Annotated in this window: 52 protein-coding genes, 2 pseudogenes and 1 other annotated feature (1 of these 55 running past the window's edge); of the genes and pseudogenes, 39 read left to right on the forward strand and 15 right to left on the reverse strand. The window is 45.4% G+C overall.

Going from position 1 to position 57671, the window contains the following annotated elements; translation table 11 throughout:
- Window positions 1-647: GNAT family N-acetyltransferase (locus MHH60_RS24535; RefSeq protein ID WP_341161169.1), on the reverse strand; the 647-nt coding region annotated here is incomplete at its 3' end.
- 194 nt (window positions 648-841) lie between these two features.
- Here MHH60_RS24535 and MHH60_RS24540 point away from each other — a divergent pair.
- A complete protein-coding gene (locus tag MHH60_RS24540; protein WP_076137164.1) occupies window positions 842-2320 on the forward strand; it encodes a potassium/proton antiporter in 1479 nt (492 codons plus the stop codon).
- A gap of 187 nt (window positions 2321-2507) precedes the next feature.
- Window positions 2508-2963, forward strand: a complete 456-nt coding sequence (locus MHH60_RS24545) for a Dps family protein (protein ID WP_036676579.1) — start codon at window positions 2508-2510, stop codon at window positions 2961-2963.
- 94 nt (window positions 2964-3057) lie between these two features.
- Here MHH60_RS24545 and MHH60_RS24550 read toward each other — a convergent pair whose 3' ends face one another.
- A complete protein-coding gene (locus MHH60_RS24550) occupies window positions 3058-3762 on the reverse strand; it encodes an AIM24 family protein (RefSeq protein WP_076137166.1) in 705 nt (234 codons plus the stop codon).
- Between the two features lie 48 nt (window positions 3763-3810).
- Window positions 3811-4278, reverse strand: coding sequence for a hypothetical protein (locus MHH60_RS24555; RefSeq protein WP_076137168.1), 468 nt, complete (start codon window positions 4276-4278; stop codon window positions 3811-3813).
- Window positions 4279-4503: 225 nt separating this feature from the next.
- Here MHH60_RS24555 and MHH60_RS24560 point away from each other — a divergent pair, with 225 nt between their 5' ends.
- The 6 genes and pseudogenes from MHH60_RS24560 to modB all read left to right on the forward strand — a co-directional run bounded on the left by MHH60_RS24560 (window position 4504) and on the right by modB (window position 9268).
- Window positions 4504-5190: a M50 family metallopeptidase gene (locus MHH60_RS24560; RefSeq protein WP_076137170.1), complete on the forward strand. Its 687-nt coding sequence runs from the start codon at window positions 4504-4506 to the stop codon at window positions 5188-5190.
- A 190-nt stretch (window positions 5191-5380) separates the two neighbouring features.
- The gene (locus MHH60_RS24565) at window positions 5381-6067 is read left to right on the forward strand and encodes a hypothetical protein (protein WP_076137171.1); all 687 of its coding nucleotides are present in this window, start codon (window positions 5381-5383) and stop codon (window positions 6065-6067) included.
- A gap of 199 nt (window positions 6068-6266) precedes the next feature.
- Window positions 6267-7232: a helix-turn-helix transcriptional regulator gene (locus MHH60_RS24570; protein WP_076137173.1), complete on the forward strand. Its 966-nt coding sequence runs from the start codon at window positions 6267-6269 to the stop codon at window positions 7230-7232.
- A 254-nt stretch (window positions 7233-7486) separates the two neighbouring features.
- Window positions 7487-7573 (forward strand): annotated as a pseudogene (locus MHH60_RS24575) (oligopeptide transporter permease oppC); the annotation flags it as partial.
- Between the two features lie 203 nt (window positions 7574-7776).
- Window positions 7777-8571, forward strand: a complete 795-nt coding sequence (gene modA / locus MHH60_RS24580; RefSeq protein WP_370511183.1) for a molybdate ABC transporter substrate-binding protein — start codon at window positions 7777-7779, stop codon at window positions 8569-8571.
- A gap of 40 nt (window positions 8572-8611) precedes the next feature.
- Window positions 8612-9268: a molybdate ABC transporter permease subunit gene (gene modB / locus MHH60_RS24585; protein WP_172628881.1), complete on the forward strand. Its 657-nt coding sequence runs from the start codon at window positions 8612-8614 to the stop codon at window positions 9266-9268.
- A 390-nt stretch (window positions 9269-9658) separates the two neighbouring features.
- Here modB and MHH60_RS24590 read toward each other — a convergent pair whose 3' ends face one another.
- A complete protein-coding gene (locus MHH60_RS24590; protein WP_076137176.1) occupies window positions 9659-10657 on the reverse strand; it encodes a substrate-binding domain-containing protein in 999 nt (332 codons plus the stop codon).
- A gap of 66 nt (window positions 10658-10723) precedes the next feature.
- The gene (locus MHH60_RS24595; RefSeq protein WP_076129284.1) at window positions 10724-11473 is read right to left on the reverse strand and encodes a polysaccharide deacetylase family protein; all 750 of its coding nucleotides are present in this window, start codon (window positions 11471-11473) and stop codon (window positions 10724-10726) included.
- A gap of 279 nt (window positions 11474-11752) precedes the next feature.
- Between MHH60_RS24595 and MHH60_RS24600 the strand changes: the two genes are divergently transcribed.
- Window positions 11753-13162 (forward strand): deoxyguanosinetriphosphate triphosphohydrolase family protein, encoded by a 1410-nt coding sequence (locus MHH60_RS24600; RefSeq protein ID WP_038568916.1) that lies wholly within the window; start codon window positions 11753-11755, stop codon window positions 13160-13162.
- Window positions 13163-13237: 75 nt separating this feature from the next.
- On the opposite strand, the gene MHH60_RS24605 is transcribed toward MHH60_RS24600, so the two are convergent.
- Complete coding sequence (locus MHH60_RS24605; protein WP_076137178.1) at window positions 13238-13753, reverse strand: GrpB family protein; 516 nt, start codon at window positions 13751-13753, stop codon at window positions 13238-13240.
- A gap of 78 nt (window positions 13754-13831) precedes the next feature.
- Window positions 13832-14788, reverse strand: a complete 957-nt coding sequence (locus tag MHH60_RS24610) for a D-2-hydroxyacid dehydrogenase (RefSeq protein WP_076137180.1) — start codon at window positions 14786-14788, stop codon at window positions 13832-13834.
- Between the two features lie 89 nt (window positions 14789-14877).
- On the opposite strand from MHH60_RS24610, the gene thpR reads away from it, so the two are divergent.
- The 3 genes from thpR to MHH60_RS24625 all read left to right on the forward strand — a co-directional run bounded on the left by thpR (window position 14878) and on the right by MHH60_RS24625 (window position 17241).
- Complete coding sequence (thpR, locus tag MHH60_RS24615; RefSeq protein WP_076137182.1) at window positions 14878-15480, forward strand: RNA 2',3'-cyclic phosphodiesterase; 603 nt, start codon at window positions 14878-14880, stop codon at window positions 15478-15480.
- A 77-nt stretch (window positions 15481-15557) separates the two neighbouring features.
- A complete protein-coding gene (locus tag MHH60_RS24620; protein WP_076137184.1) occupies window positions 15558-16484 on the forward strand; it encodes a cell wall hydrolase in 927 nt (308 codons plus the stop codon).
- 73 nt (window positions 16485-16557) lie between these two features.
- Window positions 16558-17241, forward strand: coding sequence for a metal-dependent hydrolase (locus MHH60_RS24625; protein ID WP_076137186.1), 684 nt, complete (start codon window positions 16558-16560; stop codon window positions 17239-17241).
- A 64-nt stretch (window positions 17242-17305) separates the two neighbouring features.
- Here the strand turns inward: MHH60_RS24625 and MHH60_RS24630 are convergent, their stop codons facing one another.
- Window positions 17306-18493, reverse strand: a complete 1188-nt coding sequence (locus MHH60_RS24630) for an MGDG synthase family glycosyltransferase (RefSeq protein WP_076137188.1) — start codon at window positions 18491-18493, stop codon at window positions 17306-17308.
- 265 nt (window positions 18494-18758) lie between these two features.
- Here MHH60_RS24630 and MHH60_RS24635 point away from each other — a divergent pair, with 265 nt between their 5' ends.
- The 5 genes from MHH60_RS24635 to MHH60_RS24655 all read left to right on the forward strand — a co-directional run bounded on the left by MHH60_RS24635 (window position 18759) and on the right by MHH60_RS24655 (window position 28750).
- Complete coding sequence (locus MHH60_RS24635; RefSeq protein WP_076129243.1) at window positions 18759-19334, forward strand: TetR/AcrR family transcriptional regulator; 576 nt, start codon at window positions 18759-18761, stop codon at window positions 19332-19334.
- Between the two features lie 212 nt (window positions 19335-19546).
- Complete coding sequence (locus MHH60_RS24640) at window positions 19547-21901, forward strand: YhgE/Pip domain-containing protein (protein ID WP_076137190.1); 2355 nt, start codon at window positions 19547-19549, stop codon at window positions 21899-21901.
- 376 nt (window positions 21902-22277) lie between these two features.
- Window positions 22278-26873, forward strand: a complete 4596-nt coding sequence (gene gltB / locus MHH60_RS24645) for a glutamate synthase large subunit (protein ID WP_076137192.1) — start codon at window positions 22278-22280, stop codon at window positions 26871-26873.
- A gap of 169 nt (window positions 26874-27042) precedes the next feature.
- Complete coding sequence (locus tag MHH60_RS24650) at window positions 27043-27969, forward strand: ABC transporter ATP-binding protein (RefSeq protein WP_232061156.1); 927 nt, start codon at window positions 27043-27045, stop codon at window positions 27967-27969.
- Window positions 27962-28750, forward strand: coding sequence for an ABC transporter permease (locus tag MHH60_RS24655; protein ID WP_076137194.1), 789 nt, complete (start codon window positions 27962-27964; stop codon window positions 28748-28750). The genes MHH60_RS24650 and MHH60_RS24655 overlap by 8 nt, the downstream gene beginning before the upstream one ends.
- A gap of 8 nt (window positions 28751-28758) precedes the next feature.
- Here MHH60_RS24655 and MHH60_RS24660 read toward each other — a convergent pair whose 3' ends face one another.
- Both MHH60_RS24660 and MHH60_RS24665 read right to left on the reverse strand, forming a co-directional pair.
- Window positions 28759-29208, reverse strand: coding sequence for a bactofilin family protein (locus tag MHH60_RS24660; protein WP_038568928.1), 450 nt, complete (start codon window positions 29206-29208; stop codon window positions 28759-28761).
- 38 nt (window positions 29209-29246) lie between these two features.
- Entirely contained in the window at window positions 29247-30536 is a 1290-nt protein-coding gene (locus MHH60_RS24665) for a peptidoglycan DD-metalloendopeptidase family protein (RefSeq protein ID WP_081389091.1), read from the reverse strand.
- A 153-nt stretch (window positions 30537-30689) separates the two neighbouring features.
- On the opposite strand from MHH60_RS24665, the gene cls reads away from it, so the two are divergent.
- Window positions 30690-32120 carry a cardiolipin synthase gene (cls, locus tag MHH60_RS24670; protein WP_076137198.1) on the forward strand — a complete coding sequence of 477 codons (1431 nt, stop codon included), beginning with the start codon at window positions 30690-30692 and terminating at the stop codon, window positions 32118-32120.
- Window positions 32121-32360: 240 nt separating this feature from the next.
- Complete coding sequence (locus tag MHH60_RS24675) at window positions 32361-33200, forward strand: YitT family protein (protein ID WP_232061500.1); 840 nt, start codon at window positions 32361-32363, stop codon at window positions 33198-33200.
- A gap of 203 nt (window positions 33201-33403) precedes the next feature.
- Here MHH60_RS24675 and ligD read toward each other — a convergent pair whose 3' ends face one another.
- Window positions 33404-34288 carry a non-homologous end-joining DNA ligase gene (gene ligD / locus MHH60_RS24680; RefSeq protein ID WP_076137202.1) on the reverse strand — a complete coding sequence of 295 codons (885 nt, stop codon included), beginning with the start codon at window positions 34286-34288 and terminating at the stop codon, window positions 33404-33406.
- Between the two features lie 122 nt (window positions 34289-34410).
- Here ligD and MHH60_RS24685 point away from each other — a divergent pair, with 122 nt between their 5' ends.
- The 4 genes from MHH60_RS24685 (at window position 34411) to MHH60_RS24700 (ending at window position 38365) form a co-directional block, all read left to right on the forward strand.
- Entirely contained in the window at window positions 34411-35013 is a 603-nt protein-coding gene (locus MHH60_RS24685) for an RNA polymerase sigma factor (protein ID WP_256715188.1), read from the forward strand.
- Window positions 34977-36161 carry a hypothetical protein gene (locus tag MHH60_RS24690; RefSeq protein ID WP_076137204.1) on the forward strand — a complete coding sequence of 395 codons (1185 nt, stop codon included), beginning with the start codon at window positions 34977-34979 and terminating at the stop codon, window positions 36159-36161. The genes MHH60_RS24685 and MHH60_RS24690 overlap by 37 nt, the downstream gene beginning before the upstream one ends.
- A gap of 555 nt (window positions 36162-36716) precedes the next feature.
- The gene (locus MHH60_RS24695) at window positions 36717-37532 is read left to right on the forward strand and encodes a hypothetical protein (RefSeq protein ID WP_076137206.1); all 816 of its coding nucleotides are present in this window, start codon (window positions 36717-36719) and stop codon (window positions 37530-37532) included.
- A 26-nt stretch (window positions 37533-37558) separates the two neighbouring features.
- The gene (locus MHH60_RS24700; protein ID WP_076137207.1) at window positions 37559-38365 is read left to right on the forward strand and encodes a hypothetical protein; all 807 of its coding nucleotides are present in this window, start codon (window positions 37559-37561) and stop codon (window positions 38363-38365) included.
- A 45-nt stretch (window positions 38366-38410) separates the two neighbouring features.
- On the opposite strand, the gene MHH60_RS24705 is transcribed toward MHH60_RS24700, so the two are convergent.
- Both MHH60_RS24705 and ku read right to left on the reverse strand, forming a co-directional pair.
- Window positions 38411-39358, reverse strand: a complete 948-nt coding sequence (locus tag MHH60_RS24705; RefSeq protein WP_076137209.1) for an ATP-dependent DNA ligase — start codon at window positions 39356-39358, stop codon at window positions 38411-38413.
- A 12-nt stretch (window positions 39359-39370) separates the two neighbouring features.
- Window positions 39371-40342 carry a non-homologous end joining protein Ku gene (ku, locus tag MHH60_RS24710; protein WP_076137211.1) on the reverse strand — a complete coding sequence of 324 codons (972 nt, stop codon included), beginning with the start codon at window positions 40340-40342 and terminating at the stop codon, window positions 39371-39373.
- Window positions 40343-40481: 139 nt separating this feature from the next.
- Between ku and MHH60_RS24715 the strand changes: the two genes are divergently transcribed.
- The 8 genes and pseudogenes from MHH60_RS24715 to MHH60_RS24750 all read left to right on the forward strand — a co-directional run bounded on the left by MHH60_RS24715 (window position 40482) and on the right by MHH60_RS24750 (window position 46613).
- Window positions 40482-40652, forward strand: a complete 171-nt coding sequence (locus tag MHH60_RS24715; protein WP_162636663.1) for a hypothetical protein — start codon at window positions 40482-40484, stop codon at window positions 40650-40652.
- A 31-nt stretch (window positions 40653-40683) separates the two neighbouring features.
- The gene (locus MHH60_RS24720) at window positions 40684-40869 is read left to right on the forward strand and encodes an H-type small acid-soluble spore protein (RefSeq protein WP_036676525.1); all 186 of its coding nucleotides are present in this window, start codon (window positions 40684-40686) and stop codon (window positions 40867-40869) included.
- 112 nt (window positions 40870-40981) lie between these two features.
- A pseudogene (locus MHH60_RS24725) lies at window positions 40982-41125 on the forward strand (multidrug resistance efflux transporter family protein); the annotation flags it as partial.
- Window positions 41126-41284: 159 nt separating this feature from the next.
- Window positions 41285-41767: a tRNA (adenosine(37)-N6)-threonylcarbamoyltransferase complex ATPase subunit type 1 TsaE gene (gene tsaE, locus MHH60_RS24730; RefSeq protein ID WP_076137213.1), complete on the forward strand. Its 483-nt coding sequence runs from the start codon at window positions 41285-41287 to the stop codon at window positions 41765-41767.
- 5 nt (window positions 41768-41772) lie between these two features.
- Window positions 41773-42603, forward strand: coding sequence for a tRNA (adenosine(37)-N6)-threonylcarbamoyltransferase complex dimerization subunit type 1 TsaB (tsaB, locus tag MHH60_RS24735; protein WP_076137215.1), 831 nt, complete (start codon window positions 41773-41775; stop codon window positions 42601-42603).
- Window positions 42600-43124: a ribosomal protein S18-alanine N-acetyltransferase gene (gene rimI, locus MHH60_RS24740; protein WP_036676521.1), complete on the forward strand. Its 525-nt coding sequence runs from the start codon at window positions 42600-42602 to the stop codon at window positions 43122-43124. The genes tsaB and rimI overlap by 4 nt, the downstream gene beginning before the upstream one ends.
- Window positions 43121-44170: a tRNA (adenosine(37)-N6)-threonylcarbamoyltransferase complex transferase subunit TsaD gene (gene tsaD, locus MHH60_RS24745; protein ID WP_076099403.1), complete on the forward strand. Its 1050-nt coding sequence runs from the start codon at window positions 43121-43123 to the stop codon at window positions 44168-44170. Before rimI ends, tsaD begins: the two co-directional genes overlap by 4 nt.
- Window positions 44171-44560: 390 nt before the next feature.
- Window positions 44561-44841, forward strand: a binding site (T-box leader).
- 236 nt (window positions 44842-45077) lie between these two features.
- Entirely contained in the window at window positions 45078-46613 is a 1536-nt protein-coding gene (locus MHH60_RS24750; RefSeq protein WP_036676518.1) for a 2-isopropylmalate synthase, read from the forward strand.
- 406 nt (window positions 46614-47019) lie between these two features.
- Here MHH60_RS24750 and MHH60_RS24755 read toward each other — a convergent pair whose 3' ends face one another.
- Window positions 47020-48960 (reverse strand): ABC-F family ATP-binding cassette domain-containing protein, encoded by a 1941-nt coding sequence (locus MHH60_RS24755; RefSeq protein WP_076129226.1) that lies wholly within the window; start codon window positions 48958-48960, stop codon window positions 47020-47022.
- Between the two features lie 244 nt (window positions 48961-49204).
- On the opposite strand from MHH60_RS24755, the gene MHH60_RS24760 reads away from it, so the two are divergent.
- The 7 genes from MHH60_RS24760 (at window position 49205) to groL (ending at window position 54681) form a co-directional block, all read left to right on the forward strand.
- Complete coding sequence (locus MHH60_RS24760) at window positions 49205-49840, forward strand: 5-formyltetrahydrofolate cyclo-ligase (protein WP_076137219.1); 636 nt, start codon at window positions 49205-49207, stop codon at window positions 49838-49840.
- Between the two features lie 3 nt (window positions 49841-49843).
- Entirely contained in the window at window positions 49844-50314 is a 471-nt protein-coding gene (moaC, locus tag MHH60_RS24765; RefSeq protein WP_076099399.1) for a cyclic pyranopterin monophosphate synthase MoaC, read from the forward strand.
- Between the two features lie 85 nt (window positions 50315-50399).
- A complete protein-coding gene (locus MHH60_RS24770) occupies window positions 50400-50885 on the forward strand; it encodes a MogA/MoaB family molybdenum cofactor biosynthesis protein (protein WP_036676512.1) in 486 nt (161 codons plus the stop codon).
- 139 nt (window positions 50886-51024) lie between these two features.
- Window positions 51025-51267: a twin-arginine translocase TatA/TatE family subunit gene (locus MHH60_RS24775; RefSeq protein ID WP_036676510.1), complete on the forward strand. Its 243-nt coding sequence runs from the start codon at window positions 51025-51027 to the stop codon at window positions 51265-51267.
- Between the two features lie 143 nt (window positions 51268-51410).
- Window positions 51411-52178: a twin-arginine translocase subunit TatC gene (gene tatC / locus MHH60_RS24780; protein ID WP_076099398.1), complete on the forward strand. Its 768-nt coding sequence runs from the start codon at window positions 51411-51413 to the stop codon at window positions 52176-52178.
- Between the two features lie 511 nt (window positions 52179-52689).
- The gene (gene groES, locus MHH60_RS24785) at window positions 52690-52971 is read left to right on the forward strand and encodes a co-chaperone GroES (protein ID WP_036676506.1); all 282 of its coding nucleotides are present in this window, start codon (window positions 52690-52692) and stop codon (window positions 52969-52971) included.
- A 78-nt stretch (window positions 52972-53049) separates the two neighbouring features.
- The gene (gene groL / locus MHH60_RS24790) at window positions 53050-54681 is read left to right on the forward strand and encodes a chaperonin GroEL (protein ID WP_036676504.1); all 1632 of its coding nucleotides are present in this window, start codon (window positions 53050-53052) and stop codon (window positions 54679-54681) included.
- 137 nt (window positions 54682-54818) lie between these two features.
- Here groL and MHH60_RS24795 read toward each other — a convergent pair whose 3' ends face one another.
- Window positions 54819-55796 (reverse strand): tRNA dihydrouridine synthase, encoded by a 978-nt coding sequence (locus MHH60_RS24795; RefSeq protein ID WP_036676503.1) that lies wholly within the window; start codon window positions 55794-55796, stop codon window positions 54819-54821.
- Window positions 55797-56060: 264 nt separating this feature from the next.
- Between MHH60_RS24795 and MHH60_RS24800 the strand changes: the two genes are divergently transcribed.
- Window positions 56061-57671: the 5' portion of an S-layer homology domain-containing protein gene (locus tag MHH60_RS24800; RefSeq protein WP_341161170.1), read on the forward strand. 1326 nt of this gene lie beyond the right edge of the window; the window shows 1611 of its 2937 coding nt (coding positions 1-1611); it begins with the start codon at window positions 56061-56063; its stop codon lies beyond the right edge, outside the window.

Below are 57671 nucleotides of genomic sequence, written 5' to 3' on the forward strand. Positions count from 1 at the left end.
GCGAACCCCTCGATGCTGCCGTCCCGCACGGCTACGAGTGTGCGCTGGGACAAGCCCAGCACACCAGCGTAAGCCTCGGAACCCAGCAGCAGTGCCAGCTCACCCGGACTGTATACCTGTCCGGCTTCGCGTTCATTCAGCAGCCGGTTGACGGCGAAGAAGTCGCCCGGCTGCATGGGCCGCAGCGTCCATTCTTCCCCTGCTGCGGCAGCAAGTGCGTGAGCCGAGCTTGCGTTCAGCTCGGCAAATTGCGTACCGCCGAACGGTACGCAGCCCGCTCGGGTATACAACGAGCGGTCACCCGAGACAAAGATAAGCGATGCGCCGGCATTCGCAGCATGGGTCTGGCATAGCTGTAGAAGCTGACCGGCTAGTCCCTGGCCGCGATAAGCAGGATCTGTGCAAACCGCGCCGATGGAGAACACGTTCAGGAGAGCTTCTCCAGTGCGGATCGTGGAGGGCACTAATCCCATAAAAGCAGCGATGTTACCGTCCTCGGCAACGGCTGCATAAGAGTGAGTGTAACCAGGGCTGAAAATCAGCGGAAACAGCTCTTTCATAGAAGTGTCGCCGGCTTGGCGAAAGATGGAATGGGCTAGAAGAGCAGCTTGCTCCAGCTCCGCAGGTTTAATTAATCTCAATTGCATATACAGTCAGCCTCCTTATATGTAAATACGAGTAGGGTAGAAAGGAATTATTTTAAGTATAAGCTCCAGCGGATGAAATCTTCAATCCTGCTTATATTATTCAATGTCTCAAAAGGAGGTGGATAAGGGTAATAACGTACATAAATAAGGAAGCTTATATTTTAAGCTAGAAGCGAAAGGGAAGTGAATAAACGGTGACCCAACTTGCAGATAATATCATATTATTGCTGGCAGCTCTCTTACTTGTAGGTGTGTTTTCCACCAAATTCTCCACTAAATTTGGAATGCCAGCTCTAGTGCTTTTCCTTGCTGCGGGGATGGTACTGAGTCAATTTATCTTTTTTAACAATGCTTCCTTAACACAAATGGCTGGGATTTTTGCGCTGGTTGTTATCCTGTTCGAAGGTGGGATGCAGACCAGTATTAAGGATATCAAGCCTATTATTCGGCCGGCATTATCCTTATCCACGGTAGGCGTATTGTTAACGACAGCTATCGTTGGGGTGTTCGCTAAGCTGATTCTTGAGGTGTCATGGGCGGAAAGCTTTTTGTTCGGAGCTATTGTGGGTTCGACTGATGCGGCTGCGGTTTTTTCGGTATTAGGCGGTAAGAATATTGACAAACGACTGACCTCGACACTCGAAGCGGAATCAGGCAGCAACGATCCCATGGCGGTGTTTTTGACAGTATCGCTGATCGAATGGATTCAGCATCCGGATATGGCGATATGGGGACTTGTGTTGTCCTTTATATGGGAGATGGCAGTTGGTTTGGTGATAGGGATTGTACTTGGTAAAGTCGCAGTGTATCTTATCAATCGAATAAACCTGGATTCCACCGGGCTTTACCCGGTATTGGCAATTGGATTTGCTGTCCTAACCTACGGCTTATCTGCACTCGTTCATAGCAGCGGCTTGCTGGCTGTCTATGTAATGGGTCTTACTCTTGGCAATTCCGAGCTGATGTATCATCGAACCATTATGAATTTTAGTCATGGCTTTGCTTGGATGATGCAAATATTTATGTTTATATTGCTGGGTCTACTGGTATTTCCACAGGAGCTGGCAGAAGTGGCTTGGCAAGGTATATTGCTGTCCGTCATTCTGATGGTTGTGGCAAGGCCAATAGGCGTGTTTATAAGCTTGCTCTTTTCCAGATTCTCTATTCGTGAAAAAACACTGATTTCCTGGGCCGGCCTGCGCGGAGCCGTTCCAATTGTGCTGGCAACCTATCCGCTGCTAGCTAATCTTCCCCACGGCCGACTGTTCTTCAATGTAGTATTCTTCGTCGTGCTGACCTCAGCAGTGATTCAAGGAACAAGCATTTCACCGCTGGCTTCCCGGTTGAAGCTGGTGGGGCAAGAGGATTCAGCACAGCCATCACTGATGGAGCTGGTCGCCCTTGGCAAGACGGATTCCGAGTTTAACCACATAGGAATTGAACCTTACATGCCCATTGCCGGGCAGAAAATCTCCGATATCGGACTGCCAGATGATATCTTATTTACTGCTATTATCCGGAATAAAAGCATTGTCACCCCCCATGGCAGTACGGTCATTGAGCCAGGGGATACTGTATATGTCTTAAGTCCAAAGAGCAAACGCGATGAGATGAGGGCTTTTTTCCGGAGTCAGAAAGGGAAGACGGCGGAGGAAAATATATCTTTGATTTAAGTCTAGAAAGAGGCCGTTATCCAGAGTGTGACAGAGATAATAGGCGTTATAACAAAAGTTATGCTAGAATCGGCAACATGTAAATCTTCAGAGTGGTTGCAAAAAGCAAAAGGATGTGTTAAATTGTATATAGATTTAGAACGAGTCTAAATACAATATAATAAATTAACCATAGGAGGTTTTATTAATGAGTACACAACTAAAGAGCCAAACTGAACTGCACGCTGCTTTGAACCGCCAGACCGCGAACTGGTTCCTGCTTGGGGTAAAGCTTCATCATTATCACTGGTATGTTAGCGGCTCCCAATTCTTCACGCTGCATGAGAAGTTTGAAGAACTCTACAATGAAGCTGCTGGTTATGCAGATGATTTGGCTGAGCGCCTGCTTGCTATTGGTGGACAACCTGCCTCCTCTATGAAACAATATCTGGAGCTTTCCGATTTACAGGAAGCTCGTGGCGGCGAAGATGCCAAGGGTATGGTAATGGAGCTGGTTAGAGACTTTACAACTGTTTCTAAAGAACTGCAAGCTGCGATTGCTACTGCAGAAGAACTGGCTGATCAACCTACTGCGGATCTGCTGATTGGTATTAGAAGCAGCATTGAGAAACATGCTTGGATGTTGAATGCTTTTATCGCCTAAGACAACATTCTTATAAAGGATAGAACCACAAAGAGCGCCTGCGTGTAGGATACGCATGGCGCTCTTTGTTTTGTTGTTTTACTGCTGAACACAACTATTTAATAAATACACCCCCGAAGGGGACTACCTCGCGTAGAAATCGTTTAACAATTCCATCATCGTTATTATCTCTTTCGAATCGGCGATTCTGGCGTCCTGCCTGAAACAGCACAGGCCCGTGACCTGTCATCTTCCAGTGATAGCTCATATGCTGGCTAGCCAAATGGTTGCCGTAAACGGTGAGCTCCAACTTGGCATTCTCAGGGTAGGCAATAATGCTGCCAGCATCCACATAAAGGGGGTTGGTCGGATGCAGTACAGCTTCACAGACCGTACCTTCTGTCAGTATGCCAATCATGCCATTGCCCGAAAATTTCACCTTTACAATATCCCGTGTAACGAGCACATTCTTCATGCTTAGCACTCGGGTCTCCAGCGAAATACCAATACTGTAGAAGAAAAGATGCTTAAAGTCGTACAGCAAATCGCTTTTACCATCGAGCTTCAGGATTTTTATGCGATAGCCTGGTGGAAGGGCGGCAACGAAATGGCAAGGACCTGCCATATCGGAACGAATCAACTTTCGCTTGCGGTATATGCCCTTTACATCCATAAATCTGTCCGCCCGTCCTGAGGAAGGACCTTGATAAGCGATAATTTGTTGTGGATGGAGTATATGAACCTCTTCCTTCTCCTCAAGGGAGAAGGCTACGGCTTGTCCGCTTCCACTGTCGCTTTCATCTTGGATATCGATGTTCATAGTTCATCTCCCTCATGCTGTGACTGTGATCTTCAAGAATACATAAGACTAACGCAGACGGTCGCCCTTTCGCGAACGGTAAAGCATGCTGAAACGAATAAAACGGATCAGTATAAAATAACCTAGGATTAGTCCAATCCCTGTAAAAATAGTCACTTTGATTTTATGATAATATTCTTCGCGTGCCGTCCGGTCATTTTTTAATTCATCAACCATCTGCGTCAGTTGGCGATTCTGCTCTTGTAGGCTTTCGTTCTGTATCCGGTAAGCTTCCATCTCCTGCGTGGTATTCGCGAGCTTATCCTTTGCCTGCTGAAGCTCTTCAGCAGTTTGCTGAAAACCTTCCTTTAATTCATTCACTTCGTTTGGCAGCTCGGAGAAATTTTTAACTCCATTATAGATATCACTGAATATATTAGCTTTTGCTACAGGAGCTGGCAGGCATACAGTAAGCGTCAGCAAGAACAGGAGCGAATATAACAGCTGTAGATATGTTCGGGATTTATGTTGCTTCATCTATATAATCACCACCCAATTTAGGCTTGTAGTTCTTTTATTTTAACACAGCTTGACAGCTTCTGACAGCGTACGCCATGGGACTGACAATGCTTATAATGAAAGTAATTTTTACCTCCTTAAGGTTTTCGTTTACTCATTATTAAACACGATCAGTCCGTGATTATCTCGATTGAGAAGAGGTACTATTTATCGTATACTTTGGACGAAAGGGGCTGCTGTCGATTGAACAAATGGCTTAAAACAATATTGCTTCTGATCGGATCTGCTTTTTTGACTAGATTGATCCCATTTTCATCTTTGTTTCGGAATTTAGACACGATGATTCATGAATTTGGTCATGCTTTGATGACCTTACTACTGTCGGGCAGTGTGCTGAGGATTGAATTATACGCAGATCATAGCGGTGTAACCTATTCAGCGATTCAAGAAGGGGGCAAGGCAATATTAGTTTCCCTCTCGGGTTATTTGCTAGCCTCCTTATTTGCACTTCTGCTCTTCTATTTATATAGTAAGGGACGCCATGATTGGGGCCTTATCTTAGCTACGGGTGTGGCGTTGATTATGCTCCTGCTATATGTACGAGGAAGCTTTGGCATGATGTGGTTGGGCGGATTTATTGCGCTAAATATTCTAATGCTGGTGGTTTGGAAGAAGGCCAGCAAATATTATTATTTGTTATTGGCCTTTTTAACCTTGGAGGAGTCTGTAATGGGAAGTTTATTTCTGGTATACGCGGCTGCTGTATCACCGTCCCGTGCAGGAGATGCCAGTAATCTGGCAAGAATGACTCCCATACCCGCAATATTTTGGGCCACACTGTTTTTTATATTTTCTCTGTTGTGTGCTAAATGGGCACTGGGACTATTTTTCAAACGAGAGCGAGTGCAGACTAAATTAGGGAGTCGATGAGAAAAAAACATAAAATTTTCGTCATAAAAAGACAAAAGGGGTTGTTTTTACAAGAGTCAGTCTACTAAGCATGTAGAATGACTCTTTTTTTGTCGATAATATAGAACCGAACATACATTCCATGACATGGAGTTGTCCGCCATTATTGGTACATTAATAGAAGACCCAAAAAAAGAAAGAGGTGGAAATAATGATAGAAAGTATTCATCCCGTATTCACATGGAGTCAAAATCGTATTTTTGCAGGCGGCAATCGTAATGTTATTTTGCTTGTTGAATGGAAAGGGAATATACCTGCAGAGCATAGCCGACCCAGCAGTTATAAAGTGGTTGCCCGTGAAATTGAGCTGCGGGTTTGGCTTGAACCCCATGTAACTTTTAAGCGCTCGTATGGGTGTGAGTTTGAAGTCGGTGAAGGCAGATCGCTACTTCTTAAGCTTGGCAAAATAAAAACGGGGCAACGAAAGTTTATTGCTTTGGAATTCAATATCTCTACTACTATTGCAGGTAGATATGAAGCTCTTTCCTTACAGTGGAAATATAAAAAGCCAACCGTAGAGCGTGTTCAAGAACTTCCAGTAAAGGTTCTTGAGCTAGAATACACCCATCATACTCAGGTTCTGAGTGAAAGCTGCTGCTTTCACGTAGAGAAACATTTGGAATTGTTAAAAACAGCTGAAACGATTGAGGAGGCAACCATGTTGCAAAATAAAGGACAACATAGTCAAGCTCATGAAATGCTCTGCCGTCACGCAGATAAATTACTATTACTAGCCGTACGTTCTGGAGATCCTTTACTACTTAAAGAGGCCGAAATGTTGTATAAACAGATTGGATTCGAGTATCAGAAGCGGGGGAAAACTGCTACTGGAAATTGATATAGGACATACAACTAGAAGATGCATATTGACGAAAAAAGACCTATACATAAATTTGTTTTGTCAGCGGGTTCGGCGGAAAATAATCAGAAGAATTGTAATATAAAATGTGGTAACATAGTAAAAAAGTTCTATCACACTATTACTTTTTTTCATAAAATAATGGGTCTATTTAACCATAAATCAAGGGGAACTGAATATGACAGACCGATTAATCCGACTGATGCGCATTATTACACTTGTTCAAGCCAAGCCAGGGATATTAGCCCGTGAATTGGCGGAACGCTGCGGCAACAGCGAGAGAACGATATACCGGGATATGGACGCGCTTAGCGCCATGCATATTCCTATAACCCACCTTGGACATGGAAAAGGCTATGCTTTTATTGGCAATTTTGCACTTTATCCTTTGGATTGGTCGGAAGAAGAGGCGTCTGCGTTTTCGCAACTACGCTATATTATGGAAGATATTAAACCCGTTCTGCCTATCGGTTTTGAAGGCGCTTATGAAAAAGTAGTTGCAGCTGAATACAAGCGAAAGGCGGAACGGGAAGAAACGATAGAACGTGCAAGAAGAGAAGCAGGTACAAGCTGGTTGGAAAGAAGCGGTGCACAGATGGAGCATCAATCTTTTTTAACACCTATTTTGGAGGCTTTATTAAAGCAGAGGAGTATTCAAGCGAATTATTGTGAGAATGCGGTGGAGGAGAAAGAAATAACCATCGATCCTTATTGTTTAGTCCCACTGGAAAATCGTTTTCATCTCATTGGATTTTGCCATCATCAAGGTGTTATTCGTACATATCATATCAACGATTTTTCAAACGTGAAGCCACTAAACCGCTGCTTCTCAAAGGAATCATTTGATTTGCAAGCTTTTATGAAGCAAAAATGGTCACTTGACCGCGATAGTTTGCAGGTAGAGTTTAAAGTGAAATTTTCGGAGCGAATCATGGAAGGGCTTAAGAGAGAGGATCTGCCCTATAAGCCGAATAAAGTAGACCGTCAAGCTCGGTGTTGTTATTTTAAAGTCGCGTTGGAACAAGATATTGCATTTGTCCGCTGGATTAAGAGATTCGAAGAGGATGCAGAAATCATAGAGCCGTTATATTATCGGGAAGTGCTCAGGCAGCAGTTGGAGAAATGGATATCACAATATAAATAAGATGGATTCTCACCTTCAAATGAAATATTCGTTTACATATATTGTTACAAATCAAAAATTATAGAATATTTCTCTTGTTTGGTGAGTCTTTTTATAATATCACCATACATTAAATAACATAATTGCAATTTATAGAGTTATTTTTATCCTCTAATTTGACCGTTGTTCAATTTTATACAGAAGAAAGCTATTCTCTAGATTCATTTGATTTTTTAAAATGAATATCTTAATCCGGGTGAGGTTTCTGGGGGAGTGGATTATCCATTATGTTGACGGTATTGGGTTTTAACTTGATGGGTGATGGTCTGCGTGCTGTGCTTGATCCTCGTATGAAGAATTAACATCGTTGGTGGGTGTCTTTGCAGCCCTATTTAAGGGCGTCAGAGGCATCTTTTTTGTGTGCAAAAAGCCAAAATCATCGTTATATATTGTCTAATTATAACAATATATAACTAAACATATCCAAACACAACTGTAGTTATAGAAAAACGAAAAACTGTATGCTAGAATAGCATCTAAATATATACATACGAAATTGGGAGGAATGGAAATGTTTAAGAAATGGGCACTCTCCGTGATGGGGATATTGGCAATCCTTCTGGTTGTAAATTTATCTGCAGGTTCAGGTGTAGAGGTGCAAGCAGCCACCAAGAAGACCGAAATTATTGTTTCCGCAGCGGCTAGTTTGCAAGACAGCCTGGATAAGATTGCCCTCCTTTATGAAAAGAAACATCCCGATATTGATTTGGTTTTTAATTATGCGGCATCCGGCACTCTGCAAAAGCAGATTGAGCAAGGGGCCCCGGCGGATCTGTTCTTCTCTGCAGGTGATAAACAGATGAATGCACTGGTGGAAGGTGGACTTATCTTCGATCATAAGGTTCTGCTTAAGAATCAATTGGTTGTAGTTGTACCCTCAGATTCAAAGGTCAAATTAACTACGATTACTCAGCTTACGGATAAAGCTTTTAAGAAGGTGGCAGTGGGACAGCCTGAATCTGTGCCGGCGGGTCAATATGCTCAGCAATCGCTGGCAGCGAAAAAGGTATGGGATCCGCTGCAAAGCAAACTCGTATTTGCCAAGGATGTGCGTCAGGTTCTCTCTTATGTAGAAACAGGAAATGCCGATGCTGGTTTTGTCTATAAGACAGATGCGCTTACTTCAAAGAAAACTAAAATCGCTTTGACGGTCGGTCCACATGTACACAAAGCCATAAATTATCCGGCAGGCATCGTGAAGAGCTCGAAGAATCAAAAGGCAGCTAAGGAGTTGTATAGTTACCTTCAGAGCAAGGAAGCTAATGATATCTTTGTAAGTTATGGCTTCCTGCTTCCTTAAATAGAAATTACGAGTAGAAGCGGGTGGAATAAGGTTGGAAATAAATTGGACTGATTTCTTCGCCCCGGTATGGCTTTCCGTAAAAATATCTGTGATTACCAGCATTATTGTATTCATTTTGGCAACAGCTGCTGCGAAGGCTATGGCGGGCCGGAAGTTTCCCGGTCACAGCTTGGTAGAGACTATAATGCTGCTTCCGCTCGTATTGCCGCCGACGGTCGTAGGATTTGTGCTTTTAGTTATTTTAGGCCGACGAAGCTGGATCGGCAGATGGTATGAACAGATGACGGAGCAGACGATCCTGTTCACATGGGGGGCAGCTGTTATCGCCGCTGTAGTCGTAGCTTTTCCACTCGTATATCGCACAGTGAAGGCGGGTTTCGAAGGGATAGAAGCAGATCTTGAAGATGCGGCGCGGGCACAAGGGGCAAGTGAACTGCAGGTACTGCGTTATGTCACGCTGCCGCTTGCGGGCCGGTCGCTGGCAGCCGGTTATGTTCTTGGTTTTGCCCGCGGTCTTGGGGAGTTTGGCGCTACCATCATGGTAGCTGGCAATATTCCGGGCCGCACGCAAACCTTACCCACAGCGATCTATGTTGCGGTAGATGGAGGCAATATGACCCTCGCATGGATGTGGGTATGTTCAATTATTGTTATTTCAGCCGCTATGCTGATGTTTGTGAATCGGCGTTCTTAAAAAAACACCAGACAGCGATTCTCCGGTTATGGGAGAGTTGCTGCCTGGTGTTTTTGGTTTGCGGCGGCGGTTTGAGCAGATGCTGAGCGAGTGGAAACCCGGCGACTTTGATGTCAGCTTTTAGATTAGCTTTTAGCACTGCGAAATTTTGATGGAATCTGTGAATTAACTGCATTCTATACAGTTATTCGGTCTGCATAAGGGATCGTTCTAGCTTTAATTGTATTCTATACAACTAAAACGCGAAAATCACCTATGTGGTAGTAAATCAAGAGAAATAGGTGTACCAAATACAGTTATATCTAATTTGCTAGTTGTTCGAAGAAATATAGTTGTACGAAATACAGCTAAACGCTTCTGCATATTGCTTCCTTCTTCTGTCTGCGACCATTAAGTCTCATAAATAATCGTCCCAGTTTCCGTGAGATCATATCCGTGAATGGATCCAAGCTCATTCTGGAAGGCTGGTGAACGCAAAATATCAATCACGGCAGCGATCCATTGCTCATGCTCCGGTTTTTTTATCATCACCAGGTCGTAGCACTCCTGAATCATAGGAATAAAATCAACGCCGTTGACAATCTTGGCGGCTTTCTCGGTGCCGATAGCTACATCAGCTTCTCCCCGGGCCACTTTACCGGCAACTGCCAAATGACTGTTCTCCTCGTTCTTATAGCCTGTTAGGCTGGCTGCTGGAATGCCATGCAATCGAAGCTCTTCATCCAATAATACGCGTGCACCTGAGCCTCGTTCTCTATTGATCAGCGTGAGTCCATTCCGTTCTAAGTGAGACCATTCCTGAATACCTTTAGGGTTCCCTTTTTGTACATAAAAACCAGCACTTCGGGTTAGCAGGCGAACTACAACATAAGAGCATCCGACGAGTATTTTACGGATATAGGGTAGGTTGTATTCTCCAGTATCCCCGTCGAGCAGATGTGTGCTGACAATGTCCGATTCCCCTTTATACATGGCTATCAGGCTGTCTAGACTCCCGGCATAAGAACGAAGAGGACGTTCAGTAGGCAGAGCCCGTTCTAAATAGGTAGCTAGAATATCTAGTGACATATCCTGACCTGTAATCACCAAGCTGTGTCCTACAGCTTTAAGGTGAGGAGATTGTGCTGGCATTTGAGCTGGATTTGTACCGGAAAAGGCTAAGGGTATTGCTGGTGGAGTTTGGCCCATTATAGTAGTAAGGTTAGCGGTAGACGCCCCACTCCGTGTATTTTGTTTGTAGGCTTCCAAATCGGATTGATCCACGCGCATTTGTTTTCCTACACGGTAGGAGGGGAGCTCCCCTTTTTTAATTAGATCATATACTTTTAATTTTGATATTTTTAATAAGCGGGCAATTTCCTCTGTCGTATAGGATGTATTATCGGACATGACAAAAGCCTCCAGAACTTCATATTAGGACAAGACTACCCTATTTTGAAGCCCTGTGCAATTAGCCTATTGTTGTTTCCCAGCTTGCTGTGTACTGGATAATTTAATCAACTCAGAGACAGTTACAAATCGAAAGCCTTTCTTTTCTAATTCCGGCAAAATAATTTTAAGCGCTTCTCTAGTTTGTGACTGCCCGTGCACATGATCATGAAACAGAACGATGTCCCCATTACGCGCATTTCGAATGACCTTGTTCGAAATACTGTATACGCCTGGGCGATTCCAGTCACGTGTATCTTGATGCCAGGACCATAATATTGGCTTCAAGCCCATATTGTTAGACAGATCTACTAAGGTCTCGTCATACATGCCGCCTGGAGGTCTGAACAGTGAGCTATGTTTACCGGAGACTTTTATAATCTCTTCTTCGGTTAATTTTAGCTCCTGCTCAAATTGCGCTTCATTAATAGGTCTTTTAAAATAAACGTGATTGTAGGTATGGTTAGCTAATTCATGCCCCTCAGCAATAACTCGTTTCGCTACCTCTGGATAGGCTGCAATTCTTTTTCCTATCGCAAAAAAGGTGCATTTCGCATGGTATTGATTCAATACCTTTAAGATTTGATCGGTTTCAGTAGGGTCAGGACCGTCATCGAACGTCAATGCAATCACTTTTTGGTTAGTATGTACTTCCCAAATCATGTCTCCTCTTTTTTCGTAGTAGTCGCGGTTTTTGCTTGGACTGCCTAGAGCAGAGTTCGTGAAGCATAAAAAGAGTGTAAGGGTGATCATCATAATTTTGCTGCGAGTTTTCATCATTTCACCTGTTTTTTTTATTTTAGAGTGCTCCTTTTGGGGGTAGGTATATTCATAGTTTAAGTTTTGTATAGACAACCAGTCTTTTTTCATGCTCTTTCTTCTTTCTACTATACCTTCATGTAAAGGTTATGAGATTCATTTTGGCTTCTGATGATTACATAGTTATCGACATGCCCGTTTATAATTAAATTAGCTTTTGTATTTTGATGTGAAAATAGTTATGAAAATGCCTTATAATGAAGTACTATATACAGACATTTGGTTAGGGGTGGGAATATGACACTTATTGAAAAAAGAGAACACCGGCAATATCCGGAGATTACCCGCCTTGAAACGTCGAGAGCTGCTTATGAGCGTGATTATTCACGTCTGATTCATTCGCCTACTTTTCGTAGGCTACAAGGTAAATCACAAGTATTCGGAGCAGGGACGGGTGATTATTACCGTACGCGTCTGACTCACTCACTTGAAGTTGCGCAGATTGCCCGTGAGGCGGCGAAAAGTCTGCTGCGATCGTATCCAGAAGTGGAAACCACTAAGGCGGAGAATCCGGGTCTTGTTATTGATCCAGAGGTAGTGGAATGCGCAGCTATCGCTCATGATTTTGGCCATCCTCCCTTTGGACATAAAGGGGAAGAAGTGCTGGATAATATTTTGGAACAGCTTATTGAAAAGAAAACTAACGAAGCTGCGCTGCAATCAGGCGCAACGGGTGTGGATCGGCTGCTGATCCATGAGCAGATGAAGCAACGTTATGAGCATTTCGAAGGAAATGCCCACAATTATCGGCTGATTATGTTTCTGGAGAAGCGTGAAAATATTGATGGCCTAAATCTGTCGGATGCTGTGCTGCTAGGCATAAATAAATATCCTTTTCCCGGCACCTCGCTGAAGAAGGGGATGTACCTGCACGAATGGGGATATATTTCGGAGATCCGCAAAGAATGGGGAATACCAGCAGGTAAGAAAACGTTGGAGGCTCAGCTTATGGACCTTTGTGACGATATCGCTTATTCTGCACATGATCTGGAGGATGGGATTAAAGCCGGAAAGATTGAAGTGCATGAACACTTTATGCATGATTCTTATATCCAGCGGTTAATCGTGGAGAAAATCACCACGCTCGAGGATTTCTTCTGGAAGGGCTGGGAAGAGGAAGGCATTCGCGCGAAGGTTGAGGAAGTGCTCAGTTCATTTCTTCGGGTTTGGAAGGAAAAAATGCCAACCTGTGAAAACGACTATTCCCGCACTCGACGTGAAGTTAAGGCTTATTGGGTAAGTACCTTTGTCGCAAGCTTGGGAGTGATCCAAGATGGAGACTGGAAGAAGGTCACCTTTATAAAGGAAGGAAAAGAAGATGAAGATATGCTGCGGACCGTCAGTGTGCTGAAAAGCTTCGCATGGGTCACGATGATCCGTGATTTGCGTGTGCAGCGGCTGCAGAAACGTAGTGAGTGGATTTTGCGCCGTCTATGGGGAGCATTTCTGGATCCACAGACCTCTAAAGCCATTATTCCATCGGATTGGCTGCAACGCTTTGAGAAAGATCAGAAGCAGGCAAAGCCGATTTGGACTTGGGAGCATATGGTGATTGATTATATCGCAGGGATGACTGATGCTTTTGCAGAGAAAATATATAATGAGCTGTACGGACTGAAAGTCGGCTCGATTTATGATTTGGATTAGAGGCTCTTAGACAAGTAGTCCCTGCTGTTCATTTAGGATGATCTAAATGAACAGCAGGGGCTATTTTTATAAGGATTATTGATTTAAATACCACTCATATGCCCTTTTTTCAAGATTAACTACAAATTCTTCTTTCCCGTCTATATAAGCTCCAATATCCTCTGGGAATTGTTTGGCAAGAGTATATTTTAAATCTCCGTACTGTTTAACCGCCTCCGGATGTGATCGGAGGTAGTCTCTTACAGCCAGATGACGACCGATATCTATCTTATTATCCATTTGGAAGACATGAACATGATGGGTTCTGCTATTTCCGCCTTTTCTGAAATATCTTCTGCCACTGATACCGAACTCACCCATACATTCATAACCAAGTGCTGTCATTTGCTGGTTGAACTCATCTACAGCTGCGATATTTCGTACTACAGGCATTATATCTATGATTGGTTTCGCTTTGAGTCCGGAAACAGAAGTGCTGCCAATATGGTGAATATCAACAAGGGCATCAGCAAAGATATCTTTAATCTTCTGAGCTTCTTCGTTGAACAGTAGACCCCATTGTTCGTTAAATTCTGTGACCGTGACCTTCATTGCACTAACCCTCTCTTTATGGATAACTTTGGATTTTCTTATTATAGAACAGATGTTCCTGTTTTGTAAAGCTTATTATTAATATTGCCGGTCATAATCAACAAGATTTAGAGAAGGCGTGCCTGATGATAAGTAAGACTTCACATTTTCGGTAAAAATATTAACGATCCGGTCAGCGTATTGATCTGTAATTCCAGCGGAGTGTGGAGTGATGATAACCTGCTCCATAGACCAAAGCGGATGATCCTGCGGAAGAGGTTCGGTCTCAAAAACATCCAACCCAGCGCCACGGAGTTGTCCGCGATTCAAGGCATCGATCAGCGCCTCTGTATCGGTAGTTGCGCCCCGGCCAATGTTAATGTAATAGGAGCCTTCTTTAAACGCGGAGAAGCTGGTGGCATTAAATAAATGCTTGGTCTCATCGGTAATAGGAAGGGTATTGATGATGAAATCGCCTTGACTTACAGCTTCGGATAAACGATCTGTTGTATAGATTTGATCAAAGTCTGCAACTGGCTTACCGGAACGGCTGACACCGATAGTCTTCATCCGGAAGGCTTTAGCAATTCTGGCGGTTTCACTGCCGATCGCTCCAGTTCCAGCTATTACAGCTGTTTTACCGAACAGCTCGCTTTCACTGCCATCAGATTTCCAAATACGGTTCTGCTGATTACGTACAGCCGTATGCAAATTACGGGTGAAGAGAAGCATAAACCCGAAGATTACCGCAGAAATAGGTTCGGCATGAACTCCGCTCCCACTGGTGAGCAGGATTCCTTGTTCTTTAAGACGATCGAGAGGAAGCTTCTCAATACCAGCAGACCAGGACTGAACCCAGCGAAGGGAGGACTCGGGGCGAAGGAGTGTATCCGAAATACCTTTTGCCCAGCCAATTACAATTTCTGCTTCTGCAAGCAGCTGCAAATCCGGATTTTTTGCGTCTCCTTGTGTAAATGTATAGCCTGGGGCAGCGGCTTTGATCCTTTCCTGCTGCTGAGATGTAAGTGGTTGTAGACATACTATAGACTTAGTCATGATGTATTCCTCCTACTTTGTGGTTTAATGGATATGGATCATGTTATAGGTTAAGAATACCAAATCTATTGGAGAAGGTGAAATTGACCATGGATGCTAAACCATCAGAGAACGAATCAGAACGGCTTTTTCTTGCTGTAAAATTACCTTCTGAGCTGCAAGAAATAGTGGCACAGGCATGTTCAAAGCTATCTGAAAATTTTGATTTTGCTAAATGGACAAATCCGCAAGATTATCATATTACCCTGCAATTTTTAGGAGATACCCCAAAGTCCAAAATTCCAGATTTAGTAAAATTCTTGAGGCAGACTGCGGGTCAAGGCAGACCCTTCAATCTGTCTTTGGACAAATGGGACACATTTGGTCTTCCAGCTTCCCCAAGAGTCCTGTGGATAGGGGTTTCCGGCGAAATAGAGGCATTAAATCAATTAGCTGCCAGAGTGCATTCAGCGACGTTTCCATTAGGTTTTTCAGGCGAATCCAGGGCCTATAAACCGCATCTTACCGTGGCTCGAAAGTACCGGGGAAAAAATTCATATGATGATAAATTGCTGGAAAACTTACTGAAATTGGATGAAGATTGGAACCTAAAAAACTATCAGAGAGACTGGACGATTGATAGTTTTGTGTTGTATGCTACCAGAATGTATGCCATTCCTATGTATGAAATTATTGAAAAGTTTACAGTTTAAAATCGATAATAAAGTTTTCAAAGCTTCCGTTTTCGGTTACATACAATAGGAATGTGCCGTGAAATAGGAGGAATATCATGTTAATTTTTAAACAAAACCGCTATATTGCGTTGCTCGTTGGCGTTATACTAGTGTGTTTCTCTGCCATAAGCTTATTGCAACCCGAACAAGTTGCGGAAGGGAAGATGGACAGGGTGCAGATGGATAAGTTGCAATCCACCAGCCGTGCATCCGTACTTTCTCTTTTGCAAGATGAATCGAAGTCTAGTATAACGAGTAGCATTACGAGGGGCATTACTGAAGTTACACAAGCCAATAAGCTTAATAACACATTCAGTCTTTTAAGTTCCGCTTGGAAACCGGCGAAGGGTGTGGAATGGCTTAGTGTAAAAAAATTAAAACAAAAAAACACAAAAAACACATCGAACGTTTCCATTATTCGGGTGAAGGCTGATGTAGTACAATCCAAGCCAGCTGCGCAAAAAGCGTCGCAATTGGCGGAAACAGCAACAAAGAGTAGTCAGGCGACAGCGAAGACAGTCTCGGCTTCTCAGAAACATCCCCTCACAACATTGTACTTCTCTCGGACAGAGCTATTAAGCCAGGAGCAGCAAAGTAAAGCAACCCGGCGCTACGCTGTATCCGAAGAAGAACTGCTTCTGCTACAAAAAATTGTAATGGCAGAGGCGGAAGGTGAACCGTACAAGGGCAAGGTGGCAGTTGCCAACGTTGTTCTGAATAGGCTGCGGTCAGCCAATTTCCCCGACACGATATATAAGGTTATTTATCAGAAGAGCCAGTTCAGCCCTGTAGCTAACGGGCGTCTTAACCGTGTGAAGCCTAACGATGATAGTATTAAAGCGGTGAATGCTGCACTCTCCGGAGTAAAGGAAGTTCCCGATAATACTTACTTTTTCTTGTCGCTAAAACTTGCACAGGATCTGACCGTACATCATACACAGACTTATGTTAAAACCATTGGCAATCATACTTTTTATAAATAAATTTGGTGGATCTGTGAACCTCAGCGCTATATAGGGTAAACTAAACTATATGAATCTGGAGGTGAAGATAACCATGAAAATCACTTATTATGGACATTCAGCTCTGCTGGTAGAGACGGGGAACGTGAAGGTTATTATTGACCCCTTTTTGTCAGGCAATCCGAACTCCGGTATTTCACCTGCCGAGATTTCCGTTGATGCCGTTCTGCTTACTCACGGCCACTCTGATCATTTAGGAGATGCTGTCGAAATTGCCAAGCAGAATGATTGTCCGATCTTTGCGGTGTTTGAGCTTGCCGAATATTGCCGGATGAAGGGTGCTCAGGTAAAGCACATGAATATAGGTGGTAGTCATACCTATGCCGGGATGACTGTGAAATTTACGCAGGCATTTCATTCCTCATCCATTCAGGAAGGCGACTCTTGGATTTATGCTGGACAACCCGCGGGGATTTTGTTAACGATTGAGGGCAAGACGATTTTCCATGCGGGGGATACCGCGCTATTCAGTGATCTGCGCCTCATTGGAGAAAGGAATGCGATTGCCTTGGCAGCTCTGCCTATAGGCGATATGCTTACCATGGGACCGGATGACGCCTTGCTGGCTGCACGCTGGCTGCGGGCGGATAAGGTGATCCCGCTACATTACAATACATTTCCGGATATTGCCCAGGATGGTGCTGATTTCTGCGATCGCCTGCACCAAGAGGGAGTGGAAGGTTTCCCGCTTAAAGCTGGTGAGAGTGTAGAAATTTAAAGCAATCCGATTTATATTAAAAAAAGCAGGTAGCCGGGGAATTCCCTGACTACCTGCTTATTCTTTAAGGTGTAATACATACAGGTTCTTCATTACGTGCTGGCGCTCTAGAGCCTCTGATTTCAGTTGCCTCGCTTACGGGATTACCTAACATCTTCAGAACAGTAGTCGCACAGCTTTGCGGTTGATGTTTATCTGGAGCGAGACGTCGTCTGCGTTGCTCTTCCAGAACTGAATATTCACGCAGCATCATAGTGAACCATTTGTTCACTACTTCCGAGTCGAGCACCTCTGCCAGCCCAAGCTCTACGAAATATTGGCAGTTTTTCTCTTCCTGACCTGGAATGGCTTTATAGAAAAGCATTGGAATTCCCTTGGCCTGACCTTCTGTGCAGGTCATCCCTCCAGGCTTCGTGATCAGCAGGTCTGAGGCATCCATCAATTTATTGATTTCACTGCTATATCCCAGAATTTTAACATTGGGATGATTGAGCAGCGGATTGGACTTCATTTTGGCGATTAGCTTCTCATTGCTGCCCATACAGAAGACGAGCTGAATCTCATCCATTCTGGCGGTGAGGGAATGCATAATCTCTTTGCCGAACATCAGCCCCCAACCTCCACCCATAATGAGTACGGTTGGTATATCAGCCAATCCCAGTTCCTTGCGCAGCAGCGTCTTGTTGGAGCGTTCCCAGAACTTTGGGTGCACTGGGATGCCGGTGACGGTTACTAGCTCTGGAGCGATCCCACGGCCCGTCAGAATGGATTTGACGCGTGGGGTAGATACGAGATAACGATTGACCTCGGAATTTACCCAGCTCCCATGTGCATCATAATCTGTAATTAATGTATACAGAGGCACATTTAATCCACGACGCTTTAGTCTGGAAATGACCGCAGCCGGAATGGGATGAGTGCAGATAATCAAATCAGGCTTTAGCTGTTCGATCACCTGTGAAGCATGTGTATAAAAAATCCGGTGAAGCGCCATTTTAGTCAACGGGTTCAATGATTTATGATATTGTGTCTTATACATCATGCCGACCAGCTTAGGCTGGCTGCTAACTGTTTTGCGGTAAGCGGAAAGAATCCAAGGGGCGACCGTCGGGTTAAGAAATTTCCCCAGCTCGATGACTCGGCACTGGACATCCGGATTCAGCAGCTTTATTCCTTCGGCCAGAGCATAGGCTGCTCCTGTGTGGCCCGTACCGAAGCCTTCCGAAAACAGCAGTACTCTTTTCTTTCGCATAAGTTCACCTGCTACTTTCCTTTTCTATAGAAATGCTTTCCTTCTTCTAATTATACTAGGAAATCTATACTATACTCACATTATACAAGTAAGACGTAAATAGAAAGTTAAAACCCTGCAATAAATAAAAAAATAAAAGGTTCGCCCAAAGTATTGCAAACTAGAAAACAACATGATAAAGTAGTGAATGACCAAATGACCGGATTAGTAAAGTGGTCAGAAGTCAGCGGGAACGATATTTTCTGGAGAAAGGAAGTGTGCACAGGTGGCAGTGGTGGATCGAAGACAGCAGGTGCTTCAGGCCGCAGCAAAATCTTTTTCATTATTTGGCTATAAGGCAACTACAATGGATCAGGTTGCTAAGATTGCAAATGTCGGTAAGGGAACCATCTACACCTTTTTTACAAACAAAGAACAATTGTTTGACGAGATCCTGCGCGATATGATGATGGAAATGAAGACGATAGCTGAACGGGAGATCAGGCGAGACAGACCTTTCTTTGATAACTTGCATCGTGTGCTGGATGCCCTGCTTGAGTTTCGAAGTGAGCAGGAGCTATTCATAAAACTTTCCCAGGAGAATCGCGAATTCGGTACGCCGCAGGCTGGAGAAGGACTCGAGAAGATCGAGAACGTAGTTTTAGAATATTTAGAACGGGAGGTGCAACAAGCGCTCCAACAGGGAGAAATCAAACCTTGCGATCCCAAAATCGTTTCGGTAGTCATGTTCAGATTATATATTGTATTGACTGCTGAACTGAATAAAACACATACTCCCTTGGACAAGGAACAGATCAAGATGTATTTTCATTTGTTTCTCGCCGAAGGATTGGCACAGTAAGGGTTGATTCAGGATAGGGATGGCGTTCTCAGCATCACTCGATTCGCTTTCCCTTAACAATTCCCATGATGATTAGGCATTGAAGAAGAGCCGCAAGGCATTTTTTTATACCCTGAATTGACCGAATGGGGAAAACAGTCATTTAGTGTTACGTAATATTTCGCAAACAAAGCATTTTAAAGAGAGCATAAGCTCATAAGGAGAGAACCAGAATGAAATCATTATCCGTATTTACCAAGGATCTTGGCGCAGCCCTTAGAAATCCGAAGGTGCTGATTCCAATGATTGCTATCCTATTTATTCCGGTGATGTACAGCGGATTCTTCCTGAAGGCATTCTGGGATCCGTATGGCAAGATGAATGAACTTCCGGTTGCTGTGGTCAACCAGGATGTCGGCGCTAATTATGAAGGCAAGCAACTACAAGCCGGTAATGATCTTATAGAAGAGTTGAAGGTAACCGACGGCTTCCAGTGGAACTTCGTTTCCCTTGAAGAAGCGGAAGCAGGAATGAAGGACAATACTTATTATATGTCGATCATTGTTCCGGAAGACTTTTCTGCTAAAGCTACTACTCTTATGGATGATGAACCACAGCCGGCAAAAATTATTTATGAGCCAAATGAAGGTTATAACTTCTTGGCAGGTCAGATCGGTGGTACGGCTGTAGCAGAAATTAAAAATAAAGTATCTGCTAAAGTAACAGAAGCTTATGTTGAGTCTGTATTCAATCAGATTACAGAAGTATCTGATGGATTGGGCGAAGCCGGAGATGGTGCTTCCAAGATCGCTGATGGCGCTGGTAAGCTAGATGACGGAGCCTTGAAGCTGAAAGATAATCTTCTTGTACTGACAGATGGTACAGGTAAACTTCAAAATGGTGTAGAACCCCTTACACAAGGCGTGACTGATTTGAATGCAGGTGCTACAGCACTTAAAACAGGATCAACCACGTTGGCAAGCGGATTGCAACAACTGTCTACTGCACATACGCAACTTCAAGACGGTGTTGCACAAAGTTCTGCCGGCAGTAAACAGCTTAGTGACGGCTTGAAACAAGCTGTAACAGGTGCTACACAGCTTCAGGCGGGAACACAGTCTGCTGTGGATGGTACTTCTAAACTACAAGCAGGAACACAATCTTTAGTTGATGGCAGCGCGAAGCTGGAAGCGGGCTTAACTTCTTCCGTAGATGGCAGCGCAAAACTGGAAGCAGGTTTGCAAGCTTCCGCCGCAGGCAGCACGAAGGTAACTGAGGGTGCTAAAGCGGTAGCTCAAGGATTGCAGCAATTGGCACAGGCTAGTCCTGAGCTGGCACAAAATCCAGCGGTACAGAAGCTGCTGGCAGCTAGTGCAGCTGTGGCACAAGGCAGTGAGCAACTGCAACAAAGCCAAGAGCAGCTGGCACAGGGTGCAACTGCACTCCACAGTGGGCAAGAGCAACTGGCACAAGGTGCAACTCAACTGCACTCGGGTTCACAGCAGGTAGCTGCTGGTGTAACTCAGTTGCATGATGGAGCAAAGCAATTAAACGCTGGTAGCACACAGCTGTTGACAGGCCAACAAAAACTGGCACAAGGCGCATCTGCACTTGTAACTGGTGGCGACAAGCTGAATGCAGGAATGCAACAATTTGGTGCGAAGCTTAAAGAAGCTGCAGCTGGAGGCAGCAAGCTGGCTGAAGGCGGTAAAGCACTTGGTGATGGTACCTCAAAACTGCTTAGCGGTGTAGGCGAACTAGGTTCCGGTATCAGTGCTGTAGCAGATGGTTCGAAAAAACTGGCTGATGGCGCAGGCGAGCTGAAAGATGGTATGGATGATCTGAAATCTGGATCAACAGAACTGGCAACTAAGCTTGGCGATGCTGCTGAAAAAACAGGCAGTGTGAACAAAACAGATGCAATGATGGAAATGTTCGCACAACCAGTTGTGGTTGAGGATAAAGTTGTGAATCATGTTCCGAACTATGGTACAGGTTTTGCTCCTTACTTCCTATCCCTTGGATTGTTTGTAGGTGCTTTGATTTCAACAATTGTTATTCCAATGCGTGATTCGGCTGTCCTTGGTGCTAGCCGTATGAACCGTTTCATCAGCCGTACGCTTACCTTCACAATCATGAGCTTTATCCAGTCTATGCTGGCTGCTGTGGTTGTATTGTACGGACTTGGACTGGAAGTACAAAGTAAACCGCTATTCTTCGTATTTACATTCTTAACCAGCTTAGTTTACACATGGGTAGTTCAAGCGATTGTTACTTGGATGGATCAACCGGGACGTTTCGTTGTTATCGTTATTCTTATCTTCCAATTAACAACTAGTGCCGGAACATTCCCACTTGAATTGATCCCTGACTGGATGAAATTCTTTAATCCACTGCTTCCAATGACTTACACAGTTAGTGGTCTCAAAGCAGTAATTTCTACAGGTGACTTCAGTGCAATGTGGGGAGATGTAGGTATCCTGGCAATCTTTGGTCTTGGATTCCTTGCTCTTACCTTCGCTTACTTCATGACTCGTAGCCGTGAGAATGAAGTTGGAGTGAATAGTGAACAAGTTTTGACTGTATAAACTGATAAATTTTTTGAAAAAACAGTATAAAAAAGCGTCTCCTCCGGGAGACGCTTTTTTTGATTTAAAATCATAAAAACCCTTTTTCTTGCAAACATATTAGAAGGAATGAAAAATCTTGTAACGCTTTCATTGCATATGCACTTATGCGTTATTTATGTATAATTATGCAATATGAAGTTTTTTTAAACTTTTACTCACTAAAGCTGTGATGCAAAAACAAATGTTAATCAGCATCATAAAAAAGTTTAAATTGCGCTGATGATACCTCGGTGATAAAATAATAGCACTAATCTGGATTGAATAATTATTAAGATTTTCATGTGAAAAATTTTCCTAAGACATTGCATACTTTATAATAGAAAGGTTGCGTTCGATGAAACACACTGAACTGCCCGTAAAACAGGGCCTGTATGATCCCCAGTTCGAAAAAGATGCTTGCGGCATGGGATTTGTAGCTCATATTAAAGGCACACCGTCTCACAATATCGTAAGTAATGCTTTGACAATGCTCTTTAATATGGAGCATCGGGGAGGCCAAGGTAGCGAACCCAACTCTGGTGACGGAGCAGGTATCATGCTTCAAATTCCGCACCGTTTCTTTGCAAGCGAAGCTCAGAAGCTAGGCTTTGCTTTGCCGGAACAAGGCCATTATGGCGTGGGCATGATCTTTTTATCTCATAACGAAGAAGTTCGGGCGCAGCATGAAGCTCTCTTAAGCAATATTATTGCTGAAGAAGGTCAAATAGTACTCGGCTATCGTGATGTGCCTACCTATGATGAAATGCTTGGCAAGACAGCGAAAGCTGCTAAGCCTTTTGTGCGTCAAGTATTTATCGGCCGCTCGGCTTCGGTCACGAATGAGTTGTCTTTTGAACGTAAGCTTTATGTAATCCGCAAACGTGCAGAGCTTGCCATTCGTTACGGTGGTGCAGAAGAGGATGAATCCTTCTATATTCCAAGCTTGTCGTGCCGTAAGATTGTATACAAAGGCATGCTGACTACAGAACAAGTCGGACAATTCTACCTGGATTTGCAGAACGAAGAGCTGGAATCAGCGATCGCGTTAGTTCACTCCCGTTTCAGCACGAACACCTTCCCAAGCTGGGAACGTGCGCATCCCTACCGCTTTATGATCCACAACGGTGAGATCAACACCTTGCGTGGTAATGTGAACTGGATGCATGCGCGCCAATCATTGTTTAAGAGCGAAGTGTTTGGTGAAGATCTGAACAAGATCAAGCCTGTTATTAACCCGGATGGATCGGACACTGCAATGTTCGATAACACCTTTGAGTTTCTCTATTTGAGCGGCCGCTCTCTGCCACAGGTAGCCATGATGATGGTTCCTGAACCATGGAGCAATCATGATAGTATGGATGCTGATAAAAAAGCATTTTATGAATATCACAGTACTCTAATGGAGCCATGGGACGGGCCTGCTGCAATGGGCTTTACCGATGGTATACAAATCGGCGCTATTCTGGACCGTAACGGCCTGCGTCCTGCTCGTTATTATGTAACGAAAGACGATATGATTATTTTATCCTCAGAAGCCGGTGTACTGGACATTCCAGCAGAGGACATCTTATATAAAGACCGCCTGAAACCTGGACGCATGCTGCTCGTGGATACGAAGGAAGGCCGCATTATCTCCGATGAGGAAGTTAAATCGGCTATCGCCTCTGAGAAGCCTTATCGCCAGTGGCTGGATGAGCATTTGATCAGTCTTGATGAGCTTCCGGATGCGCCTGAACTGCCAAATCCTAAGCATGACAATGTACAACAGCTACAGCAGGCTTTCGGCTATACTTTTGAAGACTTGCGCAAAGTGCTTGAACCAATGGCTTCTACTGGTGCTGAAGCTGTCGGTTCCATGGGTTATGATGCTCCACTCGCCGTATTTTCGGACCGCCCGCAACGTCTCTATAACTATTTCAAACAAATGTTTGCTCAGGTAACGAATCCACCCATCGATGCCATTCGTGAAGAGCTGGTTACATCCACAACGACTACGATTGGACCAGAGCGTAATTTGCTTAAACCGGAACCGGAAAGCTGCCGCCAGATCTCGCTGCAAACGCCAATTCTTTCGAACGAAGATTTTGCTAAGATTCGCCATGTTCGCCGTGCAGGCTTCAAATCGATGTCTATTCCAATTCTTTTCCCGGCTGAGCTTGGGGCAGAAGGATTACGCATCGCGCTTGAGCGCATGAACGAGGCTGCTGACCGTGTTATGGCTAAAGGGCATAACATTCTGATTCTGACTGACCGCGGTGTGGACAGTGAGAATGCTGCGATTCCAGCGCTGCTTGCGGTATCAAGTCTGCATCACCATTTGATCCGCCAAGGAACACGGACGAAAGTTAGTATTTTGCTGGAATCCGGTGAACCACGTGAAGTCCATCATTATGCGCTGCTGCTCGGTTATGGTGTGAGTGCAGTAAATCCTTATCTGGCTTTTGAAAGCTTGGATGACATGATCGGCCAAGGTTTATTGCGGGGAATCTCGCATGAAAAAGCAGTGAAGAACTATATTAAAGCTGCGACTAAGAGCGTAGTTAAGATTCTTTCCAAAATGGGAATTTCGACGATTCAATCTTACCGCGGTGCGCAGATTTTTGAAGCTGTGGGTCTGAACTCTGAATTCGTGGATCGTTACTTTACTTGGACACCTTCCCGGATTGGCGGTATTGGCCTGGAGGAAGTGGCAACTGAGGCGCTTATCCATCATAACCGTGCTTTTACAGAAAAAGACGGAAATGATAAGGTGCTTGACTCCGGTGGCGATTATCAATGGCGTAATGATGGGGAAGAGCATCTATTCAATCCACAGACTATTCATCTGCTTCAGCACTCTGTGCGTAGCGGGAATTATGATATGTACAAGAAATATGCTGCCCTTGTTCAAGGAGAAAGCGAGAAGCAATTGACGCTTCGTTCCTTGTTGCAGTTCAAGTCAGCCTATGAACCGATTCCACTGGAAGAAGTAGAACCGGCATCATCCATTATGAAACGGTTTAAGACGGGTGCAATGTCCTTTGGTTCCATTAGTAAGGAAGCACATGAGACATTGGCCATTGCGATGAACCGGATCGGTGGCAAGAGTAATACAGGTGAGGGCGGCGAAGATCCAGCCCGCTATATTCCGGATAGCAATGGTGATTCACGTCGCAGTGCGATTAAACAAGTAGCTTCTGGACGTTTTGGTGTTACCTCGAACTACCTAGTTAACGCTGATGAGATCCAGATTAAAATGGCTCAGGGCGCTAAACCAGGGGAAGGTGGACAGCTTCCGGGACGTAAAGTTTATCCTTGGGTCGCTGAAGTACGTGGCTCAACAGCAGGTGTGGGTCTGATCTCACCTCCACCGCATCATGATATTTACTCTATCGAGGATTTGGCAGAGCTGATCTATGATCTGAAAAATGCAAATCCACGTGCAAATATTAATGTTAAGCTCGTATCGGAAGTTGGAGTGGGTACGATTGCTGCGGGTGTAGCCAAAGGGCGCGCTGATATTATCTTGGTTAGTGGCTATGATGGAGGTACAGGGGCATCGCCGATGAACTCCATTCGTCATGCGGGTCTTCCGTGGGAGCTTGGCTTGGCTGAAACCCATCAGACATTGATGCTCAACAATCTGCGTGACCGTGTAGTTCTGGAAACAGATGGTAAAATGCTAAGCGGCCGCGATTTAGCTGTAGCTGTATTGCTTGGGGCCGAAGAGTATGGTTTTGCTACTGCTCCACTAGTCTCTGTTGGCTGTATTATGATGCGTGTCTGCCAAATGGATACTTGTCCGGTTGGTGTAGCTACACAGAATCCGGATCTTCGTAAGAATTTTACCGGTGATCCGCAGCATGTAGTTAACTTTATGACCTTTGTGGCACAGGATCTGCGTGAAATTATGGCAAGTCTCGGCTTCCGTACAATTGAAGAGATGGTAGGCCGTACCGATTGTCTAGACGCAACTCAGGCGTCGAAGCATTGGAAGAAGAAAGGCATAGATTTGAGCAGCCTGCTGCATACACCGGAATTACCGGAAGGAAGCACACGCTTCCGCAGTAAATACCAGAATCACGGTCTGGAAGAGACACTGGATGTTTCGCAGCTGCTCGACCTGGCAGCACCTGCACTGGAATCAGGTACGGCTGTTGAGGCATCACTGCCAATCACGAACGTTAATCGTGCCGTCGGAACTATCCTTGGCAGCGAGCTGACCCGCAAGTATGGGGCCGCAGGTTTGCCGGATGATACGATTCGGCTTCATTTCACCGGTTCTGCTGGTCAAAGCTTGGGTGCATTCGTGCCTAAGGGAATCACGCTTACGGTGGAAGGAGATTCCAATGACTATGTAGGTAAAGGATTGTCGGGTGGTAAGATTATTATCAAGCCATCTCCGAAAGCTACCTTTGCTGCTGAGGACAATATCATTATCGGAAATACTGCATTCTACGGTGCAACAGGTGGAGAAGCCTATATCAACGGTATCGCTGGGGAACGTTTTGCCGTCCGTAACTCCGGAGCGAAGGTTGTTGTAGAAGGCGTGGGTGACCACGGCTGTGAATACATGACTGGAGGCCGAGTGGTTGTCCTTGGTGAAACTGGCCGTAACTTTGCGGCAGGGATGTCAGGCGGTATCGCTTATGTCTACGACCCAGATAGAACCTTCATCGGCCGCTGCAATCTCGAAATGGTACTGCTCGAGAGAGTGGAAGAGTCTGAGGAGATCGAAGAGCTGCGTGAGCTGATTATCCGCCATACCGAGCTTACAGGTAGTGCGGCTGGCGCACGGGTACTGGATCAGTGGGCAGATAGCTTGCCGAACTTCGTTCGTGTCATTCCGAAGGATTACAAACGGATGATGGAGCAAATTCGCAAGGTAGAACAAACCGGATTGACCGGAGAAGCTGCGTTGATGGCTGCATTTGAAGCGAATATGCGCGAGCTTGCCCGTGTTGGCGGTTAACTGTTGTACTTGAATGAAATAGGAACTATATGAATAAGGGGACCTGACTCTTCCTAATACCGGAGAGGTCAGGTTCCTTTTTTTAGATGGCAGACTCTTATCCTCTAGTGATTTTCGGAAAAAAGGGTATATGTGGTAAACTAGGTTATAGATGAAAGGAAGTGAGACTATGTCGAATACAGAAATATTGATGGAGCCTGTTGCCCGCCTGCAGGGAGTCACCAAAAAAATCGGCTCGAAAACGCTGGTGAGCGATTTAACGCTGGACATCCCGCCAGGACAAATCTTCGGTTTTTTGGGACCCAACGGAGCAGGTAAGACTACTACAATACGGATGATGGTAGGATTGATTTCCATTAGTCGTGGAGACATCTTGATCTGTGGCCGTAGTATTAAAAACCATTTTGAAGAGGCTATCGCAAATATAGGGGCCATTGTAGAAAATCCAGAGATGTACAAGTTCCTCACCGGTTATCAGAATCTGCGCCAATATGCACGGATGGTACCAGGGGTAACGAAGCAACGGATAGATGAGGTTGTCGAGCTAGTCGGATTGGGTCAAAGAATTCATGACAAAGTTAAGACCTATTCGCTAGGTATGCGTCAGAGGCTGGGAGTGGCTCAAGCACTGCTGCACAGACCCAAGCTGCTGATTCTAGATGAGCCAACCAACGGGCTGGACCCACAAGGGATACGCGAGCTCCGAGACTATTTACGCCGTTTATGTCAGGAAGAAGGAACAACTGTATTCGTCTCCAGTCATTTACTTTCCGAGATGGAGCTCATGTGTGACAGCGTAGCGATTATCCAAAATGGACGACTGGTGGATGTGAAGCAGCTGAAAGGGGTAGGCAATACTGTAATGCCTCTGGGAGAAACCTTGTTCGAGGTTGATAATGCTGAAGCTGCCTTAGCCCTCATTGGACGTGGAGTATTTAAGAGTGGGGGACTTGTGCTTGAGGCAGAGCGTGAGGAGATTGCAGAATTAAATGCCAAGCTAGTGGCAGGTGGGATTAAGGTGTATAACATCAGAACTCTTGCCCGTACGCTGGAGGATCAATTCTTAGAGGTTACAGGAGGTGAAGGAATTGGGTGAGTTTACAGCTCTCATACATAATGAGAATATCAAAATATACAGCCGTGTCCGCACATGGATTATGCTGCTTATTCTTGCAGTGATGAGCGTGCTGCTTCCTGCGCTTATTTATTTCACAAGCGAAGGCGATTCATCGCTTCTGGGGCTTTGGGACAACTTTCAGATGACGGTGAGTATTGCGTTCTTCTTGAATACAATCTTTACCGTTGTAGTGGCTTCTGACTCCGTAGCGGGCGAATTTACCTGGGGAACCATCAAGCTGCTGCTGATTCGCCCGTGGAGTCGCTCCAAGATCCTGCTCTCGAAATATATTTCCATGGTGTTATTCAGTTTGCTTAGCACCGCAGTATTGATTGCTTTTGGGTTTGGTGCTTCGTTAATCTTCTCCTCATCTTCGGGAGATACGATGTCGTCCATTACGGCTTGGAGTCCAGCGGAATATTCCTTCCTAGATCTCCTATGTCGTTACATTGAGCTTTTCCTGACTGCTGCTCTGGCTTTCATGGTATCTAGCGTATTCCGCGCAAGTGGGCTGGCTATTGGATTATCCTTATTTATTATGTTTGCCAAGAGTATTTTTACGGTTATTTTTAGTCCAGAACGGTTTGAATGGGCCCAATACTTGATCTTCACACATATGGATCTAAGAGGCTACCTATTGTCAGATACGGGTCCGGGGGGCTCTACACTTGGCTTCTCCATAGCTGTATTAGCGGTGTACTATATCCTATTCCTGGCCATTTCCTGGATTGTCTTCCGTAAAAGGGACGTTGCTTCATAGAAATAAGTCTAGCCGGCTTCAAGTGTTCCTTGAGCTTTGGAGGAGCGCTTGGCTGCCTTGTCCTTTTTCATATTACTTTTGGGCTCACCTGCTTTTTCAGAGGTGGGCTGTTCTTGCATGGCAATGGAGCCATTCAGGAGGCTGCCTTCCATAATGCTAAGTGCTCCTGCTGAAATATTGCCATGCAACTCCCCGGTTCCGGTCATAATGAGTCTGCGATCAGCCGTAACATCCCCGTATACTTTGCCGGCGATCACGATTTCCTCCGCTTTAATACTGGAGCGCACTGTTCCTTCTTCTCCTACAGTTACGACACCACTGCAAATAATCTCACCGCTAAAGGTACCCTCAATACGCAGGTTTGTATCACATTGGACCTTACCCTCTAGTGTTCCTCCATGCCCAATTAGGGAATCGGTAGATTTAAAGGGGACACGCTGCTGCCGTTTGTTCCACATTTATAAATTCCTCCTATTTTGAAATTAAATGTAACCTTTTAGGGTTTGACATACGCCAAAGGGTTGACAGTTTTATTCTGCTTCACAACCTGAAAATGAAGATGAGGACCTGTGCTTCGGCCAGTGCTTCCAAGTAAGCCGATTTTCTGCCCCTTGCTAACCTTGTCTCCCGCAGATACGATCATTCCGTTCAAATGCATGTACCAGGTTTCCAATCCATTTGAATGCTTAATCACGATGTATTTTCCGCGTGCGCCCATTTGTTCCGCAGTAATAACCTCGCCATCTAAGGCAGCATATACAGGATCACCGATGTTCCCAGCAATATCGACACCGGAATGGAACGCAGATAAACCTTTGAATGGATCTGAGCGGTAGCCGAAGCTTGAAGAAATGACTTTGGACTCGGTAGGCCAGAGCGGTACTGCGTTAAGTTTAGCCTTTTCTGCACGGGCCTTTTGAGCTTGCAGATTTGCCTGTACGTTATTCTCATGCTCTGCCTGTGTGATCGTCTGTGTGATACTTTCCACCATTTCATCAAGCATCCCGTGAATCTCCTCAAAGTCATCCTTAGTTTCTTCCACCAAGCTCGTAGCGTCGTTCTGATACACCGCGATGTATTCTCCACCAACCTGCGGGGTGAGTGTTTTTGGAAGGGCTGCGGTGATGGCTCCAAAGCGGAAACTTATGGCGGATAGAGAAGTGGAAGATGAGTTCTCTTCAGTACTCTGCTTAAAGGAGGTCTCTTTAGGAACGGGAGAAGAAAGACGGCTCGATAAACCTAATGTTGAATTTGAAGTGGCCGATCCAGCTTTTGATTTTTCTGTTGCAGATTTCTCCGTTTGGGATTCATTCGAGTCTGTAGCGGCAGCAGCACCTTTGCTTTTGTTAATCAATGCTTGCAGCTCCTGTTCCAGTGCATTTACACTCTTCAGCTTGTCTTTAATGTTATCTGCCTCTTCCGAAAGCTCGCTGACCTGGCTACGAAGCTGTGTTAAATCTTTATCCTTGTCGGCGACCTTCATTTCCATGCGGAGATTGGTTAGCGATAGTGCGGCTGCCTCGGCTTCTAGCTGTGAGATGGACTGAGAGGCATGGAAATGCATAGAGGTGACCAGACTGGAGATAGACAGGGCTGCTGCTGCCGGTAAGGCGAACGCTAGCGGTTTGGAGATGTGGAGCTGTTTGACTGGACGTCCGGCATCCCTTACGACAAGCAGCGTAATCCGTTTATGATCTGGCTGACTCTTCATGGCTTCTCCTTTCTGCGGCTTATGGTAGCCGCTTGCGATACCTGAGGCTAACGACTTTTCTTCCATTAGGCTCATCCGAATTGTCCTACTACTCTATGTATTCCATATCTTTCAGGAACATGACAACGGTTTGTTTGAATAAAGAAGGAGAGTTACGGCAAAACCTGTACTAGAGTCATCATAGAGAGTCTATTGCATCTGTTTTTATGAATTGAGGGGGGTAGAGAATTGAAGATTTTCGCGATAATACTAATTCTTTTTATCATACAGATTGCATTGATTGTATTTCTGGAGTACCGCCGCCCGCAAAGGGCTATAGCATGGTTATTTATTTCCTTCTGTTGTCCACCGCTCGGTCTGGCATTCTATTATTTTCTAGGTCGTGACTACAGACAGAATAGAAAATTGAACAAAAGATGTACTTCGCTCTTCCGGGAAATTCGTTCGTATGTCACTGGTAAGATTAAGGTAGTAAAACAAGCATCGGATACTGGCAACGCTCAGTTTGAGAATAACGAAGGTTTATTGGGTTTGCTTGCAAAGCTCTCGGAAGGGCCTATTACAGGCCATAACAAAAGCAGAGTACTGTCAACTGCAAGAGAAGCTTACGACGCTATGCTGGAAGCCATGGAAGAGGCAAAAGAACATATCCACATGCAATTTTATATTTATCGTGATGATGAGATTGGAGAACAGTTTCAGGACGTTATGATTCGAAAGGCGCGGCAGGGAGTAAAGGTGCGTTTGCTTTGTGATGGACTGGGCAGTCATCGATTAAGCCGTAGGTTTATTCGAACCCTGAGAAATGCCGGGGTCGAGTTCCACTTTTTTTTACCTCCGATTAGTTCTTTACTGGATCGTCGGTTTAATTTCCGCAATCATCGGAAGATCCTAGTGGTGGACGGATTGATTGGTTTTACAGGTGGAATGAATATCGGGGATGATTACTTAGGAAAGGACGCCAAGATGGGTTACTGGCGCGATACCCATCTGCGTTTAGAAGGAGATTCTGTTTATTATATTCAGTATGTCTTCCTGAAGGATTGGAGACTGGCCTCTGGTGAAGGTATGAGCCATCCTCGTTTGTTCCCTGAGCACTCTTGTAAGGAGCAAGAAGCCGTGCAGATAGTAGGAAGTGGACCGGATGCTGCAATCGATGCTTCTCAGGAGATGTATTTTGCCGCTTTTTGCTCTGCTAGGGAACGGATCTGGATTACATCGCCGTATTTTATTCCGGACCCTGCGATTTGTCGTGCTTTGAAGAGTGCAGTCCTTCGTGGAGTGGATGTTAGAATCATCATTCCGGCGAAGCCTGATAATAAGCTTGTTTATCATGCTTCTTTGTCTTATCTGGAGAATTTACAAGATGCAGGCGTGAAGTTCTATCGCTACACCAAAGGATTTATGCATGCCAAAGTCATGATAGTGGATGATCTGCTGGGTACGGTGGGAAGTGCGAATCTGGATATGCGCAGCTTCTATTCTAATTTCGAAATGACAGCGGTTTTGCTGCATGCTGAGACGATAGCAGTGCTAGTCGCGGGGTTTGAAAAGGATCAAAAGAACAGTGAATTCATTGATCCTGTAAAATTTAAGGAGAGAGGGAGAATTGTCAAACTCGGTGAAGGGCTATGTCAGTTGTTATCACCGCTGTTATGACCGGAAAGAGGACTAAATCTGAATTTTTCGAAGGATAGTACGTGTTCCATTCATTATTAGAGCATATTTTGTGATATAATAATTGTATAAGAAGAAATGTAAGAAAGTATAGATTGTAATTATACTTCCGAATGTTTCAAAACTATACTGTTAAATTGTAGGGGGAGTTCTATGAATGTGAGTCCACAAATGTTTACCAAAGAGGAGCAGAACAAACTGCAGAAGACCGGTGCCCATAAAATGGCTAAGTTCGCGCAGCGTATGATCATGTTATCCGTAGGGGCCGCCATGATGGCTGTTGCACTTGAGATATTCCTAGTACCTAATCAAATGATTGATGGCGGGATTACCGGTATCTCTATTATGTTATCACATTTATTCGACATTCCTCTGGGTATATTATTGACATTGCTCAACCTTCCGTTCCTGTTAATCGGTTATAAGCAAATCGGTAAGACATTTGCCTTATCTACGTTATATGCGATTTTACTTATGTCTATCGGCACTTCAATGCTGCATCATGTAGAGGCCTTTACAGTTGAACCGATGCTTGCTGCCGTGTTTGGCGGTATTATTCTAGGTGTAGGTGTTGGGTTGGTTGTACGTTTCGGGGGATCTCTAGACGGTACAGAAATTGTTGCGATTTTAGTAGCCAAGAAGCTTCCCTTCTCTGTAGGTGAAGTAGTTATGTTCTTCAACCTGTTCATTTTGTCCGGAGCTGGATTTGTGTTTGGTTGGAATAACGCGATGTTCTCCCTGATTGCTTATTATATTGCATTTAAGGTTATTGACATCACCCTTGAGGGTCTGGATCAATCGAAATCAGTATGGATTATCAGTGATAAATTCCGCGATATCGGGGAAGCTTTGACAGAGCGTCTTGGACGTGGTGTTACTTATTTAGATGGAGAAGGCGGATTTTCCGGTGAGAACAAGAAAGTGATCTTTGTAGTTATCACCCGTCTGGAAGAAGCTAAGCTTAAAACCATTGTTGAAGATTGGGATTCTGATGCATTCATCGCAATAGGTAACATCCATGATGTTAAAGGTGGCCGCTTTAAGAAGAAATCCATCCACTAGCGTAGCTCTTAAGTATCATTAACTGAAAGAAGGTATTTTTACGGATAAAAAAGCAATAAATACGGTGAACAAAGCTAGGCATGCCGTATTCTTATATAGTATACCTTCTGTCCTTGAGTGGGACGCCAAATAAGCTCGTAGCATGTAGTTGATGCTGCGGGCTTATTGCTGTTTTTGGGGCTTTTTTCAATGGGATTGCTCCTTTATGGGAGCTTAGCAATGAGCTGTTCAACGGGCTGTGGTGGCACTTTCTCTAAAAGATCTCCCATACGCTGAAGGCGTTCCTCGATATTGAGCAGATGAAAATCAGAGGGAGATACATTTTGCTGAACCTCCTCCCAGAGCAAGGGTGTAGAAACTGTAGCGAGTGGTCTTGCACGTGGCGTGTAAGGTGCAGCTAATGTTTTGCCGCTATAATGCTGGAGGTAGTCAAAATAGATTTTATCTCCGCGATTCTTTTTTAGACGTTCCAGGGTGAACAGGTTGGGATGCTTTTCGGTGACATAACGACCCACAAAATGCCCGATTTTCCGCAATCCATCAAAAGTAACGCCAGTCTCGATAGGGACGATAATTTGCACCCCGGTAGCACCGGAGGTTTTGGGTACAGAGGAGAGGCCGAGGGAGGTTAAGACCCCCCCAACGATCGCAGTTGCTTCCATGATGCGGGGTTCGATCTCAAGTGACGGATCAAGATCAATCATCCACTCACAGGGCAGCTCGCTGCCTACATAATGCAGGGAAGGGTGGAATTCCAAAGCAGCGAGATTTCCCAGCCAAAGCAGCTCAGGTAAACCTTGCAGCTTGATATAGTTAATATTCTCGTGCACAGCGGTTTGGACAAAGGCCGGAAGCGGATCAGGTGCATTTTTCTGATAAAAGGACATTCCAGAGATGCCGTGCGGATAACGAATGACGGTAAGCAGCCGGTCCCGGCAATAACGCAGCAGATAGGGAGAGAGTGCAGCGAGCTTTTGCAGATAAATCCGTTTTGTAATGCCACATTCGGGCCACAGCAGCTTCTCTGGATTAGTGATGATGATTTCTTCTCCGTCTATGGTAATTGTACCTTTGATCGCTGCCGGCATCGGGAAACTCCTTTCTGTGATAGGAATGAAGGTATTATGTGTCAGTCTGCTCCTTTTCATGAAAAAAAAATTCCCAAAGTGTCCCTTTTGGATGATCATAAGACTTATAAGGATATACGTTAATGAGAAAGGGGAGTTTGCTGATTTTGGACGGGATCGAGCACACCGTTGTTCGGGTACAGGCAGGCGAGGTAGATTCCTATGCCTTAATCGTCGAGGCTTTTCAAAAGCCGATTTACCGCTATTGCTGTCGGCTGCTTGGGAGCCGTACTGAAGCGGAGGATGCAGTACAGGAAATTCTGGTAAAGGCATATCAGCATATAGGCACATACCGCCCTATCGCGAGCTTCTCTTCATGGCTATATAAAATTGCCTACCATCATTGCCTCAGTATGATCCGCAAACGTCAAAGCCAAATAAAGTTTATGGCGCTTTTTCAACCAGATCCGCCTGCGGAAAGCCCGGAACAGTTGATGGACCGTTACATATTTAACGAACATCTGACTTTTGCCCTCGCGAAGCTAAAGACAGAGGAGCGAAACCTGTTAGTACTTAGAATCTTTGAGGAACAGAGCTTCCCGGAGATTGCGGAGATTCTGGATAAGAATACTGATGCTGTGAAGAAGAAATACAGGCGAACGATTACGAAGCTTGGCAAAATGCTGAATGCTCAGAAAGGGGGAACGGAATGGTGCGGCAACGAGGCTTTGTTGAAGAGAAAATGATCAAGAAAATGGATGCGGTAGGGAGCTGCGAAGAGCTGGATGTAAAAGCAGCTGTTATGAAGCGGGTAAGAGCAATTCATGAACAACAGAATAGGATTGACGGTGAAAGGACGAGCATGGTTAGCGAGCTGAAGCCGTTCCCAGAACCGGAAGATCCTATTATGCAAAAGCAAAGGGAGATGCCCCAACACCCGTCTAAGTTTAGAAAAAGAGTGCTCACTGGAGTCTCCGCGGCTGTATTGCTGGGGATTATCGGGTTGGGTGCTCTGCAGCTGTCTGAACATGGAAAGTTATCGGAACAAGGTAGCCAGTTTACAATTGATATCACAAAACCCCCAGGTGGTATTATTACACTAGTGAACAGCGGAGGGAAGGCTGTTGTGAAGACGATGCATAATAATACGCCTGATCCGACAACCTCGCCTGCGATAGAGAAGTATCAGAGCTTATCTATGACTTATAAAGAGCAAGTGCTTGCTCGTTTAAACACTGGAGAAATGGCTGCTTATTATGTGAAGGATGCCGAATTAAATAAGCTGGAGTTAGGGTTAGGCTATGGAAATCAATTGCAGTTTGCTTTTATTTCGCCGGTGTATTCGAAATATCAAGACTTCGTAAAAGAATTAAAAACTGTTGGCGATTTCTGGCCAGGGTTGCCTTCCTCGTTAGCTGATGGTTATGAATTCGAGCAAGGAACCTTTAATGCAGCTCCCCTATACAGGTCGCTAGACCCAGAATATGAAGAAATCCTTGAACAATTTCAAAAAAAGGCTACAACCGATAAAACTGGGCAGAACTTATTTATGGAGAAGATAGCTGCAAATTCCATAGATAATGCTGAGGTTACCTACGACAAGGGAGATCAAAGAATTACACTATCCTTAAGGCAGAGTGTTTTTAAGGGTTATACCATGCAAGTGTCTATCTTGGAAGGCCAGACTGCTGAAAAATGGTCTGTGACAGGTACAGGTAAAGAGGCAATATTTATCGCGGCGGGTACTGGAAAAGGGAAGAATGCTTGGTTTTCTCAGAATCGATTGTATTGGTATGATGAAGTCACCCAGATGGTTTTTTCTCTAAGCGACAAGCAGGAGAATAAACTGACTCGTGAGCAATGGCAAAAGATTGCCACCAGTTTTATTCACTAGCTACTGTTCTAACAGTACATTATGAGAAGCTGTCTCAAAAGTAGTGAATTCTACTTGGGAGGCAGCTTTTTTTATGGAATAGGGGAATGATGGATTTTACTGTGCCATGTGACGATATGCCACGCGTAGTGTTCTATGCTAATGGTTGGGGCGGTGGGCGATGTGCTATGTGTGATTTTCGTGCGGCTTGCAGTAGATGATTTTGTGGAATTAGTGGTATATGTGACGGTGGACTATGGGCGTTACGTTCTGTGTTTGTGCAATGTATAGAGTGCTTTAAACTAATTATAAGTCCGATGAACAGAAATCTCTGAATTTTAGGGAGAAATTCCCCAATTATTCTATAAGAGCTTTACTTATTGCATCACTTGGTGCGTCACTTGTAATGTTAAGAACAAAAAAGAGGCTGTCCCCAAAGTCGTGAACTAGTTGCTTGGGACAGCCTCTTTTTTGTGAGAAAATGTCCCTTTTTCTAATGTTGGATTGTTATAGAAGTGTAGTTAAAAAACAGGGGTGAAAATAAATTTACCTTATTGAAGGAGAGGATGTTAGAAATTGAAGCTCCATTATGATTTCAAAAAAACAGTTATCACGTTCTCTGCAGCAATCTTGCTGGGAACAGGAGTGGCCGGGGGTGTGGATGTACCCGGCTTGTCTTCTACAATTGCGGCGGCATCAGGAGCACAGGTTGCATCACAAACCGATCAGAAGACCCAAAAGGAATTGCAGGCACTCGTAGCTGGAGTGAAGGAAGGTACGCTTTTGGCCTACTACGTACGGGATAAAGTCTCCAATCCACAGGATACGATCAGCTTCTCTGGCAAAGGGTTTGTTTTTAAAGACTATAAATCCTTTGCTGCGAAGTTTAAAGCGCTAAAGGGTCCGTCTATTCCGCAGCCCGGAAATCTTCCTAAAGGCTTCACTCTGGCGAGAGCGATCATCTATCCACCGGCTGTAGCTAATGATTCAGAGCTGTATTTGCAACTAGAGCAGGAATTGAAGGCAGCAGCGGTTGCTGGTAATTCTAATAAACAGTTGTTTAGTAAAATCATCAGCTGGAACCAGACGAATTTGTCTATGCAGCTGTATGCCAAAGGAAAAGCCAATTTTAGCATTGTAACTGGGCCGCCGCCATCCAAACTTCCGGAAGGAGCGGTACCTTTTGTAAGAGCTTCGGAATCTAAGAAAGAATTAACGGTCAACGGCAGGAAAGTAGTACTTACAACTGATTCCGCTAAAGACGCAAGCTTTAACACAAAACTAGTATGGCAGGATAACTCAGGCACGATACAATATACCCTTTCAGACAATCGGGCCAGTACGCTGACGACAATTGAAATGCTGGCGGTAGCTAAAACCATGATCAAATAACCAAGGGGCTAAAGGAGGATATTATAATGACGATTAAGAAAAGCGCGGCGATTACAGCCTTAAGCTTATTAGTATTGATTGGTGCGGTGAGTGGAACAGCAGGCGCAGTGCCTGCGGGGAGTAATAATAAAAGTAAAGCTACCGCACCCGTTGAGCAGAATACGCCCGTATCTTCAACGATTGAAGCTTTGATTGCCAAAGAAAATACGGTTCCCTTACAAGCAGGCGAACTTAAGGTCCTGTATGTAAATGATAAGAAATCTAATCCACATGAAACCTTGAGTATAAGCTATATGCCATATAGATTCAGTTCTATAAACGAAGCGGCGCAGAAGTTTTTTTCCTTAAGCGGGAAGTCACTCCTGATACCCACTTCTCTACCAGAGGATTATAAGTTACAGGATGTCGTTTTAAATCCAGTGATTCCAATGTTTTTTAGCTCAGAGTATAAAACCCTCAGGGATCAATTAAAAGCTAAAGCCCAAGCTGGTGGTAAAAAGGTGATTTCGCAAAGCTTGAAGTGGAGCAATACAGAAACCTCTATCACCTATCTACGAAATGGAGAGAGGGTGAATTTAAGATCTGCACCTGCATACACGCTACCGGAAGGGGTGACTTTGGCCCAGCTGCCTGGGGATCAGGATGAGAGCTTGACCATCAACGGGGTTGAGGCGGTCTACACAGTCTTCGGGCCTCATCACGGTGATCGTAAAGTCCAGCTGGTATGGTCCAGTGCTGATGGAAGTGTCGATTATACACTTACGAGTACAAAAAATACCGCGCAGACAAAGGCAGAGCTGGAGGCCCTTGTAACAAGTCTTACAGCGCAATAAGAAACGTCCTCCCACTTCAGATTGGGAGGACGTTTCTTTATTAATTTATCCTTTTTGCTCCATTGTGCATGCCTCCGGGGGAAGATCCACTTTAGCTTGAGTAACAGGCTGACGCAGAGTGCCCGAGGTGTTCCATTCCAGAAAATGAACTTTGAAGACGAGCTCCGGCTTTATCCAAAAAGCACCCTTGCCTCGCTGTGGAACATCTGCAAAGGGCATCCGATCCAGTTTAAGGCTGTGTGCCTCCGCAGTTAAGTCGCGTTTATCCTGTACAGTCAATTTGCCCGGACCGGCATGTCCTATATAATGCAAATTTCCTTTTTCGTCATAAAGACCAAGAAGCAACGCGTTGACGATACCGTCACGGAACGTCACACCCCCGGCTACAGCTGTAATATCAGAACTGATTTTGCGTTTCTGCCAACGTTTATCTTTTCCGCCCGGAGCATAAGTACTGTTGACGTCCTTGCAGACGATCCCTTCCAAGCCCTGGTTCTGAGTGGCGGCGAACAGTTCTGTAGGATCGGTATAACTTGGCACAGCTTGAACATGGGGATGCGGCAGCAGAATGTCACTTAACAGCTGCTGCCGCAAGAATAATGGTTGATCCATCGTCGATTGGCCATTATAAAACAGAATATCAAAAATCATATAAATGACAGGAACCTGATGCCTAACGACGGAAATAGTGGAACCATTTTTCAAACTGTCCCTCCGCATCACCTCATGAAATGAGGGTTTGCCGTCCTTGAGCGCGATAATCTCACCATCTAGAATAACGGAGTCAGCCTTGCAGTAAGCAGATACATCAGTAAGTTCTGGATATTGCGTAGTACGGTAATTGCCACGTCTGTTAATAAGCTGAGTAGTGCTTCCATCGTAATAGGACAACATCCGTACGCCGTCCCATTTAATTTGTGCGATCCACTGGTCACCTGCTGGAAGCTGCCCAGCCAGTATAGGTTCAAAAGGAATAATGGGCTGAAGCTTCATCCGCAGAGCCTCCTAAGATACGGTTGTTTTGCTTTTCGTGCTGCGGCGTTTCGGTTTCGGCGTGATGACTGGAGCCGGCCCGGAGACCTCGTTTTGCTGCTCCGCAGGTTCCGCGGCGGTTGTTTTGGTCTTGACTGTTTTTCTTTTGGCAGCAGGAGCCGCTTTAGTTTTGGTTTTTGTGTTGCCTGTTAATGAAGGACCAGGGTCTGAAGGAATATGCTGCACAGCTTGAATACTAGCCTGCAAGGCGGCCATTAGATCAATCACATTGCTTTCCTGTTTAGCAGGAGCGATATGAAATTCCTCGCCTGCAATTTTATGTGAGATCAGATCAAGCATACGCTGGCGATAATCATCGGTATATTTTGCCGGATCAAAAGGAGTGGATAACTGTGAGATCAGCAGCTTAGCCATTTCCAGCTCTTTATCGTTCACTGTTCCTGCTTCGGGCAGACCAGGCACTTGTGAGATCGGCCGCACCTCATCGGGATAAAAAATGGTCTCAATCGCAAGGCAATCCTCAAGCACACGGATCGCTGCCAGACTGCTTTTTGAGCGGATTGAAATTTTGGCGATGCCAATTTTACCTGTCTGCTTCATGGCTTCCATAAGAAGTCGATAAGCATTTGATCCTGCCTGATCCGGGGATAAATAATAGGTTTTTTGAAAATAAATCGGATCGATTTCTGTCAGGTCAACAAAGTCGAGAATGGAGATGCTTTTACTGGTCTCGTCGGATAGTTGATCCAATTCCTCTTTGTCGAAGAGAACAAACTTCCCTTTTTCATACTCATATCCTTTACCGATCTCTTCCCAAGCGACCTCTTTGTCACACACCGGGCATTTGCGTACATACGACAGCGGGCTGCCACATTCCTTATGGATATAACGCAGAGAAATGTCCTTGTCTTCCGTAGCGGAGAACATTTTAACCGGAACATGCACAAGCCCGAAGCTTATGGCTCCTTTCCAAACGGTATGCATGAGAAACACCTCCTGATCTAAGTTGATTTGCTTTGGGTTAGTATGAGGCAGGAAAGGCTTTTCTAGCCGGGTGCATTTTTTGAGAAGCTTGGGAAAAAATAAACTCGGACCTGTGAAGTTGAGGAGGAGAATCTAAGGTATGGAACCAAGAGATAACGAATGGAGCGATGCGCTGAGCGAGCAGGATATTCCGGCCACAGTTGTGGATTGGGAGAGCATTATTGCACCCGCGGAGGCCAGTCAGGTATCCGATTCGGAAAAGCTGGATGCGGAACGAACCCTCGAAGATACATCACCCTTAGAATCGTAAACTTTAGGAAAGATAAAGGAGGAGAACAGTTGTGGACGTCAAACGGGCACAGGATATTTATGCTTCTAAAGAAACGGTAAGTGTACATTTGGATGGGGAGCCTGTATGGATTGAACATGTGGATGAAGAGAACGGAATGGCTACGGTACAAGTTGGTTCTCGACCAACCAATACGCACACTGTGGGTGTTGAACGACTCGAAGAGCAAGAGCACTAACAAAGGTCTACTTAGAGCCTACGTTAAAGCTGAATTATAGTTTTTAAAAAAAGAGACTTTTTATGCTTAAGTTTGCGTAAAGGTCTCTTTTTTGCGTAAGAATTAAAGCAATACATTGGGTCAGGCAGGACAGTCCATTATTGTTGCGCTGTGTTCAGGAGTTATTGCGACAGTATTATTCTTTCAGGCTACAGATATGGTAAGGAGCAGCATGAGCGGATTAGCGGCAGTCGAAGCCACCCAATCTCACAGCGTTCATTATCGAAATCTGCTTAACCACGCAAGTGAAGAAGAGGGCTTTACCTCCTTCGGCTTAAACAATGGGCAGGGACAGTTGTTGCGGTGGATGGACCATACCGATATAATTGAATGTAATGGTTTTCGACAGGTATATTTTAAAAGGTGGTAGTTGTAGTTGGACAAAACAGTCGAAACGGTGTTCACTTACCGTTCTTACAATCTGCAGGATACGGAGCAACTGGCAAGTGCAATAGCTGCTGCTTCAACGGCAGGCATGGTTATCGGTTTGGACGGTGATCTAGGCGCAGGAAAAACGGCCTTCTCGCAAGGTTACGCTCGCCATCTTGGAGTGAAAGGGATCGTAAACAGTCCTACTTTTACTATTATTAAAGAGTACGAAGGTCGTCTGCCGTTATATCATATGGATGTATATCGGATTTCACTTCAGGAAGCAGATGAGCTTGGATTGGATGAGTATTTCTATGGTCAGGGTGTTTGTTTGGTAGAATGGAGCAGTATTATTACGGAGTTGATGCCGCCGCGGCATATGCATATATACATGGAAACAGTTGGACCGGAGGAACGAATCATTACGGTGACCGGAATCGGGGAGCCTTATGGTGAGCTTTGCCGGGAGCTGATCCAGAAGTGGGGTTAATAAAAATGACGAACGAGAATACTGAGCCGCGCAAGCGGCTTTTAGCGCTGGATACATCAACTGCCGTATTGGGGGTTGCAGTGACCGAGAATGGAGAATTATTGCATGAAATTAATGCTTCCGGTGAACGGAATCATTCGGTGCATTTGCTGCCGATTATAGAGCAGGCGCTGCAAGCTTCGGGAACAAACGTTGCTAATCTGGGCGGGATTGCGGTTGGTGTGGGCCCGGGATCTTATACGGGAACACGGATCGCGGTTACCGCTGCCAAAACACTGGCTTGGGCATGGAATGTCCCGGTAGTTGGTATTTCGAGCCTGCATGCTGTGGCATGGGGTGGGCATGAAACAGCCCTTAAGAATAAGACGACAGCAGAGTCAGGACAAGCCACTGCGAACAGTGGCTACGGTCCAGACTGGATCATTCCACTGATGGATGCGCGTCGGGGACAGGTCTACACAGGATTATTCGCAGCGGATGGGAATAGTTCTCTTAGCCGCCTTGAACCAGATGCCATCCGGTTGATGGCTGACTGGGTGGAGTACTTGGCAGAACGTTTACAACAGGCTTCAGCTGAAGGAACTAAACCAGCTATTCTATGGTTTGTTGGAGAAACCGCTGTACATGGCAGCGAAGAATCACTACATCCACTGGCGGAACTCGGCACTTCTGTAGCTGTTCCATATGAGCTGGAGGGCCGCTGGACAGGCTTCCTTGGTGAAGCCCGGCTGCAAGTAGAGAATGATGATATTCATAGCTTGATCCCTAACTATACTCAGATTTCGGAAGCGGAGGCCAATCTGCGGTTAAGTAGTAAAGGAGGCTTAAAACGATGACGGAAGTGGAATCATTGAGAGCACAAGAGGCTGACCTTGTTTTTCGTCTGATGAAGCTGGAGGATATTCCGGACATTCTTATTATTGAGCGCGAAGCCTTTACCATGCCGTGGACGGAGGAAGCTTTCCGGAATGAGCTGACGCATAATCATTTTGCTAAATACATGGTCATGGAGCTGGCGGGTCATATCATTGGCTATGCTGGAATGTGGGCTATCGTGGATGAGGCGCATGTGACGAATATTGCCTTACTCGAAGCTTATCGTGGACGTAAATGGGGGGAGCGCCTGTTGGAGGAGTTAATGAATACTGCCTCTTACGTAGGCATGAAATCTATTACGCTTGAGGTGCGGGTATCCAACGAGGTAGCTCAGAATTTATATCGTAAAAAAGGCTTTCGTTCTGCCGGTACGCGCAAAGGATATTATTCCGATAATCGCGAGGATGCACTCATTATGTGGGCGGATCTACCGGAGTATAAGGAGCATGGCTATTTGGAAGGAAGCGTGGACTTGAAATGAAGACAGAAACGGGCGCAGCTCAACCTGTACTAATACTTGCTATAGAGACCAGTTGTGATGAAACCTCGGTGGCCGTGGTCAAAAACGGATCAGAAGTGTTATCCAACATCATCTCGAGTCAAATAGAGACACATCGTGCTTTTGGTGGCGTGGTGCCAGAAGTGGCTTCCCGTAAACATGTGGAGGTAATTACGCTCGTAATCGAGGAAGCGCTCGCCAAGGCAGGCGTTACACCCGAACAATTGACTGCGGTAGCGGTGACTCAAGGCCCGGGTTTGGTGGGAGCTTTACTGGTCGGGGTAGTAGCAGCTAAAAGCCTTGCTCTTGCATGGGGCAAGCCGTTAATTGGCACGCATCATATTGCAGGCCACATCTATGCTAACCGCCTAGTTGCAGAGTTGCAGTATCCTTGTATGACACTAGTGGTGTCAGGTGGACATACTGAACTGGTTCATATGGAGCGTGAGGGTGAATTTCGAATTATCGGCCGTACGCGTGATGATGCTGTAGGTGAGGCCTATGATAAAGTGGCTCGGGCGCTAGGGTTCCCTTATCCCGGCGGACCCCATGTAGATCGCCTCGCACGCGAAGCAACGGAAGTTGTTGCATTGCCGCGGGTATGGCTGGAGCCGAACTCTTATGATTTCAGTTTCAGCGGTCTAAAATCGGCGGTGCTGAATGTGGTGAATCAGAGCAAAATGAAAGGTCTTGAACCCAATGTGGCAGGTATTGCCCGGGGGTTCCAAGAATCCGTAGTAGAAGTACTGGTGGAAAAGGCGGTACGTGCCGTTAAAGCCACTAACTCCAGACAGTTATTGCTCTGTGGGGGAGTCGCTGCTAATGGCGGACTCCGCTCGGCATTAATTTCACGCTGTGAAACGGAGGGCATTGAACTTATTATTCCTCCACCGGTGTATTGCACGGATAATGCGGCGATGATTGGAGCGGCTGCATACGTGAAGTGGCAGCATGACGGAGGAATACCGCTGGATATGGTTGCTGACCCTGGATTCTCACTGGAACAATGGTCTGTATCTGCCTATTGACATCATTTGGAGCTAACGAGTATAATCAGTTCAATTAAACAAGGCAAACGCGATGAGCGGAAGTAGTAAGGATACTCTGGGATAAGAGAACTGCGGGTAGGTGCAACGCAGTCGAAGGAGTCCTGAACTCGTCTGGGAGCGGAGCGGTGGAAGCATTACTGGCAATTGTCGCCGGAACGTTTGTACATCGTTTACGGGTAACCTCCGTGATAGGGTGGTCTAGTACCTAACATACTGGACCGTAGAGTGGATGTTCAATTGGAATCGGCAGGAACTTAGCTGATACAGAGCATCAACAAGAGTGGTACCGCGAAGGTTAACAGCCTGTCGTCTCTTGAATGAGATGGCAGGCTTTTTTGTATGGATTTAGAGTGGTGAATAATTTATATAATACACGCTAAGAACGGGAGTAGTAGAGTTTGACGGTGAACAGAGAGCTGCGGGTTGGTGCGACGCAGTCACCGGATTTCTTGAAGCTCGCCCGGGAGCGGAGCGGCGGAACAAGAGTACGCTGCCTACGGCTGTCCTCGTTATCGGACCTTTCCGGATTTAAGCTGGCATGCCAGCTTGAACCGGGAAGAAGAGCTGGACGCAGCTTTAAGGCTTGTTATTAAGACAGCCGATGCGTCAAAAAGAGTGGTACCGCGGAGGGGTAACCCGCCGTCTCTTTATTAGAGACGGCGGGTTTTTGCGTTCTTGTAGAAAAAGTCCGGGGAATGGACTCATCGCTACATAAAACGCCAAAAGTGAACACTCTGCACATTGTGCAGAGATTCATTTGTTTCAGCTGCCGGCAGCAGTGGGTGGGAAATGAGCAGAACCGCAAGTCGACGTGTGGTTCTGCGCCGAAGCATAGGATAGAGATAAGGCATCCAATTACATGAAAACAAAACTAGGAGGAATTCAGATGATTATTCCAGTTAAGAAACGTATTCAAATTTTCGATACGACCCTGCGTGACGGTGAGCAGGCCCCTGGGGCTAGTCTGACTCCTGAACAAAAAATATTGTTGGCCTATAAGCTCGCTGATCTGGGTGTTGATGTAATGGAGCCGGGGTTCCCGGTATCGAGTCCTGGAGATTTTGCAGCGGTGCAGACGATTTCGCGTAAGGTGCGCAACGTGGAGATTTGTGGTTTCGCGCGGGCCGTAAAAGGAGACATCGATGCTGCAGTCCGGGCCACTCAAGACGCTGAACGTCGGCGGATTCACTTGTTCATCTCCTCTTCTGATATTCATTTGCAGCATCAACTGCGTATGAGCAGAGCTGAAGTCGTAGCTAAAGCGCGCGAGATGACGGCTTATGCGCGACAATTCTGTGATGTAGTTGAATTCACGGCCATGGACGCTGCGCGGACAGGGATTGATGATCTGATTGAAATGGTTGAAGCAGTTATAGAGGAAGGGGCCTCCATTATTAACCTGCCGGATACAGTAGGATACGCATTGCCACATGAATATGGCGAGATGTTCCGGAGAGTGCGGCAGGGAGCAAGAGGCGGCGGCAAGGTTAGCTATAGTGCCCACTGTCATAATGACTTGGGGCTGGCTGTAGCTAACAGTCTGGCAGCGATTGATGGAGGGGCGACTCAGATAGAAGTCACCGTGAATGGTGTAGGCGAGCGCACTGGGAACTGCGCACTGGAAGAGCTTGTTATGGCACTCGAAACCCGCGGCGATGCAATTGGTGCAGAAACAGGCATCGTGCTCGATAAACTGTATGATACTTCACGGCTGATTAGTGGAGCGATGCATTTCCCAATCGCCTATAACAAGCCGGTCGTCGGAAGAAATGCCTTCCAGCATGAATCCGGGATTCATCAGGATGGCCTGCTCAAGGATCGTAGTACCTATGAGATTATGGATCCCGAACGGCTGGGCATCCCCCGCAGCATGATCATTCTGGGCAAACATTCTGGCAGACATGCGCTGAAGGATCGGGCTGCGAAGTATGGAATAACGCTGGAGCCTGCGGAGTTGGATGCACTTTATGAGTCCTTTAAAGAGACCGCTGACCGTCAAAAGGTCGTAAGTGATGACCAGCTGCTGCAAATGGTAAGCAGTACAACTGGACAACAAGCTCAGGTCTATGAGTTGGGTGAGGTTCAGGTATTGGCGGGCAGTGCCCAGCGCCGTGTAGCTGCAGTTACGGTACGCCATCTGCAGACTGGCCGGGAAACGTCACATACCAGCACTGGTGAAGGTCCTCTTGAAGCGATTATCGCTGCTATTGGGCAAGGGATTGCTGAGGAGATTGACTTTGCAGGACTCGAGCTTCATTCGCTCGGAAGCGGAGAGAATGCGCAAGCAGAAGCAGCGGTGATGGTGGAGTGGGAGGGCCTTAAATTCAGAGGCACAGCCACTCATCAAGATATAATTATGGCGGCAGGCATCGCTTATATCGCAGCCTGTAATGCTGCCCTGCTCTCTACACAGATTGTCTAAAATACGACGTGCCCGCTGTCAGTTTAGGAGATAGCGGGTTCTTTTTTAGCAGAAAATCAGTTTTGTAAAATGGGGTTACGTCTTTTGTCAAGTTGTGGACAACGTTATCCACATATTCTGCCTGAGTTGTGTAAAAAGTGCGTAAAATCAGCAATAACGGCTTTTTTCAAAATGCTCTAATAAACAATTTTGTTAGCAATGAAACACTGTGAGAATTGTGGATAATGTGGATAAATCCGTGGATAATAATTCCTTTTCTTTGAAAATACCGATTTAACGCATAAAAAAGACCCCGAAGGGTCTTTTGAAGTAGGGAGTTATACACGAAACCTGTGTATAGAGCTGTGGATAACTATTTATGAACAAATCTAGAACGATGAAAAAATATTTATAAGGAGGATTTACATTATTCGTCAGCAAGGATTTCCCATTCGCTAAAGAAATCTGTCAGCTGAGATTTTTTGTTCTTCAGGTCCTCTTCATAACCTTGAAGTGCTAAATAATCCTGATAAACTTCAGGTTTAGTCATTTCATGCTCTATAAATACGATTGATTCTTCAAGTGAGGCGATGTTCTCCTCAAGCTCTGCGATACGCCGTTTGCGGTTACGCTCTTCACGCTTAGCCTGCTTGTCTGCTTCAAAAGAGGTTACAGCGCTTTTTTCAGGTACAGCAGCGTCCTTATTGACGTTTTTAGTAGCTAGTTCAGCGGCATCTTTTGCAATCTCTTCTAATTCTCGTTTCTTCTCGACATAGTCATCGTAGTTGCCGAGGTATTGGTCGATCCCTTCGGGATGCAGCTCCAGTACCCTTTCAGCCATCTTGTTCAAAAAATAACGGTCATGGGAGATGAACAGCAGGGTGCCTTCGAAATCAATTAAAGCAGATTCCAGAACCTCACGGCTGACCAGATCCAAATGGTTGGTAGGTTCATCGAGAATTAGCATATTTGCACCGCGGAGCATTAGTTTAGATAACGAAACCCGAGCTTTTTCGCCGCCGCTGAGTGCGGAAATCTTCTTAAGAACATCCTCTCCGCTAAAAAGGAAATTACCAAGGATCGTACGAATTCTGGCTTCCTCGATCATTGGATATTCACTCCACAGTTCTTCCATAACCGTATTTTGTGGATTAAGGCGGGTCTGTTCCTGATCATAATAAGCAATTTTTACTTTAGTGCCCCAATTCACCGTTCCAGCAGAAGGCTCACGGGTTCCGGTCATACACTGCAGCAGTGTGGATTTACCGATACCATTGGGACCGATCAGGGCAGCAGTCTCCCCGCGACGAAGCTCAAAAGAAGCGTCCTTGAATAAAGGTGAACCTTCATTAAAGGCAACCGCAACATTACGCACTTGAAGCACCTCTTTTCCAGACATGAAGTCTGGCTCAAAGGAGAAGCTAGCTTTCTTCAGATCGCCCATTGGACGATCTAGACGATCCATCTTCTCAAGCGCTTTGCGTCTGCTCTGCGCACGTTTTGTGGTGGAAGCCCGGACAATATTTTTCTGAACGAAATCCTCCATTCGAGAAATTTCATCCTGTTGCTTCTCATATTGCTTCATCCGTGCTTCATATTCGGCAGCCTTCAAATCTACATAACGACTGTAGTTACCCGTATAACGCCGGGACTGGTGCCGCTCGATCTCTACAATAGTGGTCACGAGCCGGTCTAGGAAATAACGGTCATGGGATACAACCAGAATCCCGCCAGCATAGCTGCGGAGGTAATCCTCCAGCCACGTTAACGTTTCGATATCCAGATGGTTAGTAGGCTCATCCAGCATCAGAAGATCTGGAGCCTGAAGCAAAATACGGGCCAGCGCGAGCCGGGTCTTTTGGCCTCCACTAAGGGTAGAAATGGGTGTATCTGGTGGGAAATCACTGAAGCCCATACCGTGTAGGACACTGCGAATCCGTGTATTCATTTCATAGCCGCCGTGGTCCTTGAACCAATCCGAGCGCCGCGCATACCGTTCAAGCAGTTCTTCGTACCGCTTGGGGTCTTCCGCGAGCTTGGGATCAGCAATACTCACTTCTAACTCTCTCAGCTCAGTTTCGGCTTCGATCAGCGGAGCGAAGACCGCCATCATTTCTTCATGAATGGTTTTGTCAGATTGAAGTCCGCTATTCTGAGCTAAATATCCGATTGTTGTTTCTTTTGATTTATGAATTTGACCGCTGTCATAAGACATCTCACCGGCCAGAATTTGTAGAAAAGTTGATTTGCCGGCACCATTCACACCCACTAGCCCGACACGTTCCTTTTCATTTACCTGTAGGCTTATGCCATCCAGTACGTTCTGTATACCATATGATTTAGTAATTCCTGTCGCTTGAAGAAGCATAACGATGAAACCTCCACCCTTGCATATTTCGCCTTGGTATTTATCCCTCAGCCGTATGAACAACTTATTCTATAGTTTACATGAAAAGCGTTTCCCAAGCGAGGGTTCGATCTAATGTAAGGAGGGAATAACGACCTAGTCCGATAACACAGTTCTATCCACCTTGGCGAACCGGGGAGAAGAGTGGTAAACTGGATTTACAAACAAGGATAAGCTAGGGATGAATAAGAGGGGGAGGCCGACAATGTCCAGCGAGGAGTCGGAGATCTCCAAAGTAAAGCAACAATTACGAGCGGAGAAGACCATCGCCCGAAACGAGCTGTCTTCGGACCAGAGAAGTAAACTATCATCTGAAGTCTGCCACTATGCATTGGAGTGGCTGGAGACGAAGGGTATAACTTCACTAATGGCCTATGTGTCTTTTCGTTCAGAGCTTGATACCCGCCCACTTATCACACAGGCGTGGAAAGATCAGCGTAAGGTGCTGTTGCCGCGTGTAATTCCAGCAAGCGGTGAAATGAGTGTCCACGCGGTGAATGCATGGAGCGATTTAGAGCCGGGGGCTTATGGTATCCATGAACCTGTTGTCTCCAGCAGAGATTTATTAGAGATTGAAGAGATTAAGCTACCTGCTGTTGTGTTCGTACCAGGGCTAGCATTTGATCTTCAGGGCGGCAGACTTGGCTACGGTCGAGGATACTATGACCGGCTACGCGCGTCTTGGGAGAAAGCCGGGTACGTTAGCGCTCAGCCCCCGATATGGATCGGGTTAGCTTACGGCATGCAGTTGGTTCCAAGGGTGCCGATGGATGAGCATGACGCTTTAATGGACATGCTGATTACTGAAAATGGTATAGTGCACTGCCGAAAAGGAGAGTGAGCCATGGAATTGACCCATTTCAACGAGCAGGGAAGAGCTCGTATGGTGGATGTGAGTGAGAAGGAGATCACGAAGCGGACAGCTGTCGCGCGGAGTATGATCAAGATGGCTGCTGGAACGCTGAGCGCCATTAAGAGTGGCAAGATCAGCAAAGGTGATGTCCTTGCTGTTGCGCAGATCGCCGGGATTATGGCGGCTAAGAAGACGTCAGACTGGATTCCGATGTGCCACCCGCTGCCACTTACCGGTATTGATATCAGCTTCTCCGATAACAGCGAAGATGAACTTTATATAGAAGCAACAGTCCATACTACAGGAAAAACCGGAGTAGAGATGGAGGCCTTAACCGCTGTTTCTGCCTCAGCACTAACGGTGTACGACATGTGTAAGGCTATTCAGAAGGATATGATTATCGGACCGACGCTTCTGGTATCTAAGAGCGGGGGCAAGAACGGAGATTATGCGCTCAAATAAGTATCAGCTGCTTTTGTTCGAAGCGCTGATGCGAGCAGGCTGAACTGTACAGCCAACTATACATATAGAGAGGAAGGACAAACCTATGGCGTGGAAGACAGCAATCCTAACGGCCAGTGATAAAGGGGCCAGGGGCGAACGGGAAGACACGAGCGCCCAGGTTATTCGGGAGCTGGTGGAAGAGGAACTAGGTGGCGAGATCATTGAATATCGAATCGTTCCCGATGAACAAGATGAGATTATCGCAGCCTTGATTGAACTGACGGACTATTTTCAGGCAGATTTGGTACTGACCACCGGAGGCACAGATCTGGCAATTCGTGATGTGACCCCGGATGCTACTCGGCGAGTGGTAGAACGGGAAGTGCCTGGGCTCTCAGAAGCTATGCGCAGCACAGTGATGCAAAAAAACCGTGCAGCTATGCTTTTTCGTGGGATATGCGGCATTCGCGGTCGCACGTTGATTGTCAATTTACCTGGAACGCCGAAGGGTGTTCATGAGAATCTGGCAGCTATTATGGATCAATTACCGGAAGCACTACTCATGGTAACTGGCCAATACCGCCAATAACCCTTTGTCATCTTCTTGTCACGTCACAATGATAATCTATTTATAGAAGAAAGTGGATGTAACTGTGACATAAGTTATGGTATTATTAAATTAAAGTAAACGATACCATGAACGGACAGGTGGACAAGGAGGAATAATAATGTTTAGTGGAATTGGTACTCCTGGTATTATTTTGTTGGTCATACTGGCACTTCTGCTCTTTGGCCCAAATAAACTGCCAGAGCTAGGCCGTGCAGTTGGACGAACCTTCCGTGAATTTAAGGAAGGCGCGCGTGAAATCATCGGGGATAATGAACCGGTGAAGAAGAGCGAAGCTCCTGTGCCGACGGCCCCGCAAACGGTCGCTGCAGATATTCCTCAGGACAAACGCCTGCCGGAATAATAGAAGATCTTTCAATGGGGCAATCTCAGGAGTCTACTAGACTTGAGGAGACGCCCCTTTTTCTTTGCTTTCCGCAGCAACGGACACTGCTTTGAAGAAAGTTAGTGTTATCTTTTTTACTCTTGTCATGGGATGGTGTCTGGATGTCTCTGAAATCGGAAGAAATGTCGGTGGTGGATCATCTCACCGAGCTGCGCAAACGGATTATTTATGTGTTAATCGTATTTGTCCTTGGATTAATAGGCGGATTATTTTGTGCAAAGCCCATTTACGATTATTTGATTAGCACGGACCTGGCGCAAGGTTTTGTTCTGCATGCATTCTCATTCTGGGATGGCATTGGGATGTACATGAAGATCGCGATGGCCGTTTCGCTAGTGATTTCTGTCCCGTTTATTGCCTACCAGCTGTGGGCATTTATCAGTCCGGGCCTGCGGCCGGAGGAGCGGAGTGCGACACTTCGTTATGTTCCCTATGTGTTTATTCTTTTCCTTATCGGTCTTTCTTTTGCTTATTATATTGTTTTTCCAATGGCACTTTCGTTCACGATCTCAATTACCAGAAGCATGGGACTGGAAGAGACCTACGGGATTGCACAGTATTTTAACTTCATGTTCAGCCTGGTATTGCCGCTGGCCTTGCTGTTTGAACTTCCATTGCTGGTGATGTTTCTGACCAAACTAAGAGTTCTCAACCCGCTACGCTTGCGTAAAATGCGTCGGTACGCCTATTTCACGCTTGTTTTTATTGCTGTAGTTATCACGCCCCCGGATTTTATCTCAGACTTTCTAGTGACGATTCCACTGCTCATTTTGTATGAGTTCAGTGTATTTTTATCTGCATTTGTCTATCGCAAGCAACTTGCTGCGGACGCGGCACGGGATGAACGCTATGTTCAGAAGCAGGAGTGAGGAGAGAGGCTGCCGCTTAGTAGATTTTCTACGAATGTGGCAGCTTTTTGCTATAAGTTGATTTCATTAGTTGGATTGAATACACTTAATAAGTAATTGTTATCGATCGATCAGGATCATTAGATGCAATGGTTTAACCATTCTAGCAACGTTCATATCTATAAGGGGTGAGAGGAAGGCGCTGGAATCCTACGCATATTTTCAAAACCCGTGGATACAATGTAATAGAGTGTGTGCTTGGACAAGCAGTGAAACGTATTTTTTTGCGAAAACTAATACGAATTTGTGTAAAAAGACTTGAAATCCGGGCTCAAGTTGAGTATCATAAAAATTGTTGTTAGCACTGCACGCTGTTGAGTGCTAACGCTCTTGAAAAATAGGAGATGGGCTGGAGATTAGCAGGGTTCCATTGATATTTTTCAAGAACATCACAGAATTCTAAGTTTGACCGGTAAGTTCTAAACTATGTTTTGAAGCAAAATAACATAATTTTAAAGGAGGCTATTTTTTCATGATCAAACCATTAGGTGAACGCGTATTGGTGCTACCGAGCGAGCAGGAGGAAACAACTTCATTCGGGATTGTGCTTCCGGACTCCTCGAAAGAAAAGCCACAAGAAGGAACTATTATTGCAGTAGGCAGCGGAGCTTTGAAAGATGGAGTACGTGTAGCGCTTGAAGTTAAAGAAGGCGACCGTGTTCTTTTCTCAAAATATGCAGGTACAGAAATCAAATATGAAGGTAAAGAATATTTGATTATGAAAGAAAGCGACATTCACGCGATTCTTGACTAAGCAAGAGTCGATCATAAGCGAAATCTAAACTACTTAAAGTAATATGATATACAAAAAATTCTAGGAGGTAATTACACAATGGCTAAAGAAATTAAATTCAGTGAAGAAGCTCGCCGCTCTATGCTTCGTGGTGTAGATGCTCTGGCAAACGCGGTAAAAGTTACACTTGGACCAAAAGGCCGCAACGTGGTGCTTGAGAAGAAATTTGGTAGCCCACTCATCACTAACGATGGTGTAACGATCGCTAAAGAAATCGAACTTGAAGATGCATTCGAGAACATGGGTGCTCAACTGGTTAAAGAAGTTGCTACTAAGACTAATGATGTAGCCGGTGACGGTACTACAACTGCAACGGTTCTGGCTCAAGCTATGATCCGCGAAGGTCTGAAGAACGTAACTGCTGGTGCTAACCCAATGGTTATCCGCAAAGGTATCGACAAAGCGGTTCGTGCAGCTGTTGAAGAATTGCAAAAAATCGCTAAGCCTATCGAAGATTCTCAAGCTATCGCTCAAGTAGCTGCTATCTCTGCTGCTGACGATGAAGTAGGTCAATTGATCGCTGAAGCTATGGAAAAAGTAGGTAAAGACGGTGTTATCACTGTTGAAGAATCCCGTGGATTCGCTACTGAGCTTGAAGTAGTAGAAGGTATGCAATTCGACCGTGGTTACATTTCCCCATACATGATTACTGATACAGACAAAATGGAAGCTGTTTTGGAGAATCCATACATCTTGATCACTGATAAAAAAATCAGCAGCACTCAAGAAATCCTTCCATTGCTTGAAAAAATCGTTCAACAAGCTAGACCGCTTGTTATTATCGCTGAAGATATCGAAGGCGAAGCACAAGCTATGCTGATCGTGAACAAACTGCGTGGAACATTCAACGCTGTTGCTGTTAAAGCTCCTGGCTTTGGCGACCGCCGCGAAGCTATGCTGCAAGATATCGCTGCCCTGACTGGTGGCCAAGTGATCACTGAGAAGCTCGGTCTTGATCTGAAGAGCACTTCCATTGAACAACTGGGTAACGCACGTCAAGTACGCGTAACTAAAGAAAACACAACAATCGTAGACGGAAGCGGCGACAAAGCGGACATCAATGCACGCGTAAGCCAAATCCGTGCTCAACTGGAAGAAACAACTTCCGAGTTCGACAAAGAGAAATTGCAAGAGCGTCTGGCTAAATTGGCTGGCGGCGTAGCCGTTGTCAAAGTTGGCGCTGCAACTGAAACAGAACTTAAAGAGCGCAAACTTCGCATCGAAGATGCCCTGAACGCAACACGCGCAGCGGTTGAAGAAGGTATCGTATCCGGTGGGGGTACAGCTCTTGTGAACGTATATAACGCTGTTGCTGCTGTAGACGTAACTGGCGACGAAAAAACTGGCGTTAACATCGTGCTTCGCGCGTTGGAAGAGCCAATTCGCACCATCGCAGCTAACGCTGGTCAAGAAGGTTCCGTAATCGTGGACCGCTTGAAAAAAGAAGCAGTAGGTATCGGCTACAACGCTGCTACTGGTGAATGGGTGAACATGTTCGAAGCGGGTATCGTTGACCCTGCTAAAGTAACTCGTTCCGCGCTGCAAAATGCTGCATCCGTAGCGGCTATGTTCTTGACTACTGAAGCTGTTATCGCTGACAAGCCTGAGCCTGAAAAAGGCGGCGGCATGCCAGATATGGGCGGCATGGGTGGAATGGGCGGCATGATGTAAGGAAATCATTATCGAAGCAATTCGATGATGAGTTTCCTTGAGAGGAAACACCATTTGACCACATAGTACAAAAATGAGAGACCTTTCATAAGTTCATTGAACTTTTGAGAGGTCTCTCATTTTTTTGTGGGTATAATTTAATCTAATTCTTGCTCTAAAACAGTTTTTACTAACCGACGTACTTCATCAGTTGATCTTGTATCCATTAATTGGTTTCTTAGTTCACCTGCGCCTCTAAATCCACGAACATAGATTTTGAAAAAGCGAAGAAGTGGTTTAAATAAACGTGGCTCAAGTTCATTTGAATATTTATCGTGAAGATCCAACTGTAAAAGAAGTAAATTGAGAAAATCCTTCGCGCTGTGTTCTTTAGGTTCTTTTTCAAAGGCAAATGGATTGGTGAAAATACCGCGGCCAATCATGACTCCATCAACGCCGTATTGTTCTACTAATTTTAATCCTGTTGCGCGGTCAGGAATATCTCCATTAATAGTTAACAACGTATTTGGAGCAATTTCATCGCGTAATTTTTTTATTTCAGGGATTAGTTCCCAGTGTGCCTCTACTTTACTCATCTCTTTTTTTGTACGAAGGTGAATGGAAAGGTTCGCAATATCTTGTTTCAATATATGTCCTAGCCAATCGCGCCACTCGTCAACATCAGAGTAACCCAATCTTGTTTTAACACTAACCGGCAATCCACCTGCTTTTGCTGCTTGAATAATTTCTGCTGCTACTTCAGGATGTTTTATTAATCCAGCACCTTTTCCATTCGAAGCGACGTTTTGTGCCGGGCATCCCATGTTTAAATCGATACCACGAAAACCAAGTTTTTTCATATCAATACTCATCTGTTCAAAAAATACGGGTTTATCACCCCAAATATGAGCGACAATCGGTTGCTCATCTTCTGTGAACGTTAATCGACCACGTACGCTGTCTTTTCCTACAGGGTGACAATAGCTTTCTGTATTTGTGAATTCTGTGAAAAATACGTCGGGTTTTGCAGCTTCACTAACGACGTGACGAAATACAACATCTGTGACATCTTCCATGGGTGCTAATATAAAAAACGGCTTCGGTAAATCAAGCCAAAAGTTTTGTTCGTTACTCATATTATCTCCTCTTGTTGTAATATATAAAAACGATATAAGGATAGCAAAGACCTATACCCATCATACATAGTATCATTTTTTTTCGTTTGATGCACAGAATCCATGATGTGTGAATGTTCGTCCATGGCTATTTGTTTATAATCTGTTTATTGATACTTGTTATAATCCTGTAGATGAAAAGTTTGTAATATAAAGTCGAATCGTGTTAACGAATCGATTATAGACAAACGACATAACGCATCCAAAGAACAGGGGGATAAGCAAGTGAACAAAAAGCAATGGATAAGCTCTATATTGGCTGCTGCTGTATTATCAAGCCCTATCATTATGCCGACCAAAGGATCGGCAGCTGCTTCCTTTATTGATATTGATGGCTCATATGCTAAGAAAGCGATTGTTGAGCTATTCGATCAGGGGATAGTGACCGGTGTTGGAGAGAGTAAGTTCTATCCTACGTCGAATATTACAAGGCAGGATTTTGCAATTATTTTAGCAAAGACATTAAAGCTGGATGTTTCGAACCCTCCTGCACTGCCAACCTTTCTGGACGTTCCCACAAGTAACTACGCATACAGCTATGTGGAGGCGGCTGTCAAAGCCGGATTGATTAAGGGTACAGGCAGTAATCTTTTCGGTACGGGGCAAAATTTATCACGTCAGGATATGGTCGTCATGTTCGTGAGAGCATTGGGAGTTAATCCTGCGGGTAAAGCAGGAACTTTGCAATTTGCTGATAGTAGCCAAATTGCTGATTATTCTAAGGATTCTATAGCTGCCGCTGTGGAATATGGATTGATTACCGGATATAATAATTTTTTTAATCCTGATGCCAAAGTAGATCGTCAGGCCGTAGCTCTAGTAGCTTCTAAGTTTCTGAAGTTTAAGGAGAACGGAAACACTGAGCAGCCCGCTTCCACCCCAACTGCTCAACCGAGTAAAGAACCGGTAACAGTGCCTACTCCTGTTGTTGGAGGGTCTTCGTCTTCGCAAAGTGAGCATAGCAGTAATTCAGATACAAATGCACCTATGGTTGAAAGTACCAAGTTCGAGGCGATCGACAACTACAACGGGACACAAGATCAGCTTCGCGGGTTAGCGGGAGCCATCGGGGAGCAAGGAGCAGCGGTACAAGCCTACTTGTGGACGGATGCGAATGAGAACGGTGAAGTAGATGCCGATGAATTAGGAACAGCCATCGAATTAGGCACCAGTGCAGCAGACGGATCTGTGAGTGCGGCCAATATTGGGGATCTAACCGCAGGAGCGTATACTTTCGTGATTACCGCTAAGGATTCATCCAATAATGAATCAGCGAAGAACGCTGCACATGCGGTTACGGTGACCTTAAGCAAAAACGAAGTTCCGGATACGACTGCACCGGTAGTGGACGCAGCCAAGTTCGAGGCGATCGACAACTACAACGGGACACAAGATCAGCTTCGCGGGTTAGCGGGAGCCATTGGCGAGCAAGGAGCAGCGGTACAAGCCTACCTGTGGACGGATGCGAATGAGAACGGTGAAGTAGATGCCGATGAATTAGGAGCAGCCATCGAATTAGGCACCAGTGCAGCAGACGGATCTGTGAGTGCGGCCAATATTGGGGATCTGACCGCAGGAACGTATACTTTCGTGATTACCGCTAAGGATTCATCCAATAATGAATCAGCGAAGAACGCTGCACATGCGGTTACGGTGACCTTAAGCAAAAACGAAGTTCCGGATACGAGTGCACCAGTAGTGGACGCAGCCAAGTTCGAGGCGATCGACAACTACAACGGGACACAAGATCAGCTTCGCGGGTTAGCGGGAGCCATCGGGGAGCAAGGAGCAGCGGTACAAGCCTACTTGTGGACGGATGCGAATGAGAACGGTGAA

The sequence above is a fragment of the Paenibacillus sp. FSL H7-0716 genome, from assembly GCF_038002705.1.
In the GTDB taxonomy this organism is placed as follows: Bacteria; Bacillota; Bacilli; order Paenibacillales; family Paenibacillaceae; genus Paenibacillus_AQ; species Paenibacillus_AQ odorifer.

Excerpts from the sequence above, each read along its gene's own strand:
- MHH60_RS24565 (WP_076137171.1), top strand. The coding sequence starts at position 5,381 with ATGATAGAAAGTATTCATCCCGTATTCACATGGAGTCAAAATCGTATT.
- MHH60_RS24570 (WP_076137173.1), top strand. The coding sequence starts at position 6,267 with ATGACAGACCGATTAATCCGACTGATGCGCATTATTACACTTGTTCAA.
- MHH60_RS24675 (WP_232061500.1), top strand. The coding sequence starts at position 32,361 with ATGGCTAAGTTCGCGCAGCGTATGATCATGTTATCCGTAGGGGCCGCC.
- MHH60_RS24660 (WP_038568928.1), bottom strand. The coding sequence starts at position 29,208 with ATGTGGAACAAACGGCAGCAGCGTGTCCCCTTTAAATCTACCGATTCC.
- MHH60_RS24605 (WP_076137178.1), bottom strand. The coding sequence starts at position 13,753 with ATGAAGGTCACGGTCACAGAATTTAACGAACAATGGGGTCTACTGTTC.
- MHH60_RS24750 (WP_036676518.1), top strand. The coding sequence starts at position 45,078 with ATGATTATTCCAGTTAAGAAACGTATTCAAATTTTCGATACGACCCTG.
- MHH60_RS24715 (WP_162636663.1), top strand. The coding sequence starts at position 40,482 with ATGGAACCAAGAGATAACGAATGGAGCGATGCGCTGAGCGAGCAGGAT.
- MHH60_RS24545 (WP_036676579.1), top strand. The coding sequence starts at position 2,508 with ATGAGTACACAACTAAAGAGCCAAACTGAACTGCACGCTGCTTTGAAC.
- thpR (WP_076137182.1), top strand. The coding sequence starts at position 14,878 with ATGGATGCTAAACCATCAGAGAACGAATCAGAACGGCTTTTTCTTGCT.
- MHH60_RS24610 (WP_076137180.1), bottom strand. The coding sequence starts at position 14,788 with ATGACTAAGTCTATAGTATGTCTACAACCACTTACATCTCAGCAGCAG.
- MHH60_RS24555 (WP_076137168.1), bottom strand. The coding sequence starts at position 4,278 with ATGAAGCAACATAAATCCCGAACATATCTACAGCTGTTATATTCGCTC.
- MHH60_RS24760 (WP_076137219.1), top strand. The coding sequence starts at position 49,205 with ATGTCCAGCGAGGAGTCGGAGATCTCCAAAGTAAAGCAACAATTACGA.
- moaC (WP_076099399.1), top strand. The coding sequence starts at position 49,844 with ATGGAATTGACCCATTTCAACGAGCAGGGAAGAGCTCGTATGGTGGAT.
- MHH60_RS24650 (WP_232061156.1), top strand. The coding sequence starts at position 27,043 with ATGTCGAATACAGAAATATTGATGGAGCCTGTTGCCCGCCTGCAGGGA.
- MHH60_RS24755 (WP_076129226.1), bottom strand. The coding sequence starts at position 48,960 with ATGCTTCTTCAAGCGACAGGAATTACTAAATCATATGGTATACAGAAC.
- MHH60_RS24590 (WP_076137176.1), bottom strand. The coding sequence starts at position 10,657 with ATGTCCGATAATACATCCTATACGACAGAGGAAATTGCCCGCTTATTA.
- MHH60_RS24770 (WP_036676512.1), top strand. The coding sequence starts at position 50,400 with ATGGCGTGGAAGACAGCAATCCTAACGGCCAGTGATAAAGGGGCCAGG.
- MHH60_RS24595 (WP_076129284.1), bottom strand. The coding sequence starts at position 11,473 with ATGAAAACTCGCAGCAAAATTATGATGATCACCCTTACACTCTTTTTA.
- tatC (WP_076099398.1), top strand. The coding sequence starts at position 51,411 with ATGTCTCTGAAATCGGAAGAAATGTCGGTGGTGGATCATCTCACCGAG.
- MHH60_RS24640 (WP_076137190.1), top strand. The coding sequence starts at position 19,547 with ATGAAATCATTATCCGTATTTACCAAGGATCTTGGCGCAGCCCTTAGA.
- MHH60_RS24705 (WP_076137209.1), bottom strand. The coding sequence starts at position 39,358 with ATGAAGCTTCAGCCCATTATTCCTTTTGAACCTATACTGGCTGGGCAG.
- MHH60_RS24625 (WP_076137186.1), top strand. The coding sequence starts at position 16,558 with ATGAAAATCACTTATTATGGACATTCAGCTCTGCTGGTAGAGACGGGG.
- MHH60_RS24620 (WP_076137184.1), top strand. The coding sequence starts at position 15,558 with ATGTTAATTTTTAAACAAAACCGCTATATTGCGTTGCTCGTTGGCGTT.
- MHH60_RS24795 (WP_036676503.1), bottom strand. The coding sequence starts at position 55,796 with ATGAGTAACGAACAAAACTTTTGGCTTGATTTACCGAAGCCGTTTTTT.
- tsaD (WP_076099403.1), top strand. The coding sequence starts at position 43,121 with ATGAAGACAGAAACGGGCGCAGCTCAACCTGTACTAATACTTGCTATA.
- groES (WP_036676506.1), top strand. The coding sequence starts at position 52,690 with ATGATCAAACCATTAGGTGAACGCGTATTGGTGCTACCGAGCGAGCAG.
- ligD (WP_076137202.1), bottom strand. The coding sequence starts at position 34,288 with ATGCCGGCAGCGATCAAAGGTACAATTACCATAGACGGAGAAGAAATC.
- gltB (WP_076137192.1), top strand. The coding sequence starts at position 22,278 with ATGAAACACACTGAACTGCCCGTAAAACAGGGCCTGTATGATCCCCAG.
- MHH60_RS24685 (WP_256715188.1), top strand. The coding sequence starts at position 34,411 with ATGAGAAAGGGGAGTTTGCTGATTTTGGACGGGATCGAGCACACCGTT.
- MHH60_RS24630 (WP_076137188.1), bottom strand. The coding sequence starts at position 18,493 with ATGCGAAAGAAAAGAGTACTGCTGTTTTCGGAAGGCTTCGGTACGGGC.
- MHH60_RS24550 (WP_076137166.1), bottom strand. The coding sequence starts at position 3,762 with ATGAACATCGATATCCAAGATGAAAGCGACAGTGGAAGCGGACAAGCC.
- modA (WP_370511183.1), top strand. The coding sequence starts at position 7,777 with ATGGAAATGTTTAAGAAATGGGCACTCTCCGTGATGGGGATATTGGCA.
- MHH60_RS24775 (WP_036676510.1), top strand. The coding sequence starts at position 51,025 with ATGTTTAGTGGAATTGGTACTCCTGGTATTATTTTGTTGGTCATACTG.
- MHH60_RS24700 (WP_076137207.1), top strand. The coding sequence starts at position 37,559 with ATGACGATTAAGAAAAGCGCGGCGATTACAGCCTTAAGCTTATTAGTA.
- tsaB (WP_076137215.1), top strand. The coding sequence starts at position 41,773 with ATGACGAACGAGAATACTGAGCCGCGCAAGCGGCTTTTAGCGCTGGAT.
- MHH60_RS24690 (WP_076137204.1), top strand. The coding sequence starts at position 34,977 with ATGGTGCGGCAACGAGGCTTTGTTGAAGAGAAAATGATCAAGAAAATG.
- rimI (WP_036676521.1), top strand. The coding sequence starts at position 42,600 with ATGACGGAAGTGGAATCATTGAGAGCACAAGAGGCTGACCTTGTTTTT.
- MHH60_RS24600 (WP_038568916.1), top strand. The coding sequence starts at position 11,753 with ATGACACTTATTGAAAAAAGAGAACACCGGCAATATCCGGAGATTACC.
- MHH60_RS24665 (WP_081389091.1), bottom strand. The coding sequence starts at position 30,536 with ATGAGCCTAATGGAAGAAAAGTCGTTAGCCTCAGGTATCGCAAGCGGC.
- groL (WP_036676504.1), top strand. The coding sequence starts at position 53,050 with ATGGCTAAAGAAATTAAATTCAGTGAAGAAGCTCGCCGCTCTATGCTT.
- ku (WP_076137211.1), bottom strand. The coding sequence starts at position 40,342 with ATGCATACCGTTTGGAAAGGAGCCATAAGCTTCGGGCTTGTGCATGTT.